The organism is Roseibium sediminicola (genome assembly GCF_023156505.1).
Taxonomy (GTDB): Bacteria; Pseudomonadota; Alphaproteobacteria; order Rhizobiales; family Stappiaceae; genus Roseibium; species Roseibium sediminicola.
On sequence record NZ_JALNMJ010000026.1, the window covers coordinates 1 to 57,369 of the forward strand.

General features: G+C 62.5%; 51 protein-coding genes (1 of these 51 only partly in view). 30 read left to right on the top strand and 21 right to left on the bottom strand.

Going from position 1 to position 57,369, the window contains the following annotated elements; all coding sequences use genetic code 11:
* Window positions 1-159 precede the first annotated feature (159 nt).
* The 3 genes from murI to M0H32_RS25120 all read right to left on the bottom strand — a co-directional run bounded on the left by murI (window position 160) and on the right by M0H32_RS25120 (window position 2,014).
* A complete protein-coding gene (gene murI / locus M0H32_RS25110) occupies window positions 160-954 on the bottom strand; it encodes a glutamate racemase (RefSeq protein ID WP_248158994.1) in 795 nt (264 codons plus the stop codon).
* 9 nt (window positions 955-963) lie between these two features.
* Window positions 964-1,773, bottom strand: a complete 810-nt coding sequence (locus M0H32_RS25115) for an RNA methyltransferase (protein ID WP_248158996.1) — start codon at window positions 1,771-1,773, stop codon at window positions 964-966.
* Between the two features lie 64 nt (window positions 1,774-1,837).
* Window positions 1,838-2,014 carry a hypothetical protein gene (locus tag M0H32_RS25120; protein WP_248158998.1) on the bottom strand — a complete coding sequence of 59 codons (177 nt, stop codon included), beginning with the start codon at window positions 2,012-2,014 and terminating at the stop codon, window positions 1,838-1,840.
* 191 nt (window positions 2,015-2,205) lie between these two features.
* Between M0H32_RS25120 and M0H32_RS25125 the strand changes: the two genes are divergently transcribed.
* From M0H32_RS25125 to M0H32_RS25145, 5 genes are all read left to right on the top strand, one after another.
* On the top strand, window positions 2,206-3,021 hold the full coding sequence (locus M0H32_RS25125; RefSeq protein WP_248159000.1) for a substrate-binding periplasmic protein: 816 nt from the start codon (window positions 2,206-2,208) through the stop codon (window positions 3,019-3,021).
* Between the two features lie 54 nt (window positions 3,022-3,075).
* On the top strand, window positions 3,076-3,705 hold the full coding sequence (locus M0H32_RS25130) for a hypothetical protein (RefSeq protein WP_248159002.1): 630 nt from the start codon (window positions 3,076-3,078) through the stop codon (window positions 3,703-3,705).
* 104 nt (window positions 3,706-3,809) lie between these two features.
* Window positions 3,810-4,349 carry an STM3941 family protein gene (locus M0H32_RS25135; protein WP_248159005.1) on the top strand — a complete coding sequence of 180 codons (540 nt, stop codon included), beginning with the start codon at window positions 3,810-3,812 and terminating at the stop codon, window positions 4,347-4,349.
* Window positions 4,350-4,473: 124 nt separating this feature from the next.
* Window positions 4,474-5,034: a hypothetical protein gene (locus M0H32_RS25140; protein ID WP_248159008.1), complete on the top strand. Its 561-nt coding sequence runs from the start codon at window positions 4,474-4,476 to the stop codon at window positions 5,032-5,034.
* 186 nt (window positions 5,035-5,220) lie between these two features.
* Window positions 5,221-7,437, top strand: coding sequence for an NADP-dependent isocitrate dehydrogenase (locus M0H32_RS25145; protein ID WP_248159011.1), 2,217 nt, complete (start codon window positions 5,221-5,223; stop codon window positions 7,435-7,437).
* 79 nt (window positions 7,438-7,516) lie between these two features.
* Here the strand turns inward: M0H32_RS25145 and M0H32_RS25150 are convergent, their stop codons facing one another.
* Entirely contained in the window at window positions 7,517-8,470 is a 954-nt protein-coding gene (locus M0H32_RS25150; protein ID WP_248159014.1) for an AraC family transcriptional regulator, read from the bottom strand.
* A 179-nt stretch (window positions 8,471-8,649) separates the two neighbouring features.
* Between M0H32_RS25150 and M0H32_RS25155 the strand changes: the two genes are divergently transcribed.
* From M0H32_RS25155 to prfH, 4 genes are all read left to right on the top strand, one after another.
* Window positions 8,650-9,021 carry a hypothetical protein gene (locus M0H32_RS25155; RefSeq protein WP_248159016.1) on the top strand — a complete coding sequence of 124 codons (372 nt, stop codon included), beginning with the start codon at window positions 8,650-8,652 and terminating at the stop codon, window positions 9,019-9,021.
* A gap of 216 nt (window positions 9,022-9,237) precedes the next feature.
* Window positions 9,238-9,723, top strand: coding sequence for a YHS domain-containing (seleno)protein (locus M0H32_RS25160; protein ID WP_248159021.1), 486 nt, complete (start codon window positions 9,238-9,240; stop codon window positions 9,721-9,723).
* A 402-nt stretch (window positions 9,724-10,125) separates the two neighbouring features.
* Window positions 10,126-11,322, top strand: coding sequence for an RNA ligase RtcB family protein (locus M0H32_RS25165; protein WP_248159023.1), 1,197 nt, complete (start codon window positions 10,126-10,128; stop codon window positions 11,320-11,322).
* Window positions 11,319-11,960: a peptide chain release factor H gene (gene prfH / locus M0H32_RS25170; RefSeq protein WP_248159025.1), complete on the top strand. Its 642-nt coding sequence runs from the start codon at window positions 11,319-11,321 to the stop codon at window positions 11,958-11,960. The genes M0H32_RS25165 and prfH overlap by 4 nt, the downstream gene beginning before the upstream one ends.
* A gap of 42 nt (window positions 11,961-12,002) precedes the next feature.
* On the opposite strand, the gene M0H32_RS25175 is transcribed toward prfH, so the two are convergent.
* A complete protein-coding gene (locus M0H32_RS25175) occupies window positions 12,003-12,824 on the bottom strand; it encodes an alpha/beta fold hydrolase (protein ID WP_248159179.1) in 822 nt (273 codons plus the stop codon).
* Between the two features lie 248 nt (window positions 12,825-13,072).
* Between M0H32_RS25175 and M0H32_RS25180 the strand changes: the two genes are divergently transcribed.
* From M0H32_RS25180 to aroQ, 4 genes are all read left to right on the top strand, one after another.
* Complete coding sequence (locus M0H32_RS25180; RefSeq protein ID WP_248159026.1) at window positions 13,073-13,570, top strand: MarR family winged helix-turn-helix transcriptional regulator; 498 nt, start codon at window positions 13,073-13,075, stop codon at window positions 13,568-13,570.
* A gap of 6 nt (window positions 13,571-13,576) precedes the next feature.
* Window positions 13,577-14,278, top strand: coding sequence for an HAD family hydrolase (locus tag M0H32_RS25185; protein WP_248159029.1), 702 nt, complete (start codon window positions 13,577-13,579; stop codon window positions 14,276-14,278).
* Window positions 14,279-14,491: 213 nt separating this feature from the next.
* Window positions 14,492-14,725 carry a hypothetical protein gene (locus M0H32_RS25190; protein WP_248159031.1) on the top strand — a complete coding sequence of 78 codons (234 nt, stop codon included), beginning with the start codon at window positions 14,492-14,494 and terminating at the stop codon, window positions 14,723-14,725.
* Window positions 14,726-14,788: 63 nt separating this feature from the next.
* The gene (gene aroQ / locus M0H32_RS25195) at window positions 14,789-15,316 is read left to right on the top strand and encodes a gamma subclass chorismate mutase AroQ (protein WP_248159034.1); all 528 of its coding nucleotides are present in this window, start codon (window positions 14,789-14,791) and stop codon (window positions 15,314-15,316) included.
* A 12-nt stretch (window positions 15,317-15,328) separates the two neighbouring features.
* On the opposite strand, the gene M0H32_RS25200 is transcribed toward aroQ, so the two are convergent.
* On the bottom strand, window positions 15,329-17,425 hold the full coding sequence (locus M0H32_RS25200) for a putative bifunctional diguanylate cyclase/phosphodiesterase (RefSeq protein WP_248159036.1): 2,097 nt from the start codon (window positions 17,423-17,425) through the stop codon (window positions 15,329-15,331).
* A gap of 533 nt (window positions 17,426-17,958) precedes the next feature.
* Here M0H32_RS25200 and M0H32_RS25205 point away from each other — a divergent pair.
* The gene (locus tag M0H32_RS25205; RefSeq protein WP_248159037.1) at window positions 17,959-20,919 is read left to right on the top strand and encodes an ATP-binding protein; all 2,961 of its coding nucleotides are present in this window, start codon (window positions 17,959-17,961) and stop codon (window positions 20,917-20,919) included.
* Between the two features lie 140 nt (window positions 20,920-21,059).
* Window positions 21,060-22,295 (top strand): hypothetical protein, encoded by a 1,236-nt coding sequence (locus M0H32_RS25210; protein WP_248159039.1) that lies wholly within the window; start codon window positions 21,060-21,062, stop codon window positions 22,293-22,295.
* Between the two features lie 234 nt (window positions 22,296-22,529).
* Here the strand turns inward: M0H32_RS25210 and M0H32_RS25215 are convergent, their stop codons facing one another.
* Entirely contained in the window at window positions 22,530-23,957 is a 1,428-nt protein-coding gene (locus M0H32_RS25215; protein ID WP_248159041.1) for an MFS transporter, read from the bottom strand.
* Window positions 23,958-24,501: 544 nt separating this feature from the next.
* On the opposite strand from M0H32_RS25215, the gene M0H32_RS25220 reads away from it, so the two are divergent.
* The 5 genes from M0H32_RS25220 (at window position 24,502) to M0H32_RS25240 (ending at window position 28,689) form a co-directional block, all read left to right on the top strand.
* The gene (locus M0H32_RS25220) at window positions 24,502-24,948 is read left to right on the top strand and encodes an Rrf2 family transcriptional regulator (protein WP_248159043.1); all 447 of its coding nucleotides are present in this window, start codon (window positions 24,502-24,504) and stop codon (window positions 24,946-24,948) included.
* Window positions 24,949-25,088: 140 nt separating this feature from the next.
* On the top strand, window positions 25,089-26,309 hold the full coding sequence (locus M0H32_RS25225; protein WP_248159046.1) for an NADP-dependent isocitrate dehydrogenase: 1,221 nt from the start codon (window positions 25,089-25,091) through the stop codon (window positions 26,307-26,309).
* 318 nt (window positions 26,310-26,627) lie between these two features.
* Window positions 26,628-27,242: an ABC transporter ATP-binding protein gene (locus tag M0H32_RS25230; protein WP_425607364.1), complete on the top strand. Its 615-nt coding sequence runs from the start codon at window positions 26,628-26,630 to the stop codon at window positions 27,240-27,242.
* On the top strand, window positions 27,239-28,045 hold the full coding sequence (locus M0H32_RS25235) for an ABC transporter permease (RefSeq protein WP_248159052.1): 807 nt from the start codon (window positions 27,239-27,241) through the stop codon (window positions 28,043-28,045). The genes M0H32_RS25230 and M0H32_RS25235 overlap by 4 nt, the downstream gene beginning before the upstream one ends.
* Window positions 28,042-28,689, top strand: coding sequence for a glutathione S-transferase family protein (locus tag M0H32_RS25240; RefSeq protein WP_248159055.1), 648 nt, complete (start codon window positions 28,042-28,044; stop codon window positions 28,687-28,689). Before M0H32_RS25235 ends, M0H32_RS25240 begins: the two co-directional genes overlap by 4 nt.
* Before the next feature lie 309 nt (window positions 28,690-28,998).
* Here M0H32_RS25240 and M0H32_RS25245 read toward each other — a convergent pair whose 3' ends face one another.
* Window positions 28,999-30,114 (bottom strand): vWA domain-containing protein, encoded by a 1,116-nt coding sequence (locus tag M0H32_RS25245; RefSeq protein WP_248159057.1) that lies wholly within the window; start codon window positions 30,112-30,114, stop codon window positions 28,999-29,001.
* A gap of 326 nt (window positions 30,115-30,440) precedes the next feature.
* On the opposite strand from M0H32_RS25245, the gene M0H32_RS25250 reads away from it, so the two are divergent.
* Window positions 30,441-30,848 (top strand): hypothetical protein, encoded by a 408-nt coding sequence (locus tag M0H32_RS25250; protein WP_248159060.1) that lies wholly within the window; start codon window positions 30,441-30,443, stop codon window positions 30,846-30,848.
* Here M0H32_RS25250 and M0H32_RS25255 read toward each other — a convergent pair.
* Window positions 30,842-32,140, bottom strand: a complete 1,299-nt coding sequence (locus tag M0H32_RS25255) for a cyclic nucleotide-gated ion channel (protein WP_248159063.1) — start codon at window positions 32,138-32,140, stop codon at window positions 30,842-30,844. The genes M0H32_RS25250 and M0H32_RS25255 overlap by 7 nt on opposite strands.
* Before the next feature lie 183 nt (window positions 32,141-32,323).
* Here M0H32_RS25255 and M0H32_RS29570 point away from each other — a divergent pair, with 183 nt between their 5' ends.
* Window positions 32,324-32,449 (top strand): hypothetical protein, encoded by a 126-nt coding sequence (locus M0H32_RS29570; protein WP_282449547.1) that lies wholly within the window; start codon window positions 32,324-32,326, stop codon window positions 32,447-32,449.
* Window positions 32,450-32,519: 70 nt separating this feature from the next.
* Here M0H32_RS29570 and alaS read toward each other — a convergent pair whose 3' ends face one another.
* Together alaS and recA are read right to left on the bottom strand one after the other, a co-directional pair.
* The gene (gene alaS, locus M0H32_RS25260; RefSeq protein ID WP_248159065.1) at window positions 32,520-35,177 is read right to left on the bottom strand and encodes an alanine--tRNA ligase; all 2,658 of its coding nucleotides are present in this window, start codon (window positions 35,175-35,177) and stop codon (window positions 32,520-32,522) included.
* Between the two features lie 279 nt (window positions 35,178-35,456).
* A complete protein-coding gene (recA, locus tag M0H32_RS25265; RefSeq protein WP_248159067.1) occupies window positions 35,457-36,527 on the bottom strand; it encodes a recombinase RecA in 1,071 nt (356 codons plus the stop codon).
* 333 nt (window positions 36,528-36,860) lie between these two features.
* Between recA and M0H32_RS25270 the strand changes: the two genes are divergently transcribed.
* Window positions 36,861-37,784 carry a PfkB family carbohydrate kinase gene (locus tag M0H32_RS25270; protein ID WP_248159070.1) on the top strand — a complete coding sequence of 308 codons (924 nt, stop codon included), beginning with the start codon at window positions 36,861-36,863 and terminating at the stop codon, window positions 37,782-37,784.
* A 106-nt stretch (window positions 37,785-37,890) separates the two neighbouring features.
* Window positions 37,891-38,820 carry a pseudouridine-5'-phosphate glycosidase gene (locus tag M0H32_RS25275; protein ID WP_248159072.1) on the top strand — a complete coding sequence of 310 codons (930 nt, stop codon included), beginning with the start codon at window positions 37,891-37,893 and terminating at the stop codon, window positions 38,818-38,820.
* Between the two features lie 4 nt (window positions 38,821-38,824).
* Here M0H32_RS25275 and M0H32_RS25280 read toward each other — a convergent pair whose 3' ends face one another.
* Entirely contained in the window at window positions 38,825-41,275 is a 2,451-nt protein-coding gene (locus M0H32_RS25280; protein WP_248159075.1) for a DUF3772 domain-containing protein, read from the bottom strand.
* Between the two features lie 334 nt (window positions 41,276-41,609).
* On the opposite strand from M0H32_RS25280, the gene M0H32_RS25285 reads away from it, so the two are divergent.
* The 4 genes from M0H32_RS25285 (at window position 41,610) to M0H32_RS25300 (ending at window position 45,924) form a co-directional block, all read left to right on the top strand.
* Window positions 41,610-42,815 (top strand): cell surface protein, encoded by a 1,206-nt coding sequence (locus M0H32_RS25285; protein ID WP_248159078.1) that lies wholly within the window; start codon window positions 41,610-41,612, stop codon window positions 42,813-42,815.
* Between the two features lie 57 nt (window positions 42,816-42,872).
* Window positions 42,873-43,799 (top strand): DUF6384 family protein, encoded by a 927-nt coding sequence (locus M0H32_RS25290; RefSeq protein ID WP_248159080.1) that lies wholly within the window; start codon window positions 42,873-42,875, stop codon window positions 43,797-43,799.
* Window positions 43,800-43,836: 37 nt separating this feature from the next.
* Window positions 43,837-45,267, top strand: a complete 1,431-nt coding sequence (locus M0H32_RS25295) for a coiled-coil domain-containing protein (protein WP_248159083.1) — start codon at window positions 43,837-43,839, stop codon at window positions 45,265-45,267.
* 162 nt (window positions 45,268-45,429) lie between these two features.
* On the top strand, window positions 45,430-45,924 hold the full coding sequence (locus tag M0H32_RS25300) for a hypothetical protein (protein WP_248159085.1): 495 nt from the start codon (window positions 45,430-45,432) through the stop codon (window positions 45,922-45,924).
* Between the two features lie 302 nt (window positions 45,925-46,226).
* Here M0H32_RS25300 and M0H32_RS25305 read toward each other — a convergent pair whose 3' ends face one another.
* Window positions 46,227-46,655 (bottom strand): VOC family protein, encoded by a 429-nt coding sequence (locus M0H32_RS25305; protein ID WP_248159095.1) that lies wholly within the window; start codon window positions 46,653-46,655, stop codon window positions 46,227-46,229.
* 108 nt (window positions 46,656-46,763) lie between these two features.
* Between M0H32_RS25305 and M0H32_RS25310 the strand changes: the two genes are divergently transcribed.
* Both M0H32_RS25310 and M0H32_RS25315 read left to right on the top strand, forming a co-directional pair.
* Window positions 46,764-47,372 carry a TetR/AcrR family transcriptional regulator gene (locus M0H32_RS25310; protein WP_248159098.1) on the top strand — a complete coding sequence of 203 codons (609 nt, stop codon included), beginning with the start codon at window positions 46,764-46,766 and terminating at the stop codon, window positions 47,370-47,372.
* A 519-nt stretch (window positions 47,373-47,891) separates the two neighbouring features.
* Window positions 47,892-48,287, top strand: a complete 396-nt coding sequence (locus M0H32_RS25315; RefSeq protein ID WP_248159099.1) for a VOC family protein — start codon at window positions 47,892-47,894, stop codon at window positions 48,285-48,287.
* On the opposite strand, the gene M0H32_RS25320 is transcribed toward M0H32_RS25315, so the two are convergent.
* The 8 genes from M0H32_RS25320 to qhpG all read right to left on the bottom strand — a co-directional run.
* On the bottom strand, window positions 48,239-48,913 hold the full coding sequence (locus M0H32_RS25320; RefSeq protein WP_248159102.1) for a helix-turn-helix domain-containing protein: 675 nt from the start codon (window positions 48,911-48,913) through the stop codon (window positions 48,239-48,241). The genes M0H32_RS25315 and M0H32_RS25320 overlap by 49 nt on opposite strands.
* Window positions 48,914-48,981: 68 nt before the next feature.
* The gene (locus M0H32_RS25325; protein WP_248159105.1) at window positions 48,982-49,620 is read right to left on the bottom strand and encodes a hypothetical protein; all 639 of its coding nucleotides are present in this window, start codon (window positions 49,618-49,620) and stop codon (window positions 48,982-48,984) included.
* On the bottom strand, window positions 49,617-51,371 hold the full coding sequence (locus M0H32_RS25330) for an ABC transporter ATP-binding protein (RefSeq protein ID WP_248159108.1): 1,755 nt from the start codon (window positions 51,369-51,371) through the stop codon (window positions 49,617-49,619). The genes M0H32_RS25325 and M0H32_RS25330 overlap by 4 nt, the downstream gene beginning before the upstream one ends.
* A 273-nt stretch (window positions 51,372-51,644) precedes the next feature.
* Window positions 51,645-52,736 carry a quinohemoprotein amine dehydrogenase subunit beta gene (peaD, locus tag M0H32_RS25335; protein WP_248159111.1) on the bottom strand — a complete coding sequence of 364 codons (1,092 nt, stop codon included), beginning with the start codon at window positions 52,734-52,736 and terminating at the stop codon, window positions 51,645-51,647.
* Between the two features lie 31 nt (window positions 52,737-52,767).
* Window positions 52,768-53,100: a quinohemoprotein amine dehydrogenase subunit gamma gene (gene qhpC, locus M0H32_RS25340; protein WP_248159113.1), complete on the bottom strand. Its 333-nt coding sequence runs from the start codon at window positions 53,098-53,100 to the stop codon at window positions 52,768-52,770.
* On the bottom strand, window positions 53,097-54,533 hold the full coding sequence (peaB, locus tag M0H32_RS25345) for a quinohemoprotein amine dehydrogenase maturation protein (RefSeq protein ID WP_248159114.1): 1,437 nt from the start codon (window positions 54,531-54,533) through the stop codon (window positions 53,097-53,099). Before peaB ends, qhpC begins: the two co-directional genes overlap by 4 nt.
* Window positions 54,534-54,549: 16 nt before the next feature.
* Window positions 54,550-56,115: a quinohemoprotein amine dehydrogenase subunit alpha gene (gene peaA, locus M0H32_RS25350; RefSeq protein ID WP_248159115.1), complete on the bottom strand. Its 1,566-nt coding sequence runs from the start codon at window positions 56,113-56,115 to the stop codon at window positions 54,550-54,552.
* Window positions 56,112-57,369: the 3' portion of a flavin-dependent monooxygenase QhpG gene (gene qhpG / locus M0H32_RS25355; protein ID WP_248159122.1), read on the bottom strand. It continues 83 nt past the right edge of the window; only the last 1,258 of its 1,341 coding nucleotides appear in the window; its start codon lies off the right edge, out of view; its stop codon occupies window positions 56,112-56,114. The genes peaA and qhpG overlap by 4 nt, the downstream gene beginning before the upstream one ends.

Consider the following 57,369-nt stretch of genomic DNA (forward strand, 5'->3'; position numbering starts at 1 on the left):
CCTGCACCAGGAAGCTCCTGACCATTCTCAACGCCATGGTCAGAGACGACAAGGAATGGCAGCCTATGATCACATAACAAACACGGTTGCTTCGAGACGCCGCTGACGCGGCTCCTCAGGATAACGCCGCGGATTGGGGCTTCAGGGAATTGCCTGTCCTCAATTCAACACCAGCCCGAAGCCGGCCAGAAGCCGGACAAGAGCGGGATCGTCCGGACTGGACGTGAACACGGCCCGGTCAACGGGATGATCCGGCCGCGCCTTCGAGGCGCCCTCCCCCAGCACCCGCACCAGCTGGCGGGCAATGGCTTCCGCCGGGTCGAGCCAATCGACCGGCCAGGGCGCGATCTTGCGGAACCGGTTGGCGAGGAACGGGTAGTGGGTGCAGGCCAAAACGACAATGTCGGTGCGCCTGCCGTCCTGCTCCAGAAAACAGTCGGAGATTTCGGCGAGAAGCGCGTCGTCGGAAACCGCTTCGCCGCGCAGATGCTTTTCAGCGAGTTCCGCCAGCCTGTCGGAGCCGACCAGACGCACATGGCAGCGGCTGGCGAAACTCTCGATCAGGCTCTTGGTATAGGTGCGCCGCACCGTGCCCGGCGTCGCCAGAACGGAGATCAGACCGGAGGAGGTCCGTTCCGCCGCCGGCTTGATCGCTGGCACCGTTCCGACAAAGGCCACATCCGGATGGGCCTGGCGCAAGGCTTCGCCGGCCAGGGTGAAGGCCGTGTTGCAGGCAATGACGACGGCTTTCGGCCGGTGATCCCTGATCAGCTCGTCGAACAGGTCGAGGATCCGGCGGATCAGCTCCGCTTCCTGCCAGCGGCCGATCGGAAAGGCGGCATCGTCGGCGACATAGAGGAACTCTTCATAGGGCAGAAGATACCGTGCCTCGCGCAGCACGGTGAGCCCGCCGAGGCCAGAATCGAAAAAGAGAACCGGTCCCGACGTGTGCACGATCCGCTCCTAATCCTCGCTGCTTTCGCCCTTGTCCTTGCGCGGACGGGTTTCCCGTTTTTCCAGTGAGGCGACGACGCCGCGCAGGGCGCGCACTTCCTGGTCGGTCAGCTCCGCCTTCTGGAAGATGTTGCGCAAGGTCCGCACCATATGTGGACGCCGCTCCGGCGGGCGGAAGAAGGTCGCCTTGTCGAGCGCGCTTTCCAGATGTTCGAAGAAGCGCAGGACGTCGTCCTTTTTCGCCGGCGGGTGCTCTTCCTCCGACAGGATGAAGGGCAGCGCGCCAGAGGTCGCCGTCTTGCGCCATTCATAGGCGCAGACCAGCACCGCCTGGGCGATGTTCAGCGAGGCGAAGTCCGGGTCGACCGGCAGCGTGACGATCTCGTCGGCAAGCGCCACTTCCTCGTTGTTGAGGCCCCAGCGTTCCCGGCCGAACAGATAGCCGGTGGCCGCGTCTTTTACCCCGAGTTCAACGGACTTTTTCGCCGCCTCGTCCGGTCCGCGCACGGGTTTGGGCACTTCGCGCGAGCGTGCCGTGGTGGCGAAGACGAATTGCAGATCGGCGATCGCCGCCTCGACGCTGTCGAACACCTGCACCTTGTCGATGACATGGTCTGCCCGGCTGGCGGCGGCGCGTGCCTTTTCGCTCGGCCAGCCGTCGCGCGGATTGACGATCCGAAGGTCGACCAGACCGAAATTCGCCATCGCCCGAGCCGCGGTGCCGATGTTCTCGCCGAGCTGCGGCTCGCACAGGATCACCGCCGGCGGCCGGGCAGTCACCGCCCGGGCTTCTTCTCTGATATGTGCGTTCTTGCTCATGAGCCGGGGATGTAGCCGGTTCTGCGGAAAATGGGAAGTTCGTTCCCGCGGTTTTCCGGCCCTGTCAACGCGTCGGCATCTCCCTTACCAGCACGATCATCTGGCTGCCGTCGAAGCCGGGTCTCCCGTAGGCGACCAGCGCGGCAAGTGCCGTGGCAAGACCTGCATGGAGTTCCGCGCATCCGCACTTGGCCTTGCGCCGCCCAGCAGACACAAAGGCCGCCGCTTCTGTTTGCAGCATCGAACGACTTTACCCGTGACATTCTCTGCGACAAGAGCGGCAGGCAGACAGGGCATTGGACGCAGGTAGAACTTGCAAGAAGGGTATTCACCACTTCCACGACTTAAGTAATTCTGCCGAAGTAAACATTCCTTCCGATTTAAACAGGTCAATCAATAGTAATTTCATGTTTCAAGGGCCATGCTTTGCCCATGGCGATCGCATTCGGACAACATGGAACTGCTTTGGCGCAGGCGGGTTTTGCCGCCCTGATTGTTCTGTGTCTTGCGGTACTGCCTGTCCCAGCCTTTGCAGTCGACTGCCCGCGAGACGGTTCCCTGATCGCAGGCGCAGGCGACTACCGTCCCTACAACATCGTCGAAGGCGACAGTGTCAGCGGCATGGATTTCGAGGTGATCGAGGCGATCCTGGACAAGATGGGCTGTGGCCTCACCAAGGTGCCCCTGCCCTGGGCGCGCCATCTCAACGCCATGCAGAACGGTCTGGTGGACATTGCCTCCCCGGTCACAATAACCCCGGAGCGGGAGAGCTTCGCCCGCTTTACAGATCCCTACATTACCGCCAACGAGATCCTGTTCGTGGCAACGGACACCGATCCCGCCTATGACAGCCTCCAAAGCTTCTTCGAGGCCGGCAACCGGCTCGGCGTGATCCGAGAATATGCCTATGGCGGCACCTATCCCGCCTTGAGCGCGGCCTATGCCGGCCAGATCGAGACGACCGACAGTCTTGAGCTCAACCTGAAACAGCTGATGCTCGGCCGGGTCGATGCCATTCTTGGCGAGACCTATGTGGTCACCGCGGAGATCAACAAACTGCGCGCCGGCGGCAAGATCAAGCCGACGGAGGTGGTGGTCGCCTCGGAACCCAATTTCATCATGTTCGCCAAAAAGAGCGTGCCGGCGGACTTCGTCGCCGCCTTCAATACGCAATTGCAGGCAATGAAAAGAACCGGTGAATTCGACCGGATCACCGAGAAATACAGGTCGACACAGGCAGTGTACTGACACCTGCCTCCGGTCCCAGGTCCGCCCTGTCCCTCGGCAGGTCTTGGGATGGAAATGGCTCTGCGGCAAAAGATCCTCCTGCCGGAATCCGCCCTCTCCCGCGATCACCTTGCCTCTTGGAACCGTCAGGCTGCGCGCCAAACCGCGGCCTTTCAACAGGCCGCCTCTCTGATCAGGATCCGGCTCCTCGTGAGATCCGCCGCCTTCCAGAGTGCAGCTGTCGACGGTGATGCCGCCGAGCAGCTGGCAGCCGTCGCCAAGGCTCGTTTCGCCAAAGACAGCGGGATTGTTCAGATACCGCCCGCAATTACCAATCCGGATCAGGGCGCCTTCGCGATTTGCCTTCGCGGTGAACCCGCCTTCGCCGAAACAATTGCCGCTGCCGACCAGGATATCGCCGTGCGAAGCCTCGAACAGGCAGCCCGCGTGAAGTGTGTTGTTGTCCGCAAATGTCAGGCTGGCGGAGCCGGACGTCTTGAGGGTCACGCCCGGATAAAGAATGTTGCCCTTGCCCAGAACCACTCCCGGCGACACGAGTGTGGAAAAGGGATCCAGCACATGGTTGCCGTCCAGCACCTCCATCATCGCGGCGATGGTCAGGAACCCGCAGGCAACACGCGCAGCGTCAGTTTTTTCAAGGAGGCTGTTCATGCTATGGAGATGTCCTGGGGCAAGCGCGACTGAGCCGGTATCGATCATGTTCGAAGCTCCGCTGGCAACAAAAAACTTGGATGAAGGACTGTCACCGCGTCCTGCCGGACCGCCTGCATTTGAAATCTCGAGACCGCATGACCATCGACCCCAATGAAACCCTCTGCTTCAAGCGCTCCATCGGCAGAACGCTTTTGCTGTTGAGCCTGAGCATTCCTTTCCTGGTCATTGGCTATCTCCTTACCACCGGCGTCTTCGACGCGCCCGGCAGCGAGGGCGACGGCCGGATCCTCGGCATCCTCTGCATGGTCTTCTTCGGTGGCCTCGGCCTTTATGGCGTGATCCGCCTGGCCCTGAAGCCTGACCAAGCCATCGAAATCGGTCCCGAGGGCATCCGGGACCAACGGATTTCAACGGGTTGGCTGCCCTGGGCTCATATTACCGGGATCTCCACCTGGAAAAGCCGCGGGTCGTCGTTCATCATGCTGGAACTCGACGAGACCTTCGAGGCCGGCCTGAAACAGTCGGCCGTCTACAAGCTCTTCAAACTGGCGAACGCGCTGGTCGGTGCCAAAGGCCATTGCCTGAATCCGGTCGGGTTTGATGTGTCCTTCAGGGACCTGCGGTCGGTGATCCTGGCCTACGCCGAGGCACATGGAGCGCCTGCAGTAGAATAACGCAGAAGAGCGAACAGGCGAAGGGCCCGTCACACTCAAAAGAACACCACATCCTCCTTCACAACCTATTTTTACCGCACTGGTCTATGATCAATTCGCTTTTTCAATATCAGCGACATTTGATATGGAAATAGATACAAGTATAAAACGAGAATTCTATCGCCCAGCCGCAAAATTTTCCGTAAATTTCTTAATAGTAATTGCCATGACCTTCGGAATGATACTCGCCACTTACAACGAATACATTGAAGGAAAGATCTTCGAAGACAAAGGAATATTGGCAATATCTGTCACTATATTTCTCCTTATAGTGGTTTTAGTGACGCTTTATCAATTGACAAATTTTAATGAAAAACCGTGGCTCGAACTCAGTCCGGATGAGGTGACTTACGTACACCAACACTGGTTCGTCCCCTGGCACGCAGTTACACGCATTCGAGAGCTCTATGTCGGGCGCGGTCCAGTTAATGCACTCCGCTCAAAGTTTATCGTGCTCTACACAGACGAATTGCACCACACGAAAAACCCTTCAGCATCTGGAAACACCTTGCACCAACCAACCAAGGTGTTCACCAAACGCGATGTCTCCATCATGCTTGACGGCTATAAGATCTCCCGCAAACAAGTTGAGCGCATGATCCGCGCCTATGCCGAGGCGCACGCTGCCCGCGCCACCAAAGACTGAGACTGGCCCTCCCCAATTGCCTTTTCCAACCCGTTTGCTAGAACTCCCCGGAACAGTTCGCCCTTCGCCTTCCGGAGGGCTTTCAATTGATTGCGTACAATTGTATACGCATGTCGGAATCCTGACGGACCGGCCAAGTGCCCGCGTCCGATCGACCACAGTTCAACCTCAGGAAATGGGACAGTCATGGCCGATATCATCTACACCAAGGTCGACGAAGCGCCGGAACTGGCAAGCGCGTCGTTCCTGCCGATCATCCGCTCCTTTGCCAAGGCCGCAGGCCTTTCGATCGGCACCAAGGACATCTCCCTGGCCGCCCGCATCCTGGCGCATTTCCCCGAATACCTCACCGATGACCAGAAACAGCCGGACGACCTCGCTGAGCTTGGCGAAATGGTCAAGAAGCCGGACGCCAATGTCATCAAGCTGCCGAACATTTCCGCTTCGCAGCCGCAGCTGAACGCCGCCATCAAGGAACTGCAGGGCCAGGGTTACAAGCTGCCCGACTATCCGTCCGATCCGCAGACGGATGAGGAAAAATCCGTCAAGGCCCGCTACGACGCCATCAAGGGCTCTGCCGTGAACCCGGTGCTGCGCGAGGGCAACTCCGACCGCCGCGCGCCGAAGGCCGTCAAGGAATACGCCAAGAAGAACCCGCATCGCATGGGCGAATGGCTGCCCTCCTCCAAGACCCACGTCGCGACCATGGGCGAGAGCGATTTCCGCTCGAACGAGAAATCCGTGACCGTTGCCGCCGCTTCCGCCGGCACCGCCAGGATCGAATTCGTCGGCAAGGACGGTGCCGCCACCGTATTGAAGGGCGACTGGCCGCTGGAAGAAGGCGACGTCATTGACGGCACCTATCTGAGCGTGCGCGCGCTGGCCGATTTCCTGGAGGAGCAGATCGCGGAGACCAAGGAACAGGGCATCCTGTTCTCGCTGCACATGAAGGCCACCATGATGAAGGTCTCCGACCCGATCATCTTCGGCCATTGCGTGAAGGTTTTCCTGAAGGACGTCTTTGCCAAGCACGCCGCCACCTTTGCCGAGCTCGGCGTCAATCCGGATCTCGGCATCGGCGACCTGGAAGCCAAGGTCGCAACGCTGCCGGCCGACAAGGCCGCCGAGATCCAGGCCGATCTCAAGGCCGCGCTCGACAACGGCCCGGCCATGTACATGGTCAACTCCGACAAGGGCATCACCAACCTGCATGTCTCCTCGGACGTCATCATCGACGCCTCCATGCCGGCCGTGATCCGCGCCGGCGGCAAGGGCTGGGGCCCGGACGGCAAGGAAGCCGACACCAAATGCGTGATCCCGGACTCATCCTACGCCGGCGTCTATGCCGCCGTGATCGATTTCTGCCGTGAAAACGGCGCGCTCGATCCGGCCAAGATGGGCACCGTGCCGAATGTCGGCCTGATGGCCCAGAAGGCCGAGGAATACGGCTCCCATCCGCAGACCTTCAAGGCTCCGGCCGACGGCACCATCCGCATTGTCGATGCCGCCGGCACCACGCTCATCGAGCATGAAGTCGAGGAAGGCGACATCTGGCGCGCCTGCCGCACCAAGGACGCCCCGATCCGCGACTGGGTCAAGCTCGGCGTCAGCCGCTGCCGCCTGTCCGGCATGCCCGGCGTCTTCTGGCTGGACGCAACCCGCGGCCATGACGCGGAACTGATCAAGAAGGTCAATGCCTATCTGCCGGAGCACGACACGTCGGGCCTCGACCTGAAGATCATGGCGCCGACCGAAGCCGCCAAATACACCACGGAGCGCATTGCCCGGGGCGAGGACACTATCTCGATCACCGGCAACGTGCTGCGCGACTACCTGACCGACCTCTACCCGATCCTGGAAGTCGGCACCTCGGCCAAGATGCTCTCCATCGTGCCGCTGATGAATGGCGGCGGGTTGTTCGAGACCGGCGCCGGCGGCTCAGCGCCGAAACACGTGCAGCAGCTGCAGGAAGAAAACTACCTGCGTTGGGATTCGCTCGGCGAATTCTGCGCGCTCGGTGCCTCGCTTGAGCACCTGGCAAACGTCACGGGCAACACCAAGGCCCAGGTCCTGGCCGACGCGCTCGACATTGCCATTGGCAAGCTGCTCGACAATGACAAGTCCCCGGCGCGAAAAGTCGGCGGCCTCGACAACCGCGGCAGCCATTTCTACATCGCGCTCTATTGGGCCGAGGCTCTGGCCGCCCAGGACCAGGACGCCGAGCTGAAGGCGCGTTTTGCCCCTGTTGCCGAGGCGCTTGCCTCCAATGAGACTGCCATCGTCGCCGAGCTGAATGGCGTTCAAGGCAGCCCGGCCGACACCGGCGGCTACTACCATGCCCCGCAGGCCAAGGTCGACGCCGTCATGCGCCCGAGCGCGACGCTCAACGGCATTATCGGCTGAGCGGACCTAAGCATCTGACATCAGGCAGGGCGGCCTCCAGGCCGCCCTTTCTTGTTTCCAACCGAAGATTCCGCTGTGACTAACCGGCCGGAGCGGTGGACCTCACCTCCCGGCGCATCTGGCCAGGCGTCAGGTTGAACTGCCGCTTGAAGGCCCGATTGAAGGCGGCCTCCGAGCTGTAGCCGATGGTCTCGGCGATATCTATCAGCGGCAGATCCGTTTCGCGCAAGTCGCGCCGGGCTTTTTCCATGCGCCAGTGGGTGACATAGGCAAGCGGTGTCATACCGACCAGCCCGCTGAACCGCTCCGCAAAGACGGTTCGCGACATGCCCGCCTCTCTGGCGAGCGCTTCGACCGTCCAGGATTTTTCCGGCGCCAGGTGGATCCGCGACATGCTGCGTCCGAGATTCGGGTTGAGCACCGCAGCGAGACAGCCCGCCCTGTCGCCTTCCTGGTCAACAAAGGTCCGCACAACCTGAATGAAGATGATCTCGGTCAGCCGGTGAACAATTGCGTCGGAACCCGGCAGGCTCGCGCGCACTTCGCTTGCCACAAAACGCATGACGGCCTCGAGCCAATGGGCGTTCAGGGTCTGGGTATTGGGCACGTGGATGATATCCGGAAGCGCCTCAAGGATGGGATGTACCGTGCCTTCCTCAAACTCGAAATGACCGCAAAACAGCTTGCAGCTCTGGTCTTTCTCCGGACCGCCGAAATAAAGCGCGCCCTCGCCGCTGTATCCGCTCTGCTCCAGCACGCGGTCCACCGACGTCGCCTCCCGTCCGAGTTCATCGCACAGGACATGCGCGGCGCCATGCGGGATGACCGCCAGGTCGCCCGTCGCCAGAAAGACGGGTTTCTCCCGACCCTTCACCACAAGCCAGCAGGAACCGCGCATGGCCATGTGAAACCGGGCGACACGGCCAAAGGCCGGCACCTCGACCGCCCAGGGCGGTGAAAAGCTGGTGTGAAAATAGATCGATCCCCGCAGCTTTAACGCATCCAGGATCTGGCTCAAGGCATCATGTTTCATGCTGTTCCGTCCATTGAGAACCTGGAGTCCGATTGTCTGCCATTTCCCCTGCAAGACAAGTCGCCCGGACGATCGATCAATTTTCGAGGACTTTCACGCATGGATCAGACGAAGAAGGCGGAACATCTTTCTCGTCGAGAGGCAAGTGCCTCCCATCCCCGCCTTCAAGGAGTTGAAACATGACCCTGCGCTTTGTCACCAAGACCATGCATTCCTACCTCGATTATCCGGTTGCTCTCGGACTGATCGTCCTGCCGGTCCTGCTCGGCCTCGGCCAGACCAATCCGATTGCCCTGTGGCTTTCCGTCTGCACCGGATTTGCCGCGCTGCTGCTGACGATCCTGACCGATCACGATACCGGGCTCGTCCGCGTGCTGCCCTATTCCGTCCACCTGGCCGTGGACTTCCTCGTCGGCCTGACCTTCCTGGCCGCACCGTTCGTGCTCGGTCTGTCCGGACTGGATTTTGCCTATTACCTCGTCAATGCGCTTGCCGTCCTGACCGTCGTTTCCTTGCAGAAGCCGGCGGCAGGGCAGACACAAGCCGCTTAAGCCCGATCTGCTCCCGGGTACGCTCGCTGCGTTCCCCGGCAAAAGCCCTTTGAAACACCGGCCTTGGCCGGTGTTTCTTTTTCGCTCAAATCCGGACGATCGGCAAATTCAGGCGGTGTTTCGCACATGGAGACAACGTTCAATCGGACGCAGAGTTGGCTCAGCCGATGGATCCCCCACCGGCGACCACCTTGGAAAGACTGAGGAGCAATCCAGATGAACCTGACCCGTACTCTTCTTGCCGCCGCCTTGCTGGGCGCTGCCGGCCTGACCGTCCCGGCCCTGGCGGCAGACGAATACAACACCTCGAGCGGCCTCACCGCCGCCGGCGCGCCGCTTGGCCTGCACGGCATCGACCCGGTCGCTTTCGTGGACCTGGGCAACCGGATCGACGGCACGGCCCGGCACACCGCGGTCCATGACGGCGTCGCCTACTATTTCGGCTCGCAGGAGGCCATGGAAATGTTCAGCGCCAACCCGGCGGCCTATCTGCCGCAGAACGGCGGCTTTTGTACCTTCGGTGTCTCCGTCGGCAAGAAGTTCGATGGCGATCCGCAATTTGCGGCGGTGATCGACGACAAGCTTTACCTGTTCCTCAACGAGGACATCTTCCGCGAATTCCAGAAGGATGAAGCGGGAACCATCGCCAAGGCCGCGGCCAATTGGGACAAGATCCGCACAACCCCGGCCGAGAAACTCTAACGGTTCTTCCCGGACACAGCCTCGAAGGGGTTCGGAATATCGGGAGACGTTCGGGACAAAAGCCAAGACGGATCTCCCCAGGATTGGGGCGGCAACGGAGCCGCCCCTTGCTCTTTGCAGGCCCGGACCCGGCGTTGCACCTTGACAACAGGGCTGCAAGGTTTTTGACGGCAACGTTCCCCGGCGCTTGAATATCCACTGGTGGCCGCCCATGTCATCGCCAGCTGTAAGAAGCGGCTTCTGATTCTTTTGAAAGCGGGACACCGGACATGACGAACATGCACCGCGCGCCCTCAAGGGCGGCAGCCCTCCGTTAAACCCCGTTAGCGGTGCGCCGGAGGTGGACCAGGACAGGCAAGGCCTGCGCCTGACGATACTCCCGTTTTCAAAAAGGTTCCCGACATGGGCACTTCTGAAAAGGCTGGGGCTGTGCCTGCCAACGGCGCGGCGCCCATCCAACGTTTCTATTCCGACCGGTCCTGGATCGAGGGGGCGGCGGAAGAGCAACTTACCTTTGTCGCCGGCATGGCCGGCGTTTCCTCCGTGGCCGCTTTTCCGGACCTGCATCCGGGCAAATATGGCCCGGTCGGCAGCGCCATCCTGGCGGACCGGATCTATCCGCAGCTGATCGGCAACGATATCGGCTGCGGCATGAGCCTCTATGCACTCGACCTGCCTGCCCGCAAGCTGCGGCTGGACAAGGCGGCAGCAAAACTGCGGCAGCTCGAAGGGGTCTGGACCGGCAACGCCGGCGCGCGCCTTGCCGGCGAGGACTTGCCGACGGATCTCCACAACCAGGCCCTCGGCACCATCGGCGGCGGCAACCACTTCTGCGAGCTGCAGGTGATTGACGAGGTGACAGACGGCGCATTGCTGGAGGCAGCAGCTCTGCGCAAGGGCGATCTGGTGCTGCTGGTTCATTCCGGATCGCGTTCGCTCGGCACGGCGGTGTTCGGCTCGGTACTGGACCGTTTTGACGGTCTCGATCCGAACAGCCCGGACGGCAAGGCCTATCGGGCCGCCCACGACCAGGCCGTCCGGTGGGCGGCACTCAACCGTGAACTGATCGCGGAACGCGCCGCAAAGGCGCTGCGCTGCGATCTTCGTATCGTTGCCGACGCACCGCACAACCTTGTTGAAGACCATGCAGGCGGCATCCTGCACAGGAAGGGCGCCGCCCGGGTGGATCAGGCGCTGGTGCCTCTTGCGGGGTCCCGGGACGCGCTCAGTTATCTGCTGGCCCCTTGCCGCGAACAGGCGGAGGCGCTGGCCTCCCTCGCCCATGGCGCGGGTCGCAAATACGACCGCCGCTCCATGACCGGCCGGGCGGGAGGCACACGGTCCGACCGGGACAGTCTTGGCCGCACGTCCTTTGGAGGGCTGGTGGTCTGCGAGGACCGGCAGCTCCTGATCGAGGAAGCGCCAGCGGCCTACAAGGATCCGGCCCAGGTGCTGAAAGATCTGCAATCGGCCGGTCTTGCCGCACCGGTCGCTGCGCTGAAACCCCTGGTGACCTACAAGAAGGCGGTTTCGGACACGCTGGAAAGTGCAAGGCAGGACAAACGCCGGCGCTTGTGGGACCGGAGGGCAAAGCGATGAGCACTCAGGTCCAACAGCGACTGCTGATCACCAGCGGCGACGGACCGTCCGAATGCCGCAGGGCCGTCGCCCTGGTTCTGCGCCAGATCGAAAAGGAGGCCATTCAGAAAGGTCTCCGCTTCGATGCCGCGGTTCCGGATCCCGGTCAGAAAGGCGATCCGGCTTCCGCGCTTGTCACGCTGACGGGCGCGGAGGCCGAGCGCCTCGCCGGAACCTGGTCGGGCACGATCCAATGGACCTGCAAGAGCCCGTTCCGGCCGCATCACAAGCGGCAGAACTGGTTTGTCGGGGTCTTTCCGGTTTCCGGCGCACTGCCGGAGGACATCCGTCTGAAAGCCGAGGATCTTCGGGTGGAAACCTTCCGCTCCGGCGGTCCCGGCGGCCAGCACCAGAACACCACCGACAGCGGCGTGCGCATCATCCATCTGCCGACCGGGGTGTCGGCCCAGTCGACCGACGAGCGCTCCCAGCACCGCAACCGTCAGGTGGCGCTTGACCGGCTGGAGGCGCGGTTTCTGCTGCAACGGGAAGAAAGCCTTGCCCGGAACCGGGCCGACCAGAACCGCTTGCATCGGCAGTTGGAACGCGGCAATCCGGCCAGGGTGTTCAAGGGCGAGCGGTTCTCCGAAGCAAAATGACAAAGGGCGGCCCGGTGTGCCGCCCTTTTTCAGGTCGCCAGGTCAGCCCCTGATAAACGCCAGGACGTCCTTGTTGAACGCGTCAGCCTGTAGCTGCGCCAGGCCATGGCCGCTCTCCGGATAGACCTTGAGCTTGGCTCCGGCGACGATCTCGGCTGCGCGATGGGCGGAAGCCTTGATCGGCACGACCTGGTCGTCACCGCCGTGAACGATCAGGGTCGGCCGCTTGATGGCTTTCAGATCATTGGTGTAATCGACCTCCGAAAACTCGGTGATGCAGTCATACTGGCCCTTGATGCCGCCTGACATGCCTTGCAGCCAGAAGCTTTCCCTGAGCCCCTCATTGATCTCCACACCTTCGCGGTTGAAGCCGTAGAACGGGATCGTCAGATCCTTGTAGAACTGCGACCGGTTGGTGGCGACCTGCTGGCGGATGCCGTCAAAGACCTCCATCGGCGTGCCATCCGGGTTGCTTGCGGTCTCCAGCATCAGGGGCGGCACCGCGCCGACCAGAACGACTTTTGCAACCCGGTCATTACCATGGCGGCCGACATAATGCGCGACTTCACCGCCGCCGGTCGAGTGACCGACCAGGATGACATCCTTGAGGTCGAGCCGGTCGATCAGTTCGGCCAGGTCGTCCGCATAGCGGTCCATGGTGTTGCCGTCCCAGGGCTGGCTGGAGCGGCCGTGGCCGCGCCGGTCATGTGCGATCACCCGGAAGCCGTTCTGGCCGAAAAACAGCATCTGGGCGTCCCAGGCATCGGCGGACAGCGGCCAGCCATGGGAAAACACGATCGGCTGCCCCTGCCCCCAGTCCTTGTAAAAGAGTTCGGCACCGTCTGAGGTCGTGAAGGTCGTCATTTCCAAAGTCTCCATTGCATGCAGTTGTTTTGTCGTCCCGAAGGTCGAGGCGACCATCAATCCGAGGCCGGCAAGTCCCCCGCCAATCAACGTCTGGCGGCGGCTGACAGACAGCCCATCACTCTTGTGTTCCATCGGATGATCTCCATTTACATCGTTCACGATTTAATCGTGTACGAGTTATTTGGATACGAGCGTCACTCCTGTCAACGCTTGCCAGCGAAAAAAAGGAAGATTAGGAACGGATCATGTCGAACCCTACGGACAGGCCGGGCAAGTCAGCTCCTGGCGCCAACACCGCAACAGGCCATCACGAGGACCTGGACGATTTTCTGTGCTTCGCAGTCTATGAGGCCAATCTCGCGTTCAACCAGCTTTACCGGTCTCTGCTCGATGACCTGGGCCTGACCTATCCGCAATACCTGGTGATGACGCTGCTTTGGCGGCGGGACGTGCGCGCGGTCAAGGAGATCGGCGACGCGCTCAGCCTCGAATACAACACGGTCACCCCCTTGATCAAACGCCTGGAGGCAATGGATCTGGTGTCCCGGGTCCGGGACCTTGAAGATCAGCGGGTCGTCAAGGTCAGCCTGACCGCCGGGGGCAAGGCCCTGGAGAAACAGGCGCGGCACATACCGCAATGTGTCGCCGACGCCTCCGGCCTGTCCATGAAAGCCTTCACCGAACTGAAATCGTCCCTGGAAGACCTGCGCAACAATCTGAAATCCCGCGAGGAGCCGTCGTAAGCCGTCATGACCGCCACAATCAAAGCCGTGCTCTTCGACAAGGACGGCACCCTGCTCGATTTTGATGCCACCTGGACACCCGCCTATCGCACCACAGCGCTTTATGCCGCTGCTGGCGACCAGACCAAGGCAGATCTCTTTCTGTCGGAAACCGGCATGAATCTGGCCACCGGTGCCTCGGCCGCAGGCTCACTGCTGGCCGCGGGCAATTCCGCCGAAATCGCCGAAGCCTGGATCGCTCTCGGAGCCAACTTCGATCACGCCACCCTGACAGCGGAACTGGACCGGATTTTTGTCGGCCGGATGCACGATGCCGCGGCCCTGCCCGGCATATGCGAGGCGATTCTGAATCTCCACGGCAATGGTTACACACTCGGTGTTGCCAGCAGCGACAGCGAAGCGGCGATCCGCGCCTTTCTGGCCGGCGCCGGGCTCACCGATCGCATGAGCTTTGTCACCGGTTACGACACCGGTTTCGGCCCCAAGCCCGAACCGGGCATGGTGCACGGTTTTTCCCAGGCGACCGGCTTCCCGCCGTCGGAGATCTGCGTCATCGGCGACAACACCCACGACCTGGAAATGGCCCGTGCCGCCGGTGCCGGCCTCAGGGTCGGCGTTCTGACAGGCACCAGCGATCGTGACGACCTGGAACCGCTCGCCCACATTGTTCTTGACAGTGTCGCGGACCTGCCCGGTCATCTCGCCTGAACCACAGACGGCCGCTCGCACCGCGCAGAAAATCATGGTGTTGAGTCAGCCTCTCCCTGCAATACAAGCTGATGCCGCAAGTTGAAATAAATGAAAAATGGAATTTGTTTTGATTAAACTTTTCCATATTTAGGGTATTTGAGATTTATACTTGATCTATGCATAACGAAGGGTAACTTCAATAGAATACAGGTGACATCGAGAGACTTCGCAATGCCCTTTACGAAATTGGGAACGTTTATCGCCGGGGTGGTGTTTTTCCTTGGCTGTATGCAAGTGGCGCTCGCGATCGGCGTCGGCCTTGGCGTCATTTCCGAACCGAGCCCCGGCCTCTTTCTCGGCAACATGACGCGCGAACAGGCGATCGACAGCGGCCTTCTCAAGATCATGGCTGCGGTTGCCTTCGGCGTGATCACGGAAATCAGCCGTTCGGTGGAAAAGAAATAGACCCTACCAGCAGTCGTATCATTCGCCCTTGCAACGGCCAGCACGCCGTGAAACGGTGCGCGCATGAAAAATCGCACCCTGAAATCGACGCTGACCGCATTGTTCTTGATAGCGGTCCCGACAGGCCTACATGCCGAACCCTCCGACCTGTTCGACGCCATCGACAAACGCCTGTCCTACATGCAGGCTGTCGCCGCCTGGAAAGTCGACAACAACCGGCCCGTTGAAGACCTGGAGCGGGAAAAGGTGGTTTTGGATGCCGCCCGCACCAAGGCCGGCCAAGTCGGCCTGGCGGGCGACAGCGTCACCGGCTTTTTCCAGGCCCAGATCAACGCGGCCAAGGAAATTCAGACCTGCTGGATCGGCCGCTGGAACGATGGCGCCGCAAGGCCAACCGACGTGCCCGACCTTGTCGAGGACGTGCGCCCGGCCCTGCTGACCCTCGGCAACGAGATCCTGCAGCTGATGGCAACGGAAAAGGTCTCCTCGGAGGACCAGCAGGCTTTCACGGCCGCAATGACCGTCGATTGCCTGTCTTCGCAAGCCAAGGAGGCCCTCTTCGACGGCTTGCTGAGCGTACAATCGAATTAGAGCATGTCGGGTTCAGGACGCCGCCGACCGGCTCTGCTCAGGCAGGCCGGCGGCCTCTTCGAACACCATCTTCGAGAAATCGTTGAATGGCACCGCGGGGCTCCACAGATAGCCCTGCCCCAGCGTACCACCCCACAGATTGATGTAGTCCATCTGCAACTGCGTTTCGACACCCTCTGACACCGTGTTCAGGTTGAGTTGGCGTGCGAGCATCAGAATCAGCTCCACGATGGTGCGCCGGTCCTCTGAATTGTCGATACCCATGATGAAAGAGCGGTCGATCTTGAGTGTGTCGAACGGCATGCTGGCCAGACTGTGCAGCGAGGAATAGCCGGTACCGAAGTCGTCTATGGCGAATTTCACCCCCTCTTTCTTGATCGGCATGATCTGATCGAGCAGCGTCTGCGAATAGTCGACCAGACTGGATTCCGTCACCTCCAACTCCAGACGGTCGGTGGCAAAGCCACTCTCCTTGATGATGCCCAGCGTGCGACCGCAGAAATCGGGAGACTGAAGCTGGACCGGCGCGACGTTGACGGCCACAGAGACATCCGTCCCTCTGTTATTGATGGCTTTCATATCGCGCAACGCTGTTTCCAGAACGAATTCGCCAATCGGTCCGATCATGCCGCTTTCTTCCGCGACCGGGATGAATTTGTAAGGCGGCACCGAGCCCAATTCGTCATCTGTCCAGCGCAGCAGCGCTTCGGAGCCGGCGATCTTGCCGGTCGCAAGGTCTACCTTGGGTTGGTAATGCACCGACAGTGACCTGTTCGTGAGCGCGCCTTCCAGCCGGTGGCGGATCTGTTCGCGCTCGGTCATGCGCTCGCGGATCTTGTCATTATAGGTCACCGACTGGGCACGCCCCTCCGCCTTGGCCTCATACATGGCCATATTGGCGTTGCGCAGCACGGCCTCCGAAGTCTTGCCATGTTCCGGCCAGCAGGCCACCCCCACACTCACCGTCACCGACAGGGACAGGTTGCCGATGCGATGGGCGCCGCCGAGACGGTCGACCACGGCATCCGACAGGCGCTCCAGCGCGGCCGCATCGGTGAGCCCAGGAAGCAGCACCACAAATTCATCGCCTGAGAAACGGGCAACACAGGGTGATTTGGAGGTCAAGGGCCCGGCCATTTGTTCGACCAGCTGGGCGAGCCGCTTCGAGATCTGACCCAGCAGCTGATCACCAACCGCATGGCCATGCAGATCATTGATCAGCTTGAACCGGTCCAGACCGATATAAAGCACGCTGCCAGCACTGTTGGGCCGCAAGTCGATCTGCGTCAGAGCCGAATTGTCGAGCTTCGCCCGATTGGGCAGGCCGGAGATGCGGTCGGTATAGGCCAGTTGCTCGATCTTCACGATGTTCTGGCGCAGATTCACCATCATGTCGCGAAACGCGGTCTGCAATTCCCCGACCTCACCGGGTGCATCTGTCGGCATCTTGCAGTCCAGATAGCCGGCGGCGGCCTCGTTGGCGGCCAGGGTCACCCGGCTGACGCCTGACGTGGCCCGATACATCATCAGCGCCAGCACCGGCACAAAGGCCAGCAACAGCATTCCAAACACCACCGCCACCTGGGAGATCTTCTCGCGCAGAATGCCCGCCATCTCGTGCTTGGAAATGCGTACAAGCACGCTGCCGACCGCCTCGCCGCCCCGGAAGGCCGGCAACACATATTCCAGTGTGTTGGCCGTTTCCCGGAATTGCGACTGACCAAGTTGGGCCGCATTGAGAGCTTCCTCGTTGAAACCGGTCTCGCTGGACGGCGACGCGGAGGTGAAGTCGCTGGCGAATTCCTGACCGAAGCGGGTATAGACCTTTGCCGCGATGATATAGCGGTCGCCGGCAACCGCATTCAAAACCCGCTCCAGCTCTCCGTAGTTCTTGGATTCGATATCGCGGGCTGCTGTGTTGGTGATGAACAGCGCCTTGTCATGCGCGGTCCGCGCCAGCCTTTCGCCGATCTTGTCCATTTGCGTGTAGTAGTCGATGCCAATCAACACGAGAGAAAAAGCCAGCAGCCCGAAGACGCCGTAAAGAGTGGCACGCACAAAAACACGTTTGAAAATTTCATGGGACCAGAAACGAATGATTTGCAGCACGAAAGCAGCTCCCGCGGATCCTCTCAGTTACCGGACCAGCGCAAGGCGGGCCCAAACCTCAGTGTTTCCGGCCGCCCTCAACAAATACTAAACTCTAAAGTAGAAACCGGGTACATTGCGTAAAGTTTTTCAAAATGTGGAAATAAAATTTCGAGACTAGTCCTTTTTCCCAAGGAGAAATCTCACAGCAACGTCGAATCCCGCAGCGTCGAAGCGAGGAAAGACCACTGCCGTTCCTTCTCACAAGGTCTTCGCAGATTGCATACTGTTCGCGCCTAAATTCACTTGCTAAGTCACACTTAACATGGTCAGCATGGAGCATGCATCGATCCGATCCAACCGGAGGGGCTGCCGGGTGAACGGGTTGGCAAGAAAATTGGTTTGTATTAGAAGAAAAACAACTTAAAATTGATAATACATGAGAACCGGCAACCGCAGACCGGTGAAATTGGGGCAAAACGCGGGCGGTGACGACTTCTTCTCCGACCACTTTGACAGTTATTGAAAAAGGCCATGCCGAGGGTGCAGACGGCGTGGCAGCCGACCCCGGGCTGTCGGCTGCCGGCTTCCATGCCGCGCTCACGGTCGCGGTCATCGGGTTCGATGATCCTGACGGTTTGCGCGAGCAGCTGTCCGCCGAGGAACTCTCTTTCCTGTCCGGCCGCCTTGGAACGGCCTGCGCTGTGGCGGCGTCGGAATTCGGCGGCAAACTGGTGCACCAGACCGGCGGACCGAGGATCCTGGTCTTCGGCGTCCCCACCTTGCATGAACTGGACGCGGAACGCGCCGTGCTTGCGGCGCAGAAGGTGCTCCGCACCTTTGGACGCGACGGGTTCGGCCATCCGGTTCGGCTGCGTTGCGGTGTCGCCAGCGGTGACGGCACCATCGTTCTTGACCAGGGCCCCAACACGGCCCCCTTTGAAATCACCGGCACCGCGACTGACCAGGCGAAACGGCTGGAAAGCGAGGCACCGCAAGGTGTGCTGCTGATCTCACCGGAAACCCATGCGCTGTTTCGCAGCGACTTCATGGCCCGGAAGGTCCAATTGCAGAACGGCACGGAGACGGTCTTCGAAGTCTCCCCGGCGGTGTCGCCGATGGCGCGCAATGACAGCCATGAGGCGGACCGTGCGCCCCCACCCTTTACCGGACGCAGCAATGAACTGGGCACACTCCGGATCTGCTGGGAGGCGGCCAAACAGGGCACGCCTCAGACGATCATGCTTGTCGGTGAGCCCGGCATCGGCAAATCGAGCCTGATCCGGGCCCTCATGAAGGAGACACAGGCCGATCATCCCCTTGTGTTGAGCTTTTACGGCTCGGTACATCACCGACGCACCCCCTTCTATCCGATCGCACAGGGGCTCTATACGTTTCTCGGCCTGAAGGGCCTTCAAAGCCCTACGTTGCTTGCCACCGTGATCCAGCAATTGCTGGACGACCTGGGGCTGGACACCCGCCGGCACCGGGCCAACTTAAGTGCGATCCTGAAGGGTGGCGGCCTGGACAGCACACCTCTCCAGCTCAACAAAGACGTTGATGCGCCGAACGAAACGCTTGTAGCCTGCCTCGAAAGGCTGGCGGCGATCCACCCGGTTCTGCTGGTCTATGAAGATGCCCATTGGATGGATATCAGCACACTGGAATCCGTCTGCCTGCTCCAGCAAAAGCTTGGCAAAAGCCGCCTGATGACCCTTGTCAGCAGACGTCCGGGCAAGACAGCAGTCGATCTGACCGGCGCCGTGAAACTGACCTGCCGCGTCGGCCAGCTGCGCGAAGACCAGACCCGCAAACTGGCAGGCCTGCTGCGCCCCGAGACCATGAGCGATGCCCATTTCGAACAAATTGTGCAGCGCTCCGACGGCATTCCGCTGTTCCTGGAAGAGCTGATGAACAATGCGGCCGAGGACGGCGGCACCGATCCCGCCGTGGCCGCCTCAGCGCGCGTGCCTGCCTCTTTGCGTGAAACACTCGCCGCCAGGCTGTCCCATCTGGGCAAGGCCCGGGATCTGCTGTTGCAGGCAGCGGTGATCGGCAGGGAGTTCGTGGCGCCGCTGTTGCAGGACATCACCGGCAAGCCCGCCAACCGGCTGAAAGACCATTTGATGACCCTGCAACGCGCCAACCTGATCTACCGGAAAGGTGCTTTCGAGGAAGGTCTGTTCGAGTTCAAGCACAGTCTTGTCCAGGAACTGGCCTATCAGTCGCTCGCCCCGCACAAGCGCAAAAGCTGCCACCGGGCCATCGCGGACGCCTTGACGCAAACGCCCGACCGCTATCCCCCCGTCGCCGTCGAAGTGATCGCCCGGCATTTCGAGCGCGGCGGCGACGTCACCACGGCACTGGACTATCTCGAGCTTGCCGGCATGGATGCGGTCCGGGTGGCCGCCCACCGGGATGCGGGGCGCTATTTCGGCAAGGCTCTCGAGCTCGCCCAGGAAATCGACGACACCGCTGAACGGGAACGCACTGTCAGCCGCTTTCTGTTGCTGCTCGGTCCGCAGCTGATCGCCAAACACGGCTTTGCGTCGAATGAGGTGCGCGAGGTTTACTGCAAAGCCAGGTCACTGAGCTCGATCGAGACCGGGTCGGCGGAAGTGCTGCAGATGCTCTGGGGATTGTGGGGCGCCCATATGGTCAAGGCCGAGGTCGGCTTTGCCAAACAGCTCAGCGACGATTTCCTGCGCCACGCCATGATCCGCCAGGACCCGATCGAGGTGACCGCCGGTCACTACATGTCCGGCGTCGGCGCCTTTTATACCGGCGCGCTGGAAGACGCCGAAACATCGATGCTGGCCGCGGTCGAGGCGTCGTCCACGGCCGATTTCGAGGAAATGGTCACCCGATACAGCCTGGATCTCGGCATCCTCGCCCGATCCTACTTGAGCTGGTGCTATGCGCTTCTGGACCGGCCCGACGCGCTTCGCGACAATTGCCTGTCGCTCGAAACGGCATCCCTCCTGTCCGATCACGCCTTTTGCCGGGCGTTTTCCAGCTGCTTCATGGCAACGGCCTTCAACTTCGCCGATGATCGCGCCGAAGCCGAACGCCATGCACTCACGGCCATGGACCTGAGCCGCCAGGAAGGTTTCGCCCAGCAATTGGCCCAGGCCGAAATCAACCTAGGCCGGGCGCGCTCTGTCCCCGGCGATAAATCCGGGCTGCGTCTCATGGAAGCGGGACTCAAGGCCTATCTTGCGACCGGTGCGGTGCTGGCGCGCCCCTATGCGGAAGCCTGGATTGCCGAAGCCCGCCTTGTGGACGGCGACCCGCAGACGGTTCTTGAGATGCTGACAAACGTCCGCCGGTTCACGCTGCGCTCCGGCGAACGCTATTTCGACGCCGAACTCTACCGCCTGACCGCCCGGGCAGCCGGCATGACCCGGCCGGACACACATCCGCTGGTGCGGCAGCTTCTCGCCAAAGCGGAACGCCAAGCCCGGCAAACCGGAAGCCGGCTGCATCTTGCCAGAACTTCGAAGGCGGGCGGCTGACTACTGCCGCCGCCTCGCGCCCGCCGGTCACGAAATATAAATCAATAGCTGTATATTTTACCAGAACACCCTTTGGGTGAGTTTTGGTCGTCCGGTGCTCGCAGATCTGCGCGGCGTCCGACAGTTTTTGATGGGGCAACATGGCAAACGAAGCGCTTTTGGAGCGCGGTCTCCTGATCGGAGGCGCGCTGATCCGCGACATTGAGCAATTGAAGAAGGACCTGGTCGATCTGGCCGGCAAGGACCAGGAGGACGTCATCCGGGGAGGCCTGGCGGACGAAATCATGATCGCCTCCGTGGCCGCGAGCCAGGCGATCAGCTTCCCCTCGCTGCAGCATTTCTGGGAGAACCTGCTCTTCCGCATCGGCGCCATCGCCTCCATGACTGCGCTGACTTCCGGCGTCTACGATTGCGACTATTACGATCCGACAGTCGGTCCCGAGCCAAGGCTCGGCACCACCGGCGATAGCCGGGTCTCCGAGTACTGGGAATTTATCACGCCGGGCGGCACCGACGCCGAGTGGCAACAGGTCACCGGCGCGGACAGTCTTGCCGCCATCAAACCCGAGGAAGGCCACACGCTGCCATTTCGCGGCGAATGCGCCGGGGCGTTTCAGCTGACCGTCTTCTGGGGACTTCTGAACGGCCTTGGACCAGACCGTTTCAGCCAGATTGCCGGCCAGTTCGGCACCATGCTGGTCGGTCCCTGGACGGACAATCCCGCCACCGACTTCATGGCCGAAAAAGCCTCCCTGCAGGATCCGCCGATCCCGGGCGACTACATGTATTTCAAGAACAAGGACGACTATCTGGAATGGGCGCCGGACGGCTTCTGGCAGGGGCTCAATGCCATGTATATGGGCAAGGACATGCTCGGCACCCGGCATTATTCCGGCATGGGCGCCAGCTGGTTGAGCGAACAGAACCTGCGCGCGTCGCTGGTCAATGCCTATTACCACGACTGTTATCCGCACACGGTGAATTGCCCGCTGGAGGAGGTCCGGTTTACCATCCGACGTCTGCTGCAGGTTCCGACCGGGATAACCAAACACGCCATGCCGCTCCGCTCCGCCCATCCGTCCAAGGGCTCCGTGCCGACCACCACCACCCTGCTGGCCCAGGGCTATCAGGCGCTCAGCCGGGGCACCTTCGAAAACCCGCGCACCACGGTCGTGGAATGTGCCGAACTCTTCGGCATCACCGCGCTTGACCTGCATCAGCAGCAGAGTACCGGGCTGGAGAACCCTGACATGCGCTTCGACGCGCCGGGTGCGAGCATCGTTCTCACCTACCACGACCCGGAAGACGACCGCCGCAACCCGCAGGCCGTGGTCCGGGTGATCGTACGGCTGAGACCGGAGACTTTCGCGTTTTAGAGCGCCTGAGATCCTCGATTTTGGGGCGACAGCATGCCCCTTTGGCGCCACTACCTCTCTCCCAATGGGAGAGATCCCCGGCAAACTTTGGGCGGGTGGTGGCTACAAACTCAACATCATCCTGAAGAGCGTCTTGGCGCGCGTCTCGAAGGAGCGGCTGCTTGTCTCAAGACACGTGGCCGATCCTTCGAGACGGGCCTCCGGCCCTCCTCAGGATGACGGTTTTGATGTGGTTTAACCGTGCCAAATGCTTGGCCAAGCCCACCGGACAACGGCCAGGGCGAACAGGCCGGCCAGCACGCCGGCCGGATAGACCAGTGTTGCCTGCGCTGCCTGCCGATAGGCTGCCTCACCTGCTCCGTTCCCCAGCACCTGAAAGAAGATCTGTCCCTGGACGGCAATGCCAAACGCCATGCCGATTTGCTGGAAGGCCTGGAGCACGCCCGAGCCGGCACCGGCGTCAACACCTGCGACCCGCGACAGAACCAGCTGGAACAGCGCCGGAATGCCGGTGCCGACACCGAGCCCGAGACACAGGAGCGGCAACAGCAAAGCCCAGGGTGCCCAGCCGGAGGAGATCAACAGCCAGACTGCCACCAGCGCCCCGAGGACGAGAAACGTGCTCAGGACAATCCGTTCCGCCAGCCGGCGTGTGCCGAAGCGGCCCGAGAGCGTCGAGGCCAGAATGACGCCGATGGGATGCGGGGCCAGTGTCAGCCCGGCGGTGAGCGGTGTCAGACCCAGCCCGGATTGCAGAAAGATCGCCATCATGAAAAACAGGCCGGCCATGGCGGAAAAGAAGACCGCGATGAACAGCACGCCCGCAACGAAAACGGGATCCCGGGTCAGGGTCACCGGCAACAGCTGCGTCCGGCCCCGCCGGACATTTCGTTTTTGCAGGCCATGAAACACCACAGCCAGACCCGCACTCAGTCCGATCAACACGAAACACCAGAGCGGCCAGCCGAATTGCCGGCCTTCCACCAGCGGAAACACCAGAGCAAGAACAGCAAGCGCGAACAGAAAAGTCCCCACCCAGTCCGGGGCCTGGCGCGTGTCGCCCTTGAGCACCGGCAGGTACCGCAGTGCGCCGAGCACGGAAACAAGCCCGATCGGCAGATTGATCAGGAAGATCGGCCGCCACCCCAGGCCAAAGAGATCGGCGGAGACCAGCACCCCGCCGACCAGCGGCCCGGCCACAGCCCCAAGCGCGCTGACGGAGCCGAAGAGGCCAATCGCCCGGCCCTTTTCTTCCTCGGAAAAGATCACATGCACAATCGCCAGCACCTGCGGCACCATCATCGCCGCGCTGAGCCCCTGCACGCCGCGGCTGGCGATCAGCGTCGGGATATCCGGCGCCAGGCCGCAGGCGAGCGAACTCAAGGTAAAGCCGGCAACACCCCAGCAGAACAGGCGGCCGCGCCCCAGCACATCACCGAACCGGCCGAAGGGCAGCAACCCGGCCGCGAAAGCCAGCACATAGATGACCAGCACCCATTCCAGCTCGGTGTCGTTGGCGCCAAGATCCGCCCGGATCGCAGGCAGGGCCAGATTGACCACCGAGATGTCGAGGATGCTCATGAACATGGCCAGATAAAGCGCGGCCAGCGCCGCCCACCGGTTGCCGGCCTCTCCGGCCGCGCCAGCGCGTGCAATTGACATTTGAAGGCTCCAGAGATTGAGACTGATATTCTTGTGACTTTTTAAGTTACGAATCTCGACACGTCAATCTCATGTATCTTTATTTGTCATAGCATTTCTGGCTTGCTAATGTTCTCGCCACTGCCTGCCCACTTGGCGCGTGGCGTCCGCTCTTGCGCGGTTCGAGCACCAGTTGGATTGGAGCGCGCGCGGAGCACTCCGTCCCGCACCAATATGGGGCAATCCGAATGAGAAATACGCGCTGCACAATTCCGGTGTCACCCCGGGCGAGCGAGGCGAGACCCGGGGCCCACTCGTTTCCAGAGCCTCTGGGCAAAGGAACCCAAAGAAGCGCTATGTGCTACGACAAGCGGCTTTGCGAGCAGGCCCCGGCTCGCGCTGCGCTTGGCCGGGGTGACACCGGGAAATACGGCCATGCATTTGGGTTTGACGACTCTGCAGGCGACATGCGATTGCCTTCGACCAAGGGTTCTGCGCGGAGTGCGGCCAGACTTGACGTTCGATCCGCTCTGAATTGAAGAGCGGTCTAAAGAAGGAGACGCCCATGCGCGCCGACAGCCGTCTGCCCCGTGTGCTTCATGTTCTGCTGCATCTTGAGCAGATCGACAAACCGGTCACCTCCGACCAGATCGGCGGGATGCTGAACACCAACCCGTCCCTCGTCCGCCGCACCATGGCGGGACTCCGGGAAGCCGGCTTCGTCGGCGCCACAAAGGGCCATGGCGGCGGCTGGGTGCTGGAAAAGCCGCTCTCCGAGATCACCCTTGCCGAAGTCTATGCCGCCCTCGGCTCGCCGCAGCTTTTTGCCGTCGGCCAGTCGGGCGACGCGCCGGATTGTCTGCTGGAACGGGCTGCCAACGCGGCAACGTCACACGCGCTTAACGCGGCGCGGGCAACATTCGAGGCGGAGCTCCGGAAGGTGACGGTGGCGGATATCGTCGCGCCCCATGCGGAGGAGATCCGGGCGCATCTGGAGAGCCTGCCGGACTAATCGAAATTGTCTGACTTTGCGCCCTTGCCCTGCTCCGCAAGATTGTATACAAGCGCACACAATAGAAATCCGGTACAACTCTGTCCCGTGACTTCCCTTCGCCCGATCCCGTTTTCATAACACCGCGAGGCCGCGTTTCCATGGCAAAGATCAAAGTCGACAATCCCGTCGTTGAACTCGACGGCGACGAGATGACCCGCATCATCTGGGCCTTCATCAAGGACAAGCTGATCCATCCCTATCTCGACATCGACCTGCACTATTACGATCTGTCGATCCAGAAGCGCGACGAGACCGACGACCAGATCACGGTCGACGCGGCCAACGCGATCAAGGAACATGGCGTCGGCATCAAATGCGCCACCATTACCCCGGACGAGGCCCGGGTCGAGGAATTCGGTCTGAAGCGCATGTACCGCTCGCCGAACGGCACGATCCGCAACATTCTCGGCGGTGTGATCTTCCGCGAGCCGATCATCATGCAGAACGTGCCGCGCCTGGTGCCGGGCTGGACCCAGCCGATCATTGTCGGCCGCCACGCCTTCGGCGACCAGTACCGTGCCACCGACTTCCGCTTTTCGGGCAAGGGCAAGCTGACCATCACCTTTACCGGCGAGGATGGCGAAGTGATCGAGAAGGAAGTCTACGACGCCCCGTCCGCCGGCGTCGCCATGGCCATGTACAATCTCGACGACAGTATCCGCGACTTCGCCCGGGCCTCATTGAACTATGCCCTGCAGCGCAAGGTGCCCTGTTACCTCTCCACCAAGAACACCATCCTGAAAGCCTATGACGGCCGCTTCAAGGACATCTTCCAGGAGATCTTCGAGGCCGAGTTCAAGGACCAATATGCCGAGGCCGGCATCTGGTACGAGCACCGGCTGATCGACGACATGGTCGCCTCCGCCCTGAAATGGTCCGGCGGCTATGTCTGGGCCTGCAAGAACTATGATGGCGACGTCCAGTCCGACACGGTCGCCCAGGGCTTCGGCTCGCTCGGCCTGATGACCTCCGTGCTGATGACACCGGACGGCAAGACGGTGGAAGCGGAAGCGGCCCACGGCACCGTGACCCGCCACTACCGCCAGCACCAGGCGGGCGAAAGCACCTCGACCAACTCGATCGCCTCGATCTTTGCCTGGACAAGAGGCCTGGCCCACCGGGCCAAGCTCGACGGCAACGATCAGCTGGCGAGCTTTGCCAAGACGCTGGAAGGCGTCTGCATCAAGACGGTGGAATCCGGCTACATGACCAAGGATCTGGCTCTGCTGGTCGGCCCGGACCAGGGCTGGCTGACCACCACCGGTTTCCTCGACAAGATCGACGAGAACCTTCAAAAGGCGATGGCGGCGCAGCAGTAAGGCTGCGATGGTTTTCGAAAGTTTCAGCGCCCCGGGAAACACTCCGGGGCGCTTTTTTGAGCCTGACTGACCCGCAGACCCAGACCTTATGCTGTCCACCGGTTGTCATCCCGGGCGGAGCGCAGCGAAGACCCGGGACCCAGGACTCCCGGGCAAATGCAGTGTGCAAAGCGGTCGCCAATGAAGGTTCCTAGGTCTCCGCTTTCGCAGAGATGACAGGGAGGTGTGACTTCGTACCTTCCCAATCAAAACCAACGGTCCCCGATTGTCCCGTCCCTTCCTCCGCGCTAGGCTCGACCCGCCAGGGCCGGAAGGAGCATGGGCGTGCTGGAGATCCGCAAACTGACAACACCCCTGATCGGCCCGATCGATCTGATGCTGGAACCGGGCACCTGCTCCGCCATTTCGGGCGCGTCCGGCGCCGGCAAGTCGCTGTTCCTGCGCGCAATTGCCGATCTTGACGACAACAGCGGACAAATCTCTCTTGGCGGCACGGTGCGCTCGGAAATGCCGGCTCCGGACTGGCGCAGGAAGGTTGCCTATATCCCCGCGGAAAGCGGCTGGTGGGCGGAGCGGGTCGCGGACCACTTCGACCAGACAACCGGGCTCGGCACGCTGCTGGACGCCGTCGGCCTTGCAGACGCCCTGTCCTGGGAGGTCTCGCGCCTGTCGACCGGCGAACGCCAACGCCTCGCACTTGTCCGCGCACTGCAGACCGATCCGAAAGTGCTGCTCCTCGATGAGCCGACATCCGCCCTCGATCCGCCTTCGGTCGAACGGGTTGAAGCGCTGTTGAAGGAACGGCTCGCTTCAGGCAGTGCCCTGTTGCTGGTGACCCATGATCCCGGTCAACCAAAGCGTTTCGCAGCCCGCCGCTATCACATGGCCTCAGGAAAGCTGTCTCCGCTCGACCAGCCGGAGAAGGCCTCGTGACCGGATACTTGCCCCTCACCTATTGGGACCTTGTCGCCGCCTCGGTGTTTCTGATCCTGAACGCGGTCTTTTCCATCCTGCTCGATCTCGGTCTGACCCGTACGCTGATCGTCTCGGCGCTGCGCATGACCGTGCAGCTGATCCTGGTCGGACTGATCCTGAAGGCGATCTTCTTCGCCGGCTCGCTGCTCTGGACTATGCTGGCAGCCATCGTGATGCTGGGCTTTGCCGGACGGGAGATCTGGGCGCGGCAGGACCGCCGCCTGATCGGTGTCTGGGGGCCGGGCCTCGGCGCCGCCGCCATGCTGGTGGCCGGCACCCTGGTGACCCTCTATGCGCTCGCCGGCCTGATCCGGCCGGACCCGGTCTGGCTGCCGCAATATGCCTTGCCGCTGTTCGGCATGGTGCTCGGCAACACCATGACCGGGGTCAGTCTTGGCCTCGACACGTTGCACACCGCCCTGGCGCAGGGCCAACGCGCCGTCGAAGCCCAGCTTCTGCTCGGCAGGACCCGTTGGGAAGCAACCCGGCCGTTCGTGCGTCAGGCGCTCCGCTCCGGCTTTACCCCGATCATCAACGCCATGGCCGCCACCGGCGTGGTCTCGCTGCCCGGCATGATGACCGGTCAGATCCTGTCCGGCGTCGATCCGCGTGAAGCCGTCAAATACCAGCTCCTGATCATGTTTCTGCTGGGCGGGGCCACCGGTCTCGGGGTCCTCGGCGCGACCTTCGGCAGCGTCTGGCGGCTGACCGATGCCCGCCATCGCCTGCGCCTCGACCGCTTGACCGGAGGATCCCGATGATTGAGCTCTTTGGTGCCGACTATTCCGTCTATGTCCGCTCGGCCCGCCTGGCGCTGGCGGAAAAGGGCGTTGCCTATAAGCTTGTCCCGGTCGATGTCTTCGCGCCCGGAGGCCCGCCGGCCGAACACCTGGCGCGGCAGCCCTTCGGCAAGATCCCGGCACTGACCCATGGCGACGTCACGCTCTACGAAACCGTGGCGATCCTGCGCTATATCGACGAAGCCTTCGAAGGCCCGCCCCTCCAGCCGGACGATGCGCCCGGCCGCGCCCGCATGACGCAGGTCCTGTCGATCCTCGACACCTATGCCTACCGGACGCTGGTTTGGGACATTTTCGTGGAACGCGTGGTCAGGACGCGTGGCGGCGCCCCAGCCGACGAAGTCAAGATCTCTTCGGCCATGGGCCAGGCGCGCACTATTGTTTCCGCGCTGGAAGCGCTCTGCGAGGACGGGCCGTTTCTGCTCGGTGACCGCCCCACCCTCGCCGACTGTCACGCGGCGCCGATGCTGGCCCTGTTCTGGCAAGCCGAGGAAGGCGCAATGCTGCTGAAGGGAGCGCCCAAACTCGCAGCCTGGCTGGCTCGGTTCGAGGCCCGGCCGAGCTTTGCTGCTACGGGACAAGTGCGCGGCGAAAAGGCCAGCTAAGGTTTCGGCGGGTCTCCGAAGTCCCCTCGCCCACCGGGGTCATCCCGGCCCTGAGCCGGGATCCAATCCACGTGTCCGAGCACGCGGACAATCGAGTTGGGCAGGGCTTTTCAATCAGCTCCGCATCACGAAAGCTCCACAGCTCGGGAAACGAGTGGGTCCCGGCCCAGGGCCGGGATGACCCCGGTGGGTGGGGCGACTTGCTTTGTCTCGACAGTCAACAAGCAGCTCCAACCTCATCTGAGGAGAGAGATAATGCATCTCAAACGACTGCGCGGCTCGTCCACCGCGCAGTTCTCTTCAAGAAACTCACTTCAGCTGTTCGGTGAGCAGACGGCTGACTTCCGTGTCGAAGGCCGGCGCAGAGGACGGCTCGTTCTTCTTTGCCTCGGCGACATAATCGTCGCGCTTGGCGACCAGCTCTTTCATCTGCGCGGAGAGTTTCCGGCGCTCTTCCTGTTTCTGCGTGACATAGGCATCCCGGTCTTCAGCCGACAGGCCGGCAACGGCGTCTGGCAACTGCTCTTGCGGAACGGCATTCAGTTCCACGCGGCCAGCCGCAAGATCGTCAACGAGATCGCCCCCGCCCGTGGTCACCTTGCCTTTTCCGATCAGGTAGCTGGATTCCGCGACCGCGCCGTGATCCTTGGCGTAGGATTTCGAGTCGAGACGCTCCTGCAGCTGTCGTTGCTGCGCGCGCTTGCCATATGGAATGACTGTCTTGTCGATCCGGCGTTGCAGCTCGAGGATCTCGTCGTCCCACGGGCTGTCATAATGGGTGGTCAGACCGCCGTCCTGGGCAATTGCGATGTAACGGCCGCCACCCATCCGGGCGATGGTCTGCCAGTATTGCCGGGTCTCACGCCAGTCGCCGGCCTGGACCGTGTTCACAGTGATGTCGTGCTTGCGCGCCTCTTCCAGAATCTCCGGATAATGCGGCCCCTGATAGTCCATATGCGGCGGCGCGTCGCCGACCAGGAACAGAAGCCGGCGGGTATCCGACGAATGCGACCACTGGATTTTCGAGACCCCGGCATCAAGCGCCTCGTTGACCGCCTCCGGACCGTCGCCGCCGCCGGACGCTCGGAATTTCCACAACAGCGCGTTGACCTCTTGCAGGTCGGGCGTCATCTGAAACGTTCGGACCACATAGTCATCGCCGAAATCGCGATAGGCGACCAGGCCCATACGGACATCCGCATTGGGATTGGCACGCGAGATGGTGTTGGCGATCGACCAGATCTTGCGGCGGGCATTGTCGATCAGGCCGGACATGGACCCGGTCGTGTCGAGCACAAAGGCAACCTCGATCCGGTCCGCCCGGACGACGCCATGCGCCAGCGCCGGAACGGCGGTGGTGGTGGCAAGCATGGTGGCGACGGTGCCCAAGAGAGCTGTTCTGTTCAAAAGGCGGGAAAACATCATCGGACTCCTCCATTCCGAGAGTGGTCCTATGATGAAAACAGGCAAGCGCGCTGAAACTGGGGCCTCCATACGGCAATTTGCGGGCAGAGCTCTGACCACTGCAAGGCAAGTGTCAGGAACTGGCACGGCGTCGAAGAAGGCTGCAGGCCACCCGTCATGTGTACTCGAAGTCCGGCCAAACAGACACTTTCCGCCGCGCGGCAATTCTTTTTCGTGCTAGCGTGACGACCGGGCAAACGGTCCTTTCAAGTTTTGGGATCGCACTTGAATCAGTTTCTGAGGTTATGGTTTTCATGTCTTCTTTTCAGCGACTTACCGGAATTCTCTTGAGCGTTTTCATGCTCTTGGCGGCAACGGTCAGCGCCCCGGCACAGGCGGTTCACGAACCGGCGCGCGGCACGGCGGAACGCGCGGAGATCCTCAACGCCCTCCGCCCCATGCTTGAGGCTCGGCTTGGACCGCCGGTCGAATTCGTCGTCGACTGGATGCGCTCCGGCAATGGCTGGGCCTTCGTTCAGGTCAGCCCACAGCGCCCCGGTGGCGGCGCCATCAATCTCAGGCAGACGACCTATGCCGAGCAGGCAGAGTATATGGATGGCATTGCGACCTTCGCCCTGCTGCGGCTTCAATATGACCGCTGGAATCTGATCGACTTCGCGGTCGGGCCGACGGATGTATTCTGGCAGGGCGATCCGCTCTACGCGCAGCTGCCACGCGGCCTGACACCCTACTGACGCGGCTCGGGGTCCGTGTCCTCTACCGGCTTGTCGTCTTCCTCGGAAAACAGCTCTGGCTCGCTCTCGGCGTCCTCGAAGGAACCGAAGACCCCGGCCTGCTCCAGTTCTTCTTCCGCAAGCTCACCAAGAACCTTCTTGCCGGCTTCGGCGCGTTCGCGTGCCTCATCCGTGATTTTCTTGGCCAGCGCTGCGTCCCGTTCCATAAGGTTGTGCAGCGCCTCAGCCTCCAGCACCAGAAGCTGGCAGTCGCAATAGGCGATCACCTTGGCTGTGCGGCGGGTCTGGTTGATTAATGCCAACTCGCCGAAAAAACTGCCCTCGCCGAGATAGACCGTTTCGTGCGGCAATCTGATTTCCACCTCGCCGTCCGAGATGAAATACATTTTGTCGGCCACGTCGCCCCTGTCGGCGATCGTGCCGCCCTTGCGCACACTCTGGGCCTGCAGCAGCTTGGCGATTTCCGCCACTTCCGCTGCCTTCAGGTCTTCAAACAGCGGCACCCGCGCCACCATCGACCAGGTCACAACGAAATCCCGGCTGTGAATTTCCCGGGCAAAGGCGGAGGCGATAATGCCGACCGGCAGCGCGATCAGGCCATAGCCCATCAGCATGACGACGCCGCCGATCATCTTGCCCAGGTTGGTAACCGGCACCACATCGCCATATCCGACTGTTGTCACCGTGGTGATTGCCCAGTAGATCCCGTGCAGGATGCTGCGGAACTTTTCCGGCTGATCGTCGTGTTCCACCAGATACATCACGGTCGCGGCCAGAAGAATCACCCCGAAAATGATCATGCTGGAGCCCAGCAGCGCCCGCCTCTCATTCGCGACGGCGGATATGAGCGAGCGCAGGGCCGGTGAGTAGCGTGCCAGTTTCAGGAACCGCAACAGGCGCAGGATGATGACGACCGTCACTGCCTGATTGGGCAGGAACAGCACGAACAACAAGGGCAGCGCCCCGATCAGATCGACCACCGCATCGGGCTGCACCGCGTAACGCAGTCGCGACCAGACCGGCCCGTAGCGGCGCAGCGGCGGGTGCAGGTCGGCAACATAAAGCCTGAGCACATATTCGATCACGAAGACAAAGCCACTGGCCAGCTGAAGCAGGCGCAGGTGTGTGCCCAGAAACTCGCGAATCTCGGGCACCGTCTCCAGAATGGCCAGAACGATGTTCACGAGGATCAGGACAATCAGTCCCTGCCGCACGACCCGCGACGCAAGTTTGCGCTTGCCCGTGTCTTCCAGCACCTCATAAAGCGCCCGTTTGAAACCCTCTTCGTGCACGGCGCTCTCCGTTCCGAGACAAACTCCTGATTTCAATGAATAACCGAAGAAGGTCGGGTGACAAAGCCCGAGTGCCCCCGGGGCAGAGATAAAGAGTGCAACAAAGGTCGCAGCAATGTGATTGGCCAAATCCGTGCAATGCCCCATCTCAAGGTCATAGCCACACCAAGAATGGAGGAACCCATGAGGATCGACACCAACAAGGTCAGGTCCGCCGAAACAACACCGCATCACATCGTGCTCAAGATGCTGGTCGTCTCGACTGTCCTGGCCGCAGCGGCCCTGGCAATCTCAGCTGCCCTGCTCTGACGGATCGCTACGAAAAAAGCGCATCCGGAGATGCGCTTTTCAAAAACCCTGATACCGAACGGGCCGAGACCTAGAGCCCGGCCAGATGTCCTTCGATCGCTGCAATGGCAGCATCGGCCTTGGCGCCATCCGGGCCGCCGGCCTGGGCCATGTCAGGACGGCCACCGCCGCCACGTCCGCCAAGCGCTTCCGAGCCGATGCGCACCAGATCGACCGCGCTGACCTTGCCGGTCAGATCCTTGGTGACAGCGGTCACGATGGCGGCCTTGCCGTCCTCGGCGACGCTGATCAGGACCACAACGCCCGAACCAAGCTGGGTCTTGGCGTCGTCGGCCATGCCCTTCAGGTCCTTCGGGTTGATGCCGTCGACCGTGCGCGCCATCAGTTTGAACGCACCGGCCTCCTTGACCGGCGCCGCCTCGCCCGAACCGCCGCCCATGGCGAGTTTCTTCTTCGCATCCGCCAGTTCCTTTTCCAGCCTGCGACGTTCCTCGACCAGCTGGGCAACCCGCGCCGGCACATCGTCGGCGCCGGTCTTGAGGATGCCGGCGACTTCGCGCATACGCTTGTCCTGCGCATCCAGATAGAGCCGCGCCTCGGACCCGGTCAGGGCCTCGATCCGGCGCACGCCGGCGGCAACAGCGCCTTCATTGACCAGCGTGACCAAGCCGATGTCGCCTGTGCGTTTGACATGGGTGCCGCCGCACAGTTCCGCCGAATAGGCCTTGCCTTGCTTGGCGCCGTGAAGCGCGGTGCCCATGGAAACAACCCGCACTTCGTCGCCGTATTTTTCGCCGAACAGCGCCATCGCGCCAGCTTCGATCGCGTCATCCACCGCCATCAGGCGGGTTTCGACCGGGGCGTTCTGCAACACGATCTCGTTGGCGAAGGTTTCCACGGTCGCCAGCTCGTCATCACTGACGGGCTTGGGGTGCGAGAAGTCGAAGCGCAGACGTTCCGGGGTCACCAGCGAGCCCTTCTGCGCCACATGGGTGCCGAGCACCTCGCGCAGGGCTTCGTGCACCAGGTGGGTCGCCGAGTGGTTGGCGCGGATGGCGGTACGGCGGTCGTGATCGACCTTCAGTTCCAGGGCGAGGCCCTGGACCAGCGTGCCCTCTTCCACCGTGACGGAATGCACAAAGAGGCCTTCCGCCTTCTTCTGGGTGTTGGTGACGACAGCCTTGACGCCATTGGCCAGCATCAGGCCGGTGTCACCGACCTGGCCACCGCTTTCACCGTAAAACGGCGTCTGGTTGAGAACAACGAAGCCGCTCTGGCCCGCCGTCAGCTCGGCCACTTCCTTGTCCTCGGACGCAAGACCGGCAATGACGCCTTCCGCCGTCTCGGTCTCATAGCCGAGGAAATCGGTTGCACCGCATTTTTCCTTCAGCCCGAACCAGACCGTCTCGGTGGCCGCGCTGCCCGAGCCGGACCAGGCGGCGCGCGCCTCGGCCTTCTGGCGTTCCATGGCGGCGTCGAAGCCGTCGGTGTCGACGGTGATGTCCCGAGCGCGCAGGGCGTCCTGGGTCAGATCGAGCGGGAAGCCAAAGGTGTCGTAGAGCTTGAAGGCTGTCTCGCCGTCGAGCTGGCCACCGGCCGAAAGGTCTTCCGTTGCACTGTCGAGCAGGCCGAGGCCCCGCTCCAGCGTCTTGCGGAAGCGGGTTTCCTCCAGCTTCAGCGTTTCGGTGATCAGATCTTCGGCCCGGCCGAGTTCCGGATAGGCGCGGCCCATTTCGCGCACCAGCGCCGGCACCAGCTTGTGCATCAGCGGTTCGCTGGCGCCCAGAAGATGCGCATGGCGCATGCCGCGGCGCATGATCCGGCGCAGCACATAACCGCGGCCTTCATTGGACGGCAGAACGCCGTCCGCGATCAGGAAGCTGGTCGAACGCAGATGGTCGGCGATCACCCGGTGGCTGCCAAGCGCATCGCCTTCCGCATCGACTCCGGTGGCGTTTTCGGACGCGGAAATCAGCGCCTTGAAGAGATCGATGTCGTAGTTGTTGTGTACGCCCTGCATGACAGCGGCAATGCGCTCGATTCCCATGCCGGTATCGATCGACGGCCGCGGCAGATCGAGCCTGGCCTCGGGCGTCTGCTCATATTGCATGAAGACCAGGTTCCAGATCTCGATGAACCGGTCGCCGTCTTCTTCCGCGGAGCCCGGAGGACCGCCCCAGACGTGGTCGCCGTGATCGTAGAAGATTTCCGAACAGGGACCGCAGGGTCCGGTGTCGCCCATGGTCCAGAAATTGTCCGAAGTCGGGATCCGGATGATCCTGTCTTCGGAAAGCCCGGCAATCTTCTTCCACAGATCAAAAGCCTGGTCGTCCTCGGCATAGACCGTCACCAGCAGCTTTTCTTTCGGCAGGCCGTATTCCTGGGTGATCAGGTTCCAGGCGAGTTCGATCGCCCGGTCCTTGAAATAATCGCCGAAGGAGAAGTTGCCGAGCATCTCGAAGAAGGTGTGGTGACGGGCGGTGTAGCCGACATTGTCGAGGTCGTTGTGCTTGCCGCCGGCGCGCACCACCTTCTGGGCCGTGGCCGCGCGCGAATAGTCGCGCTTTTCCAGGCCGGTGAAGACGTTCTTGAACTGATTCATGCCCGCGTTCGCGAACATCAGGGTCGGATCGTTGCGCGGCACCAGCGGACCGGATTCGACCACTTCGTGGCCGTTCTTCTTGAAATAGTCCAGGAAGGTGGAGCGGATTTCATTTACGCCGGTCATTCGGGTCTCGCATCGGTCCTTAGCCCATCGGATCGGGCCAGTTGAAAATCTGTCGGTGGCCCCGGAAGACGCCTGACGTTCCGGGCCGGAACAGCCTTTTAACTTTGACCTCCAACCCTGTCCAGCGGTTGCGCAAGCACGCCCTTACGGAAGCGTCGGATTTGTTGCGTCCTGGGGAACAGTGGCTTCCGAAAACGCAGAAACCCTCTTCCGCGAAGGAAAGAGGGTTTCAGGGACGGCCGGACAAACGTCCGGAGCTTAGAAAAGGTTTGCCGGATCTCAATCCTCGGCGTCTTCAGCGCCGCCGTCCGGATCGATGATCGCTTCCGCGATCAGGCCGGCATTCTGGCGGATCGCCAGTTCGATTTCCTCGGCGATCTCCGGATTGTCCCGCAGAAACTGCTTGGAATTCTCGCGGCCCTGTCCGAGGCGCTGGCTGTTGTAGGAGAACCAGGCACCGGATTTCTCGACAATATTGCCCTTGACGCCCAGATCGATCAACTCGCCGGACTTGGACACGCCTTCGCCATAGATGATGTCGAACTCGACCTGGCGGAAGGGCGGCGCCAGCTTGTTCTTGACCACCTTGACGCGGGTCTGGTTGCCGACGACCTCATCCCGGTCCTTGATCGAACCGATGCGGCGGATGTCGAGACGGACGGAGGCATAGAACTTGAGAGCGTTGCCGCCGGTTGTCGTTTCCGGCGAGCCGAACATCACCCCGATCTTCATACGGATCTGGTTGATGAAGATCACCATGCATTTGGACTTGGAAATCGACGCGGTCAGCTTGCGCAGGGCCTGGCTCATCAGGCGTGCCTGCATGCCCGGCAGACTGTCGCCCATCTCGCCTTCCAGCTCGGCCTTCGGCGTCAGGGCGGCGACGGAGTCGATCACCAGAACGTCGATGGCGCCGGAGCGCACCAGCGTGTCGGCGATTTCCAGCGCCTGCTCACCGGCATCCGGCTGCGAAATGAGGAGGTCGTCGATGTTGACGCCAAGCTTGCGGGCGTAGATCGGGTCGAGCGCGTGTTCCGCGTCGATGAAGGCACAGATGCCACCCTCTTTCTGGGCCTCCGCCACCGTGTGCAACGCCAGCGTGGTTTTACCGGACGATTCCGGCCCGTAGATCTCGACGATGCGGCCGCGCGGCAGACCGCCAATGCCGAGAGCAATATCCAGGCCGAGCGATCCGGTCGAGACGGACTGGATCTCAACGGCCTGGCCCTGGCCCATCTTCATGATGGAGCCCTTGCCGAAGGCGCGTTCGATTTGGCTGAGCGCTGCATCAAGCGCTTTTGTCTTATCCATCTGGCTGCTTTCTACGAGACGAAGGGTACTTTGCGACATGCTCACGATCCTTATTCCACGATGGACGCGATGTTTCAATGCGGGCCTTTGTACACATTTTGTTCTCATTTTTCAAGCCACCAAAACCGTTTGGTATTTAAATGGAAATGCGTGTTTGTTTCCAATATGTTCTCATGCTGGCACAGAAAAACTACCCCTACGTCAGGCAAAAACGGAACATCTCGTGATTCCCGATTTTGGCAGAATCATTGGTGACGGTCAGCCCGCTTGCCGCCCTGGCGCTAATCTGCTAGCCCGCGCTCTTCCAGAAAGCCCGCCGGCCTGGTCGCCCGACTTGCGCGACCGGCCAGCCCAAAGAGATCTGTTGCGAACGTGACCCCTTCGCCCCCCTGCCCCGTCGTTGCCATCGGCGCCATCCATTACGACACGATTGCCCATGCGCGCGAACCCATTCGCCCGGAGACCTCGACGCCGGCACGGCTCAGTTCCAAGCCCGGCGGCGTGGCGACAAATCTCGCACGCTCGCTGGTCCGGCTGGACGTTCCGGTGCATCTCGTCGGCACGCTGGGCGACGACGGCGCCGCCCGCATGCTTGAAGACCAACTGACCGGTGAAGGCATTCAGCTTGCCACGGTGCCGCGCGCAGGTTTTGCCACCGGGCAATATTTGGCGCTGCACGATCCATCCGGCGCGCTGACGGCGGCCTGCGTCGATGACCGGGTCCTGTCCGAAGCCCCGGCCGATCTGTTCAACGCCCTCGCGTCCAGCTTCGCAGCGAAGATGCCCGAAGACACAATCTGGTTCGTCGATGCCAATCTGCCGGAGGAGATGCTGGTTCACCTCGCCGGGATCATCGGTCCGGGACGGCTGGTGGCCAATGCGGTGTCCGACGCCAAGGCGCGGCGCCTGCTGCCGTTGCTGTCGGATCTGGATTGCCTGATGCTGAACCGCGGCGAGGCTGCCGCGCTCACCGGGCTGCAGCGCGATGCCGCTCCGGAGGACCTGGCCAGTGCGCTCTCCGGAACCGGACTGCGCCGTTTTGTCCTGACCAGCGGCGCCGACACCGTGCTGGTGCGCGACGCGGACAACACCCACCGGTTTTCACCCTCCGTTGCCGAAATCGTCGACGTCACCGGAGCCGGTGACGCGCTCGCGGCCGGAACGCTCGCGACCATGGCCCGCGGCTTAACGCTCACCGAGGCTGTTCCCTATGGCCTTGCCGCCGCCGCGCTGACGCTGGCCAGCACCGGCGCGCTCGCCGAAACGCTTTCCTGGGACGCACTCAACCCGATTTGACCAATTGGACAAATTCCATTCTTGGCGGCGGGGCCTCCGCCGCCTATAAGACCCGCACAATTGTCTGGACAACCCTCCGGACCGCCTCAACAGAAAGGCCCCGACCGTGACATCAACCGCCCCTGCCGCCCTCAAGGATCTAATCGTCTATTCCGACGAGGTTCTGGACGCCCTTCGGACCGGCAAGCCGCTGGTCGCGCTGGAATCGACCATCATCACCCACGGCATGCCGTTTCCGAAGAATGTCGAGACCGCGCGCCAGGTCGAAGACGACATCCGTGCGGAAGGCGCCGTTCCGGCGACCATCGCGCTGATGGACGGCAAGATTATGGTCGGGCTGTCGGATGCCGATCTCGACCGGCTGGCGCAGGCGAAAGACGTGATGAAGTGCTCGCGCGCCGATCTGACCTTCGCGCTCGCCACCGGCCGCTATGGTGCGACCACCGTTGCCGCCACCATGATGGCAGCCCATGCGGCGGGCCTGAAGGTGTTCGCCACCGGCGGCATCGGCGGTGTGCACAAGGGCGCCGAACAGAGCTTCGACATTTCCGCCGACCTCGACGAACTCGGCCGCACCCCGGTCTGTGTCGTCTCGGCCGGCGCCAAGGCCCTGCTCGACATTCCCAAGACCCTGGAAGTTCTGGAAACCAAGGGCGTTCCGGTGATTGCCTATGGCACGGAAGAGCTGCCGGCTTTCTGGTCGCGCCAGAGCGGTCTTGCCGCGCCCTACACGCTGAACGCGGCCCGGGAAATCGGCGCGCTTTTGAAGATGCGCGAGGCCTTCCCGGACCATGGCGGCGTGCTGATCGCCAATCCGGTGCCGCAGGAAAGCGAGATCCCGCGCGACGAGATGACCGGCTACATCGATGCCGCCATCGAGCAGACGGAGAAAGACGGCATCCGCGGCAAGGAGGTCACGCCCTACGTGCTCGGCGCCATCCTGAACCTGACCGGCGGCCGGAGCCTCGACACCAATATTGCCCTGGTGCGCAACAATGCGCGCCTGGCGGCGAAGATCGCGGCGGAGCTGGTCTGACTGCCTACGAGGCCGGAGGACTTCCGCCCTCTTCCTTCCGATCCAGCGCGGCCACCAGCTTGTCGATGTCCTTGAGATGCAGGTCGCGCTGGGGGTACGGGATCTCGATCTCCGCCTTGCCGAGTTCGGTGTAGATCCTGAACAGAAGATCCGACTGGGTCGTCAGGATGTTGTTGACGTCCTTCAGGTAACAGCGCAGCTCGAAATTGAGCGCGCTGTCGCCAAGCCCCATGAACAGCACGAAAGGCGCCGGATAGCGGGCGATCGTGTAATGCCCGCGGGCCGCGTCCAACAGGATCTGTTTGACCTTTTCCAGATCGCTGCCATAGGCGACCCGCACCGGCAGCAACAGCCGGCCCGACTTGTTGCTCAGGGTCATGTTGCGCACCGTGCCGGCGATCAGGTCGGAATTCGGAATGATGACGTCATGCCGGTCGAAGGTTTCGATGCGCGTGGAGCGGACCGAAATCTTGCGCACATAGCCCGACTGGCCGGACACCTCGATCCAGTCGCCTTCCTTGATCGGCCGCTCGATCAGCAGGATGATTCCGGAGACGAAATTGGAGACGATGGTCTGCAGGCCGAAACCGATGCCGACGGAGAGCGCCCCGGCGACGACCGCGAGGCTGGAGAGGTTTAGCCCCGCCGTTGACACGGCGATCAGGGAGGCCAGCGTCAGGCCGACATAACCGGTGCCGGTGACGATGGCGGTCTGCGCCCCGACATCCATGCGTGTCTGCGGCAGGACCGTGCTTTTCAAAAGCGACTGCAGCCATCTCGTGACCACCACGCCGATACCGAACACGGCCACCAGAACGGCAAAGCTGTCGAGAGACAGGTGAATGTCGCCAAGCTGAACGCCTTCTGTGAACAGGCGCCAGACTTCCAGAATATCCGTGCCGCGCGCGCCCCAAGTCAGCGCGATCAGGGGCGCGAAGATCAGCGTCAGCACGCAGATCAGCCCCATGGCCACGAAGACCGGCGCGGGTTCGTCTTCCTTGCGACCGAGCGCCGTTTTCACGATCACCAGCACCAGATGATAGAGCATGAAGCCGATCCCGAGCTGCGCGGCGGTCATGATCACCGGGATGATGGCAACACGGGCAAGCTGGACATAGCCGACCAGGGTCACGCAAACCGCCAGAATCGCCGAGGCTCTCATCAGGAGGGACAGAAATAACAGGAAACCGGACTCCTGCGGTTTCACATAGGCTTCCTCTGGCTCAGCGTCTTCCTCCTCGGCCTCAGCAGCCGGCGCGGCCTGCTCTTCGGTGACGTCCTTGGAGCGGATGACGCCCGCCAGAGCCCAAAGCAGGGCAGAGGCCAGCAGGATCGGCGATGCAGACAGCACCGAGATCGTCGCGTCTCTGAAGGTGTTGTCGCGCTGCAGCGCCTCGACGGCGATTTCAAAGGCCATGAAAACCCCGAGACCCTGGCACAGGCGGAGCCCCCGTCGCGCCTCCTTATCCCCCAGGTCGAGCAGACGCCAGCGGCTCTGTCCGGGGGAAAACAGCGTGTGGCCAATCCAGTTCGCCACAATCAGGAAAAGGGCCATTGCCGGAACGGCAATGCCGGCTGTCCGCGCCGAGTTCGGATAAATGTCGAGAATCGGCAACACGCCGATCAGCGCCAGCGCGCCGATGCTCGGCAGCACCAGAAAACTGGCATTGTAAAGCAGCCCCAGAACCAGCGCCTTGGCCCCGCTGGCCGGTCGATTGCAATACCGCTTGAGCGCCCTCGAAATCGGGTTCTGCAGGGCGGCGAGAAACAGGATGCCGAAAACGGCCAGACCGATCGCCAGAGGCAGCGTGTCGCTCAGGTTTTTCGACACGCTCGGCCTTGCCAACTCACTGTTGATGTCGCGTTCAAGCCTGCGCTGGAATTCCGCGATTTCCCGAAATCCTGTCGACCAGGCGGAGGGTGCAAGCGGCGACGGATACCGGGCCAGGAGGGTTTCAAACTGCCTGGACCGGAGCTGCCGGTCGACCTGCCGGATGTAGAATTCCGCCTCTCCGAGCGTCTCGCCCGCCTGCCTGACCGGTGCATTGGCCGCGGCCAAGGCGTTGGTGAGTTCGGCGCGTCTTGCGGCGATCTCCTCCGCCTCCTTCTGGCCGTCGGCGGGTGGTGGCCCGAGGCTTTTCAATTGCGCCTCCAGCGCACTGGCGCGGATGTTGACCCGGTCGACAATCGCCGCATTCCGGTCACGGACCAGCACAAGCTGGCTGCGCAACTGCTCCAGGGTCTTGGGCGAGACGACCCTGTTCTGGAGCGCGATGGTGGCCCGGTTGAACAGGTCGGCGGCGGAGGAACGCGCGGTGTCCGCGGGTCCGGTCTCGGAGGCCACCGCCGGGGTTTGCGGCACCGGTGCATCGGTGCTCTGCTGCGCCTTGGCGCCGACGGCCGCAAGACTTGCCGAAAAGACAAAAGCAAACAGAATTTTTTTCAAAAACGTCATGAAGCGCCGTCGGGTCGATTTTCTTGATAACAGACTGGCTGGCTTTTCTGTCCAGTCAATCCTCGGAGTGAGGTCAATCCGTTGAAGGCGGATCCAAACTCTGGCTTAAACGCCGAATCCGGCGAAACTTTTCTCTTCGAAACACACCTGTCGCAAAAGCGGCCTATGGAAAAAAGGTGGCGGACCTGCCCAGCTGCCCGGACTTGGCCCGATTTCGGTGCCAAGCCGTTGACAGAGCGGCGTAAGCCTGCCCTAACATGCGTGAATATTGACGTTAACAGGACGTTGCGGCCGACTTTTAAAAAAATGCCGCCGTCTTTCGAGGAGGTCAGACATGACAGACGCGGCAGCCCCAGAAACTCCGGACAATGCGGCGGCTCCGGCCGGCGGTTTTTCTCCGCTTCAATATCTCGACCGCGCCCTGTCGACGCTCCGTGACATCGGCATCACGCCGGAAAGCGAGGCCGATGCCCCGATCAACGCCCTCCTGGAACAGATTTCCGACCTGTCGCCGGACAAGGTGCTGGTGATTTCCCGCACGCTTGCCCAGGCTTCAAATTTCAACGAAGTGGTGCGCAACCAGGTCCAGCAGATGGATATCGGCGAGCGCTACGAACAGATCACCGAAGCCTTCAACACCATTCGCGACGACGCCAAGGCCCTGGTTGACCAGCTGGCGGACGGCAAGATCTCCTTCACCGAGAACCTTGCCAACAAGTGGCGTGACATGCGCCGCGGCACCATCTCGGACCGTTTCGACGACATCCGCGGCACCTACAAGGATGTTGCCCGGGCCACCAAGGACCAGATCGAGCGCGAACAGACCATCCTGGAAGCCTATCGCGACTTCCGCGGCGCACTGAAACAGGCCGAAGTGACCGCGCTGGAACTACTGAACATGGCGACCGAAAAGCTCTCGGCGGCCAAGGCGGCGCTCGAAGGCGCCTCCGGCGAGGTTGAGGCCTATGCCGGCGACGACGCGGCCCAGAAAGCCCGCCTGGAGCTGGCGCGAGATGAGAAACTGCGCGAGATGCAGGACGAGGAAAAGCGCTACCAGATCGCCAAGGACCTCTCCGACAACCTGACCGTCGGCTACAACACATCCGAAGTGATCATGGCGCGGCTGGTGCAGACCACCAATGCCAAGGAGCGGGTCTATGCCCAGTCGGTCAGCTTCTTTTCCACCAACGAATCCGTTCTGACCGCCCTGAATGCCTCCTTCACCGGCCTGCAGGGGCTGCATGAGTCCACGGAAACGCTGAATGCCATGAAGGACGGCATCAACAAGAGCCTGGAGACCTTGGCCGAAATCGGCGACACGGTGCAGCAGGAGGCCCTGAAGGCCGGGTACGGGCCGACGGTTGCGGCCGCCTCGGTCAAGAAGCTGGTCGACAGCGTGGTGAACTTCCAGGTCCAGTCGCGCGAGATCATCAACGAGATGCGCGACATGTCGACCAAGAACTCGGAAGAAATCCGCAACGCGGTCGAGGACGGCAAACGGCGCCTTGCCAAGCTGACCGCCCAGGGTCAGGCCCTCTAACAGGCCAGGTCTGGCGGACCGGCTGGCCGGTCCGCCCGCAGGAGAAGTTACGCGTTTATGGCAAGCAAATCCGACGCCCCGCTCGACGATCTCATGATGGCGATGGACGTGGTCGACACGCTGCGCCACGAAGAGGGACAGGTCGCCAGGGAACTGAAGGCCGACGAGCGCGACGCCGCCATGGTCGAGCGGCTGAGGCAGGTCTATGCCGCCCAGGGCATCGAGGTTCCGGACCATATCCTGAAAGCCGGTGTCGAAGACCTGAAGCGCGACCGTTTCGTTTATGCTCCGCCATCGGCCGGTTTTCAGCGCACGCTGGCCATGGTCTATATATCGCGCGGGACCTGGTCCAAGTGGCTGGCCGCGGTCGCCGCAGTGCTCGTGGTCTGTATTGCAGCCTGGTATTTCATCGTCAAATTGCCGGCGCAGCGGGCCGAGGCCGATCTGCAGGCCAGACTGCAGGCGCTGCCGGCGGCCCTCACCGAATTGGTGACCCGGGTCGACGACCTGACCGAAAACGCCGACATCGAGGCGGAAGCGCAACGCCTGGCCGCGGACGGGCGTCTGGCATTGTCGGACGGCAAGTCGGAGGCCGCCTTCAAGGCGGAAACGGACCTGCGCAAGCTGGCTGCGAACCTTCAGGAAGTCTTCGAGGTGCGCATCATCTCGCGCGAAGGCGTGCCCACCGGCGTCGAGCGCATTCCGGACGGCAACAGGAAAACCCAGAACTACTACATCATCGTCGAAGCGGTTGACCCGGACGGCAATGTCCTGGAGCGCGATATCGTCTCCGAAGAAAACAGCCAGGCGCAGCGGGTCGACAAATGGGGCCAGCGGGTCTCCGAGACAATCTATGACGCTGTACGCCGGGACAAGATGGAAGACGGTATCGTGCAAAAGGGCACGCTCGGCCGCAAAAGGCGGGGCGAACTGGACATCAAATGGCGCAGCGGCGTTCAGGACGGAGCAATCACGACATGGTAAAGGCCGTTAGCGTGATGTCAGACCGGGAGCCGCATGCATGCTGACCGGACGCCAGACCCTCGGTACGATTGAAGAATCGCTTGCGGACCTTCGCCGCGAGGAAGCCGAACTCAGCAAGCGTATCGAGCGCTCGACACGGGCCCTGACCGACCTGCAGGAACGCCAGAGCGAAGCCTATCGGGATCTCGCCCGTTTCCGCCTGGACACGGACAGCGCCGGCGCGCTCAACACACGCCTGGACAGCGCCGCCCGGGAAGCCCGCCGCCTCCTGGACAAGCGCAGCTCGGACTACAAGGTTCTGACCGACCAGCTGCGGCAATGCGAGAGCGAACGCAGCCAGCTGCAAAAAAAGCGCGCCGATCTCGACGAAAGCCGTGATGCCGCCGAGAATCAGATGGACGAGCTGATGGAGGTGGTCGACAGCCGGCTGGAAGGCGATGCCGCCTACCAGGCCCAGCACGCGCGCACCGAAGCTGCCCTTGCCACCGCCGAAGCCGCGGCCTCCAAGGCCAAAACGTCGGACCGGGACCGTCAGGAAAAAGGCAAGGCCTATGAGGCAGACCCGCTGTTTCTCTATCTCTGGCAGCGCGGCTACGGCACGCCCGACTACAAGCGCCGCGGTCTGGTGCGCTCTCTGGACCATTGGGTTGCCGGTCTGATCCGCTTTCACGATGCCCGCGCCAATTATGCCATGCTGACCAGCATTCCGGAACGCATGGCGCGTCATGCCGAGCGCTGCAGCGAGATCGCCGAGGAGGAGCAGGCCAAGCTGGCGGAATTCAGCCGCAACGCCATGACCGATGCCGCCGGCGCGGATCTGGTCGGCACGATCGAGGATCTCACCGGCACGATCGACCAGATCGACGGCGAGCTCGACAAGCTCGACCGCCAGATCGAGACCCTGTCGGAGGCGCTGGCGGAATTTTCCAGCGGCGAGGACGCCGATTTCCAGAAGGCCGAGGAGCATCTCGCCGTCTCGCTACAGGCCGACGATCTCGGCGACCTGTGGCGGGCTGCGTTGGCGACGCCTTCGCCGGAAGACGAAAAGATCGTGCAACGGATCGAGGACCTGAGGGAACGGATCGAGCAGATCACACGGGAGATCCGCCAGGACCGGGAACTCCAGCGCGACACCGGCCGCCGCCGCGGTGAACTGGCCGATGTCATCAAGCGCTTCCGTTCCAAGGGCTATGGCAGCTGGGAATCCACCTTTTCCGACGACAAGCTGACGACCGTGCTGCTGGGCGAGCTGGTCAAGGGCGCGATCACCGGCGCCGATTACTGGTCGCGGGCGGAACGGTCTCACAAGCGCCGCAAGCCGCGCGGCCGTCAGGTCGCTTTTCCGAAAGGCTCCGGCCTGCCCAAATCCATGGGCGGTCTTGGCGGCAACAAAACCTTCGGCGGGGGCGGTTTCAAAAGCGGCGGCAGTTTCGGCGGCGGCGGTTTCAAGACGGGCGACAGTTTCTGAGCGTGGCAGGCGATTTGAAGCCTGCCCTGCTCCTGTCACAAGGCTTCGTTAGGGCTGTCGTGTCAGTATAGTTTGATAAAAGCAGAGCTGATTGTTGTATTTTGACCTTAACCACGTTTAGAACGTGCCTCTTGGATGACCTTAAGAAACCCGGGACCGCCGATGCGACGCCTTATTTTTCTCAGCCTCAGCGCCATTGCCCTTGCCGCCTGCCAGTCCGGTTCGTCGCAACGGACCACGCTGCCCGACCAGCCGCAATTGAGCGTTCCGGCCGGTGCCCAGTCGGTTAACATTGCCGCCGATCCGATGACCGTGCGCAGCGCCCTCGTCGCCAGCGCCCAGGAACGCGGCACCGTCGTCCTTCAGGATCAGCCCAACATGGTGGTGATGGAGCGGGCGATGACCGGCGACAACCCGGCGCTCGATTCCCAGTTCGGCCCCTCCGACAACGGCCAGCGCGTGATCCGCATTCGCGTGCGCTTCACCGGCACGCCCTGCCAGACCCTTGCCGTGCAGGATCTCGCCGTGATCAACAATGTCCGCACGGCGCTGGAGCAGAGCTTCGTGCTGCCGGGCAACCCGAACACCATGCAAAGCCTGCAGGGTCTCAAGTCCCGCGCCGAACAATCCAGCTCCTGCCCGCCGATCGCGTCCTGATTTCCTGCTTCTTGTGGCGCCGGCAGAGCACAATCTCTCCGGCGTCATTCCGGACAAGTGCAGCAATGCTGGGACCAGGGAGCTATGAGCCAAACACCCTTAGTCCCCGTCGTATCGACATGTGAGGGGCTCTCCGATCCCGGGTCTTCGCTCTGCTTCGCCCGGGATGACGAAGTCAGAGTTAGCCCGCATACCAAAGGCGTGACCGGGACCCCGGCCACGCCCTTGTCTTGCCGTCCCCGCGGCGGATCACAGCAGTGGGAGACCTCCCCCGCCCCGGGGTCCGGAAAGATCCTTGATCGTCAGGCCGGCAGAGCTTCCGGGGCGAACTGTTTCAGAAACTCTTCGCTCGGCGGGATCGGCTTGATGACGTCAATCATCACCCCGTTCGGGTCTCGCGTGATGAAATGGCGCTGGCCGAAGGCCTCGTCGCGCAGCTCCTGCAGGATCGGCAGGCCGCTGGTCTTGGCCGCGCCATAGACCGCGTCGACATCCTCGACCTCGAAATTGAGCAGCAGGCCGCCCGCCCCCTTGCCCCGGCCGGCTTCCGGAATGGTCTCGTGCGACTGGTCCAGCACCGCAAGATTGACCTTGTCATCTTCTTCCGATTGCAGATGCACATACCAGTCCGCCTCGAAGACCGCCTTGAAGCGGAAGTTCTCCCGGTAGAACCGTACCGTTGCGGCAACATCCGCGGTCATGAGAACCGGATAATATTGGGTACATTTCATCGCTTTTCTCCTGAAGGGCCCGTGCCGGAGCGCGGCGGGGCTTTGCAAATCCACAAAAAAGACATACAGTCTGTATGTAATTTTTCAACTAACATACAGGCTGCATGTATGCAAGAGAAAAACGACCGGGAGCCCGGAAGCCGCCGCACCCAGGCCGAGCGCCGCGCGGAAACCCGCAAGGCGCTCCTGGACGCGGCGCGCGCGCTGATCGTGGACAAGGGCTACGCGGAAACGGCAACGCCGGAGATCGTCAAGGCGGCCAATGTCACCAGGGGCGCGCTCTATCACCATTTTGCCGACAAGGCGGATCTGATGCGTGCACTGGTGCTTCAGGAATCGGAAGCCATCGCCGCCGACATCAACGCGGAGACCAACACCGGTCAGACACCGCTCGATGCTTTCATGGCCGGGGCGCAGGCCTATTTCACCGCCATGTCCGTGCCCGGCCGCGCAAAGATCATGCTGCTGGAAGGCCCGACGGTGCTTGGTCTTGCAGAGATGGCCGAGATCGACCGCCAGACCGGCGGCGCCACGCTCCTGGAAGGCCTGCGCCACGCCGCCAATCACGGCGCCCTGAAGGATATCCCCCTGGAACCCCTCGCCGACCTGCTCTCCTCCGCCTTCGACCGGGCTGCGCTGGCGATTGCCAATGGCGAGGACCGGGCGGCCTATGAGAGGGCAACCCGCAAGCTGCTGGCGGGGATTTTGACGGAGTGAGGATGGATGCCGTTTGTGCGCCCTCCCCCTTCGAGGCGGCGAGAACCGCAAATTGACACTTGTCGTTAGGCTTGAGCAAGCGCGTTTCCTCCGGTTGTCATCCCGGCCAAGCGCAGCGCGAGCCGGGACCCACTCTCGGTCCCGCTTGTCAAAGCGTGCGCTTTGTTGTCAGCGGGGGCCATACCCATCGCTCTGCAAACGAGTAGGCCCCGGGTCTCCCGTTGGTCGCCCGGGGTGACACCGGTACTTGAGGCAAAGCTTTGCCCCTCCGTCGTCATCTCCGCGAAAGCGGAGACCCAGGACTCCATGAGACGGACGGCTGGAACCGCAAGCACACGGTGCCTGGGCCTCGGGTCTCCCTAAGGTCGCCCTGAATGAAAAAAGGCATAGCTGGCGCGCCCACTCCAGACGGAATTTCCTGCCCTCGAAGGCAAAAACCCGCTCCCTGTCGCGATCCTTCAAGACAGGCAATACCCCGTCCGCTAGAAGACCGGCAGACCAAGCCTCAAGGAGCCTCAAGTGATTTTCCGCTATTCGATTCTCTATGTCGACGACGTCGCCGCCGCGCTCGATTTCTACGAGCGCGCCCTCGGCCTGACGCGCCTGTTCCTGCATGAAAGCGGCGACTATGGCGAGCTGGCGACCGGCGAGACCAAGCTGGCCTTTTCCTCCAGGGCGCTGATGAAACAGCTCGGCAAGACACCCGGAACGCCCGACCCGAAAACCCCGGTTTTCGAGCTCGCCTTCGAAACCGACGATGTCCCGGCCGCGCTGAAAAAAGCCGTCGAGGCCGGTGCGACGCTGGTCCAGGACGCCCGCGAGGAACCTTGGGGCCAGACCACCTCCTATGTCAGCGATCCGTTCGGTTATCTGGTGGAAATCTGTTCGCCGGTCCAGTTGCCGAGCGCGGGCTGACACAGAAGCTCAAGGATATGGGGCGCCCGGCGCAGCTGCGCCGGCGTGCCGCCGAACCAGCTCCGGAAATCCCGCGTCATGTGCGCCTGATCGCTGAAGCCGCAAAGATCCGCGATTTCCGGTAAGGCGAGCCCGGAGGCCAACAGCCCGGCCGCCCGCCGAGCCCGCGCCAGCAGCCGCCAATAGTCCGGCGCCGGCAACCCGAACGCCTTCAGCTGCCGCTGCAGCGTACGTTTCGACACGCCGAGATCCGCCGCTACGCTCTCGACACTTGCCCCTGGTGCCACCAGCGCCAGCAGGATCTCATCCGCCGCGTCCCCTGCCGCATCTGCCGACAACGCATTGCCCAGCACCTCCTCCGCCCGGCCGCAATCCCGCTCAAGCTCCGCCAGGACCTCATCGCCAACCACCGCCCCCGGCCGCAGCCGATACCCGGTGATTTCCGTGCCTGCAGACAACTCCGCCACCCGCGGCCGCAAATCCAGTACGGTCAGCACGATTTTTTCACGGGTGCCCGGTTCACGGACGATCAGAACGTCACGGCAGCCGTCGGGGAAGACGGGGGCACGCTCAGTGGTGGTGGTGGTGTGGTGGTGCCAGGGTTGGAAGGGGATGGTGCGGGACATAAAGCAGGTCTAGCAGCAGGACTGCATTAGACAAAACATGGTTTTCAATGCTTGCCGTTTTTCCTATCTTATCCTACCACCTCCCCACGCCGCTCCCTTCCCCGATACCTGACGGCCCCCTCCAGGCACCGCGCGCCCCGTCCCGTCTCCACCTGGCACGCTGCCAGCAGCCCGGCTGCATGCGCAGCCGCCGGGCTGGCGCCGCGAATCTCGGAGAACCCGACCGCTTCCGGACAGGCCCCGAACACCGCCTGGGGCAGGTCCAGCCGCGAGAGCTCTTGTGGCCCGCAGCGGGCGTCGCCCTGGACGGAGAGGACGCCGTAAAGACCTGCGGGATAGACCAGCCCGCCGCGGGCCGGGGCCGAGGCGATGAGTATGCTGCCGGCCCGCTGCAGGCGTGCGACCGCGAGGCCGAGCTCCACCGAGGAGCGGGCCATGCCGAAGGCGCAGAGGAGGATGTCGGGCGGGTCCTTGCAAAACCAGTCCAGCGCGGCGCAAACCTGAATGTGAGCGGCCGCCAGCCGGCCCGGAAAAACCACCGCGTTGACGAGTTTGATGTCGGGTGCATGGGACTGGATGGTCTTCGCCATGGCAGCGGCATGCATGCCGGCATGGGGCGTGCTGTCGCTCTCGCAGAACCAGGCCTGATGCTCGAGGCCCGGCCAGTCCTTCGGCAGGGCGCCGTCGATGAGGCCGGTGCGGATCATGAAGCCCCTCCCCTTATCGAGGCGAAACCGCCGAGATCGATGTGCCGGTCGAAAGCGCCATAGCGGTCGGCCTCGCCATGGGTGACGACAATCCTCGTGCGGTCCCCAAAAATGCGGTCGATCGCGGCCAGGATCCGTGAAACCCTTTCCCCGTCGACTTCCGACAGGCTTTCGTCCAGCACCAGCACCTTGAAGGGCTGCAACAGCGCCCTTGCAAGGCAGAGCCGCTGGCGCTCGCCGCCGGAAAGCTCCAACCCGCCCTCGCCGAGCGGCGTTGCCAATCCGTCCCGGACGAAGCGCTCTTCCAGTTCCAAGAGCCGCAGAACCTCCAGCATGTCGCTGTCGGTGGCGCTGGCGCAGCCGAGCCGGAGATTGTCGGAGAGCGTTCCGGAAAAGACATGGCCCTTCTGCGGCACCAGCGCAACGGCGCCGCGCAAGTCCTTCAGCGCCAGCTTTCTGAGATCGATCCCGTCGAGCAGGATCGTACCCTGCCTCGGGTCGTCATGGCGCTGCAGCAGCGACAGGAGCGAGGATTTGCCGATGCCGGAGGGCCCGGACAAGCGCAGCTTGCTGCCCGCCGGGAGGGTCAGCGAAAGGTCTTCAAAGAGCGGCGGCCCGTCCGCAGGCGCATAGGCAAGGTGGCTCAGCGCCAGCTCCCCACCCCCAGCATCCAACGCAATCGGCGTCGCCGGGTCGCGCACTTCGGGTTCGGCGCTCATCACCTGGTCAAGCCGGTCGAGCGCGGCCTTCATGCGCGCCTGACCGTGCCAGAGCGAGATCAGCGACTGAATCGGCCCAATGAGAAAACCGAGATAGGCGATAAAGGCAATCAGAGACCCGAGCGGCATCGTGCCGTCGATGACGGCGAGCCCGCCGATCAGAAAGACGGCTCCGCGCAGGATCGCGGTTAGCACCATCGGCACGGCGCGGGTCACCTCGGACCACATCTGCGCCTTCATCAAGGCACCTACGAGAGTGTTCTGGCGGGTTTCGATCCGGTCGGCAGCCGCCTCCGAGGCGTTGAGGGCGCGAAGCGCCGACAGGCCGGTGATGGTCTCGGCAAGGCTGGAGGCGAGATGTCCCCGCGCCTGACGCACGTCCCGTGCCTTCTGGTGCGTCACCGGCCGGGCCCGGGCAAAGAACAGCAGCTCGACCGGCGCCAGCGCCAGGGCGAGAAGAGCCAGCTTCGGCGCCAGCACAAACAACATCACCAACCCGCCGCACAGCCGGAGCAGACTGCCGGCACCGGACACCAGGACGGAAAAGGTGAATTGCTGGACCTCGCCTGCATCGCCATCGAGCCGGCTCATCAGCTCGCCTGTTGTCTGGCGCGCCTGCCAGCGGGGCGACTGCTCAAGGATCTTTTGAACCGCCGCGCGGCGGAGATCCGCCAGAAGCCTTGCGGAAAACCTCAAATGCAGCAGCGAATTCACCGCGCCCAGCGCCAGCGCTGCCAGACCGACGCCGAACAGTGCTGCGGCGAACATTACCAGCGCCTGCTTGTCGCCCGCCATCAGCCCCTGGTCGATCACCAGCTTTGTAAGATAGGGCGGGATCAGCGCCGCCCCGGCGGTCACCAGCGACAAGAGGAGCAGCGCCGCCAGCGGCCAGCGGTAGGGCACGACCAGCGGCAGCAGCCAGGCGGCTTCGCGGCGGCCGAACAGGCGAGAGAACAGCGCGCGCAGGAGGGACTGCCGCGGCGTTTCAACAGCGTCTGGTGTCGCGCCGGTCAGGGGCACGGACTGTCTCATCGTTTCGCCTTCATCTATGCCGCTTTTCCAATTTCGGCTCCTCCCCCAGCTGTCACCCCGCGAAAGCGGGGACCCAGGACGCTGTGAGGCCAGCGGCAAGACCCGTGAGCTCACGGAGTCCTGGGTCTTCGCGTTGCTCCGCCCGGGATGACAACGGAGGGTTTGCCCTCTCATTCCGTCCCACTTCCAATGGCAGAATGAGCTAGCCGGGCCGGAAAAAGCTGCGCTTGCCGGCCCGGCTGCGGTCGCCCGGGAGGACGGGCTTGATTTCCCCTAACTCCCCGTGCTGATCACATGCATCGTGCCGGCGGCCATGTCGCCGCCCGACGGCAGCAGGATTTCGCCGATGCGCTCAAGGCTTTCAGCGTCGTAGATGCCGATGTCGTCATTGGTGCCGCCGACATAGATCTCCTTTCCGTCCGAGGAAATGTTGATGCAGTAATAGGTGTGCGGCAGGTCGACACGCTTGATCAGCTCCTTCTTGGTAACGTCATGCTTGGAAAGCTGGGTATAGACGCCGTAGAGCTTGGAGGTGTCGTTCGGATCGCGTACCGCGGAGAACATGATCACCTCCAGGCTGGCGAAGTCCTGGATCGTGCTCTCGCCCGTTGTAAGGTCAATCGACTGGTAGCCCCAGACGAAATCGGCGATTTCGCTCATCGTCTCGTCGGTGAACTTGGCCGCCGAATAAAGCAGCAGGAACTCGTCCGCCTGGGTACCGATCGGCCAGAAGGCAAGCACATCCGGCGGCGAATAGGTCGGCCGGTCCCAATTGGCATTGGCGATCTTGACCGTGCGTTCGCCGGTCTTCGGATCGAAAGCATAGACATCATGCCCGGCCGCATAAACCTCACCGTTCTTGCCGGTTGCCATGACGGTGATCCGGCGCGGGCTCGGGAAGGTTCGGGCGGGTTGCGCGTCAAGCCCGGCCGACGTGTCATAGACCGCGAATTCCGGCTCCATCACCTCGTAGCGGTCGGCCAGAAGCCGGACCGGGTTCCGCACGGTGTAAAGCTCCTTGCCATCCTTGGAGACCGCCAGCGAGGCAATCGTCTTGCGGCGGATGTCGCCTTCCGACTGATGCGCGGAAAACACCGTCTCGCAGGTGGCAAGATCGATGCCGAAGACATCTTCCCAGCGGTTGCCGAGGATATAGGCGATGGAATTGTCCGGCGACATGACAATGACGCCGGGCATCAGGTTGAAGTCGAGCTTGCAGTCCGTCTCGACGGAGCGCGCCTCGGCGTCGATCACATACAGCCGGTCTGGCTTGGCGACGGTGACGATCAGGTCCCTGGCCATCGCCGGAAGGCCGGTGAGCCCGAGACAGAACGCGGCCGTTGCCGCTGCTAGAAGCGTTCGCATGGGTTTCTCCTTGAGTTCGGTCGGCAGGCCATCAGGTTTCGCTGTCGGACGGGAACACCGTGCCGAGCGAACGCCAGTCCTTGCCAGCATTGTCGGCGCCATCATTCCAGTCCTTGTAGGAATTCATTGTGTCGGGCACCTGGGCCGGCCACCAGCACGGGTCGGAACAGCCGTAAAGGTCGGCTTCCATCGGCTGGCAGAGGGCTGCGACGCCGCCGAACGGGTCAACCTCCCAGCCCGGATCCAGCGTCGAGGCGCAGCCGGCCACCACCGTCTGCATCGCCCGGACCTCGTCCATCTTGTCGGTCTCGACGGCCGCGACCACCCGGTCGGCCTTCTGGTTCAGGGGTATCAAGTGTCTCATTTGCCGTATGCCCTCCGAGGCATGATGTGATCGGAAAAGAAGGCGGGTGCGCCGGCGATCAATTCGCCATAAACGCCGATGCCGAAATCGACCCAGTCGCGCATCAGGTCGCAATAGTGGTAGGTCGGCTTCATCGGGTCGGAGAAATGGGCGTAGCTCTCGTGGTAGCAGCCGCCGGCGCAGATGTTGCGGATGCGGCAGGTCGAGCAGCCCTTGTCGGTGCGGTCGGCCCTATCCTCGATGAACCGCGCCAGCTTCTGCTTCTCGATACCGCTGTCCACCGAACCGTAGGTCTCCATGTCCGAGCCGGTGAAGCGGTGGCAGAGGTTCAGCCCTCCCTCGTGATCGACCGCCAGCATGCCCAGCCCCGCGCCGCAGGGCAGCGCCTTGGAGCGGCCTTCGTAAAGATCGCTCATCAGCTGGTGCATGTTGGAAAAACCTATATTGCGGCCGAATAGCGCCTCGTCCCGGTAGTGCCGGCCGAGCCGTTTCATCTCCTGAAACACGGTCACCAGCTCGTCGCCGGTCAGGTTGAACGGGGCGATGGGCCCGGACGTCACCGGCGAAAAGCCGACTTCATGAAAGCCGATCTCGTTTTTCAGGTGATCCCAGATGTCATAGACCGCCGTGACGCCATGGGTCAGCGTCACCCGCCCGCCGACCGGGCGGGAGGTGTAGCGTTCCAGCAGCATCTTCGTCTTGCGGGCAACGACGTCATAGGTGCCCTTGCCGCCGACGGTCTTGCGGTTCCTGTCATGCAGCGCCTTGGGCCCGTCCATGGAAACCGTCAGGCCGAAGCGGTGCGCGTTCAGCCAGTCGACGTTTTCCTCGGTGAGCAGCGTTGCGTTGGTGGTCAGCGAGAAGTCGACCTTCTTGCCGAGAGACCCGAACCGGTCCTCCGAATAGGCGACCACCTCGCGGATCAGGCCGAGGTTGCTCAAGGGCTCGCCACCGAAAAAAACAACATTGTAGCTGTCCCGGTCCGGGCTTTCGGCAAGCAACAGCTCAATGGAACGTTTTGCCGTCTCGAAAGCCATGCGCCGGCTGTTTGTCGGCGTGTCCAGATCCTCCTTGTAACAATAGGTGCAGGAGAGATTGCAGCCCGTGTTGACGTTGAGAACGATCGTCGTCAGCGGGAAGTTCTGGATATGCACCGGCGGGCGCTCCGCCCTTGGCGGGCCGCCGTCGGTGATGATGTCGAGGTCGAGCAATGCCTTGAGGCGTTCCGTGACGAGGGCCGGGTCGGCCCGCCCCTCGAACCGGTCCCTGACATCCCCTTCCGAGACCTTTGAGCGGTCCTGGAAGAGATCGATCACGTCGCTGTCGAGCCGGTCGATCTCGAACAGAGAGGTCGTAGGCACGTGGAACAGGAGCTGCCGTCCGTCAACCTCGACACGGTGCGCATTCTGCGGCTGAAAAAAGAGATAACCCATTATGCTTGTTCCTTCTTCAGCGGATCGGAGGATCGTTCCAGCGCTGGACCGTAATGATCAGCTGTCCCTCACCGGTGACATCGCCGCTTGTGGCCAGAACCTTCAGATTGCCCGCGTTGTTGGTGGAAAACGGCCGCTCCGGATTGGGGCCGGCGACACCCGGTGTGAAGATGCCGAGTTCGGTGTCCATGACACCGGCATGTTCGACATCCTTCAGGGCTTCCGCTTCCTCGTTGAAGGCCTCGACCGACCACTTGGCGGGCACCACGCCGATGCGGATATCGTCTTCCGTGCCGGCTTGCCCGTCCGGACCGTTCCAGTAGCCGACCGCGTCGAAGCGGGCCGGCACCTTGCCGGCGGACCCGCCGCCGCCGCCAACACGGGCGACCGTATAGGCGGGCTCGACCTTGAGGCTGTCGATGTGGCTGTAGACGGCGAGCACGTTGTCAGCGGACACCCCATCGGACGCGACGCTGACCGCGCCATCCGTCGCGGCAACCGGTGTAACGTCAATGGCCGCGCCGTAGGCATTCGCCGTGCCGCCCGTGGCCTCCAGAGCGCCGGACAGGGCAACGTTTTCCAGACCGGTGCCGACGACCTGAACCGTAGCATTCGAACCGGCCGGAAGGGTTGAAGGCACCACGCCGGCGATCGCCGGCTCACCACCGGCCTTCACTGCATTGAAGGCCCCGCCGAGACTGTCTTCCGCATGCAGGAACTGACGCCCAGAGAGGCTGCCACCATCCTCGGAGATCGCCAGAATCTGGCGGTATTTGTCACCGCCGATGTCCAGATTGGCGCGCCATTCATAGCCCGTATAGACATTCAACTTGCCGGAGACGGGCAGTTCCTCGCCTAACGCGGTCACCAGTGTTCCGGAAACGGTCAACGGCTGGGCGTCTCCGGTGACTTCCAGGCTGCCATAGGCCTCGCCCTTATCCGGCAGCGTGGTGGTGAAGACCCAGCTGCCGGTGGCCTCCGGTTTCTGTGCTGCCAGCCAGGCGGTCCAGTCTTCCGTTTCCAGCGGATAACGTTCCGCCAGAAGCGGCACGACTTCTTCGCGGGCAAGCTTCAGCCATTCCCTGTCGCGGCCGAGCGCCTGATATTCCAGTGTCTGGAACTGGCCGACATGAAAATCGATGTGAAGATCCCACTCCTCCGCCGTGCGACGTTGAAGTTCGAAGCGCGCGGCGGAGTGGCAGCGCGAGCACATTTCACCGAGCGGCGCGTCCACCTCCTCGACCACGGCCGGTTCCCGCTCCAGAATGTAGCGGTGACTAGCCGCTTCGCTCGGCGCGAGGCCCTGCGTATCGGCCAGGTAATGCACCAGCTGGCTCTGCACCTCCGGCGTGATCTCCAGGCCATGGAAAAGCCGCATGCGCACGATGGTCATCAGCCAGCCTTCCGGCGTCTTGCGCTGGCCGCTGATCCGGCTGAGGGCACCATTTGCATCGGCCGCATGGCAGCCGCCGCAATTTTCTTCCATGAGCGCCGGGCCGTCCTGCGCCCCGGCGGGCAAAGGCATCAGGAGCAGAAGACCGGCCAGGCCGGCGAGATGCCCCTTTCGCAATCTTGGTGTCATGCTGTTTCCCTCGTTCTGGTCGGTTGGTGTGCGTTGCGGCTCGTCGAGCCGTTGAAAAGACCCCGGCTTGCCAGCCACTGAAACGCGGCCTGGAATGCGGGAGACGGTGTGTCGGGAATGGGCTTTGCTCTGGTGCCCGAGGCGTCGATCAGATCGCCGACCGGCAAACCGGCGACAAAGGCGACCCCGTCCGGGTCCAGCGGCGTGATCAGGACATCACGTTCGACGAGACGGTTGTCTTCGACCACCACCCGCGTCTCCATGCGAACCGAATTCGGCACCGCATGAGAAGGCTGGTCGTCAGGCCATGCGGCGCGGCGGCGCCAGAACGGTTCGGCAGCGAGCCTTCGTTCGAGGCGGTAAAAATCTCGGCCGACCCGTGCCTGGCGCCAGAAGGTTTCGACCACTCTGGCCCGATAGAAGCGGGCCGCGAGATCGACACCCGGCTTCGGATTGTCCAGGACGGTCAGTGCCATCGGCACAGCGGCCAGGGCCGAGGACAGCGCCCAGAAGAGGCCATGCCCGGAAAGCGGATCGATCGCCACCGCCGCATCGCCGGCCGGGATCACCGGCAGCGTCAGCTCCGGCGCTGACAACACCAGCCCGGCGGCGCGTGCAAGCAGCTTGTTTTGAACGTTGAGCCCGCCCATGTCTTCCGTCAGGCAGGGCTGGGTCAAAAACCGGTTCACGCGCTCCTGAAGAGCTGCCTCTCCCGCTCCGCCAAGATCGTCCGCATCGACGGAAATCTGCAGCCAGCGGCCAAAGCCGGGCGCTTCGGCCAGCCACAGCCAGCCCTCGGGCGTCGCCGCGACATGAGTTCCCGGCGTGCCGGAGACACTGTCAAGAAGGCCGCTGATGGACAGCGTCTGCGGCCCTTTCAGCCTTTGTGAAGACGGCGCCTGACGGCCGCGCGCGTCAATCATCAGCCGCGCCGAGACTGCATCACCGCTTGAGAGTTTCAGGACAACGCCCTGTTCCGGATGCGTTTTTTCAATCCGGCCGATCCGCCCTTCGATCAGTTCCGCGCCGGCATCGACCGCGGCCTGGCGCAGGGCGGCGTCGAAGGCTGGACGTCGCACCAGGCGTTCGCCATTGGCGCTGCGTTTGAGCCCTGCCCAATCGACGGAACGGGGACAGGGCGCGCTTGCAGTCGCCAGAACGGCCTCAAGCCCACGTGCTTTCAGGAGCTGCGCCACGCGGGTGCTCAGGCCTTCCAGGCGCGGGCGCCCTGCCGCCGGATCGACGATCAGCACC

Bases quoted from the DNA above. Each gene is read 5' to 3' on its own strand.
- M0H32_RS25115 (WP_248158996.1), bottom strand. From the start codon at position 1,773: ATGAGCAAGAACGCACATATCAGAGAAGAAGCCCGGGCGGTGACTGCC.
- M0H32_RS25120 (WP_248158998.1), bottom strand. From the start codon at position 2,014: ATGCTGCAAACAGAAGCGGCGGCCTTTGTGTCTGCTGGGCGGCGCAAG.
- M0H32_RS25125 (WP_248159000.1), top strand. From the start codon at position 2,206: ATGGCGATCGCATTCGGACAACATGGAACTGCTTTGGCGCAGGCGGGT.
- M0H32_RS25130 (WP_248159002.1), top strand. From the start codon at position 3,076: ATGGCTCTGCGGCAAAAGATCCTCCTGCCGGAATCCGCCCTCTCCCGC.
- M0H32_RS25135 (WP_248159005.1), top strand. From the start codon at position 3,810: ATGACCATCGACCCCAATGAAACCCTCTGCTTCAAGCGCTCCATCGGC.
- M0H32_RS25140 (WP_248159008.1), top strand. From the start codon at position 4,474: ATGGAAATAGATACAAGTATAAAACGAGAATTCTATCGCCCAGCCGCA.
- M0H32_RS25145 (WP_248159011.1), top strand. From the start codon at position 5,221: ATGGCCGATATCATCTACACCAAGGTCGACGAAGCGCCGGAACTGGCA.
- M0H32_RS25150 (WP_248159014.1), bottom strand. From the start codon at position 8,470: ATGAAACATGATGCCTTGAGCCAGATCCTGGATGCGTTAAAGCTGCGG.
- M0H32_RS25155 (WP_248159016.1), top strand. From the start codon at position 8,650: ATGACCCTGCGCTTTGTCACCAAGACCATGCATTCCTACCTCGATTAT.
- M0H32_RS25160 (WP_248159021.1), top strand. From the start codon at position 9,238: ATGAACCTGACCCGTACTCTTCTTGCCGCCGCCTTGCTGGGCGCTGCC.
- M0H32_RS25165 (WP_248159023.1), top strand. From the start codon at position 10,126: ATGGGCACTTCTGAAAAGGCTGGGGCTGTGCCTGCCAACGGCGCGGCG.
- prfH (WP_248159025.1), top strand. From the start codon at position 11,319: ATGAGCACTCAGGTCCAACAGCGACTGCTGATCACCAGCGGCGACGGA.
- M0H32_RS25175 (WP_248159179.1), bottom strand. From the start codon at position 12,824: ATGACGACCTTCACGACCTCAGACGGTGCCGAACTCTTTTACAAGGAC.
- M0H32_RS25180 (WP_248159026.1), top strand. From the start codon at position 13,073: ATGTCGAACCCTACGGACAGGCCGGGCAAGTCAGCTCCTGGCGCCAAC.
- M0H32_RS25185 (WP_248159029.1), top strand. From the start codon at position 13,577: ATGACCGCCACAATCAAAGCCGTGCTCTTCGACAAGGACGGCACCCTG.
- M0H32_RS25190 (WP_248159031.1), top strand. From the start codon at position 14,492: ATGCCCTTTACGAAATTGGGAACGTTTATCGCCGGGGTGGTGTTTTTC.
- aroQ (WP_248159034.1), top strand. From the start codon at position 14,789: ATGAAAAATCGCACCCTGAAATCGACGCTGACCGCATTGTTCTTGATA.
- M0H32_RS25210 (WP_248159039.1), top strand. From the start codon at position 21,060: ATGGCAAACGAAGCGCTTTTGGAGCGCGGTCTCCTGATCGGAGGCGCG.
- M0H32_RS25215 (WP_248159041.1), bottom strand. From the start codon at position 23,957: ATGTCAATTGCACGCGCTGGCGCGGCCGGAGAGGCCGGCAACCGGTGG.
- M0H32_RS25220 (WP_248159043.1), top strand. From the start codon at position 24,502: ATGCGCGCCGACAGCCGTCTGCCCCGTGTGCTTCATGTTCTGCTGCAT.
- M0H32_RS25225 (WP_248159046.1), top strand. From the start codon at position 25,089: ATGGCAAAGATCAAAGTCGACAATCCCGTCGTTGAACTCGACGGCGAC.
- M0H32_RS25230 (WP_425607364.1), top strand. From the start codon at position 26,628: ATGGGCGTGCTGGAGATCCGCAAACTGACAACACCCCTGATCGGCCCG.
- M0H32_RS25240 (WP_248159055.1), top strand. From the start codon at position 28,042: ATGATTGAGCTCTTTGGTGCCGACTATTCCGTCTATGTCCGCTCGGCC.
- M0H32_RS25245 (WP_248159057.1), bottom strand. From the start codon at position 30,114: ATGATGTTTTCCCGCCTTTTGAACAGAACAGCTCTCTTGGGCACCGTC.
- M0H32_RS29570 (WP_282449547.1), top strand. From the start codon at position 32,324: ATGAGGATCGACACCAACAAGGTCAGGTCCGCCGAAACAACACCGCAT.
- alaS (WP_248159065.1), bottom strand. From the start codon at position 35,177: ATGACCGGCGTAAATGAAATCCGCTCCACCTTCCTGGACTATTTCAAG.
- recA (WP_248159067.1), bottom strand. From the start codon at position 36,527: ATGTCGCAAAGTACCCTTCGTCTCGTAGAAAGCAGCCAGATGGATAAG.
- M0H32_RS25280 (WP_248159075.1), bottom strand. From the start codon at position 41,275: ATGACGTTTTTGAAAAAAATTCTGTTTGCTTTTGTCTTTTCGGCAAGT.
- M0H32_RS25285 (WP_248159078.1), top strand. From the start codon at position 41,610: ATGACAGACGCGGCAGCCCCAGAAACTCCGGACAATGCGGCGGCTCCG.
- M0H32_RS25290 (WP_248159080.1), top strand. From the start codon at position 42,873: ATGGCAAGCAAATCCGACGCCCCGCTCGACGATCTCATGATGGCGATG.
- M0H32_RS25295 (WP_248159083.1), top strand. From the start codon at position 43,837: ATGCTGACCGGACGCCAGACCCTCGGTACGATTGAAGAATCGCTTGCG.
- M0H32_RS25300 (WP_248159085.1), top strand. From the start codon at position 45,430: ATGCGACGCCTTATTTTTCTCAGCCTCAGCGCCATTGCCCTTGCCGCC.
- M0H32_RS25305 (WP_248159095.1), bottom strand. From the start codon at position 46,655: ATGAAATGTACCCAATATTATCCGGTTCTCATGACCGCGGATGTTGCC.
- M0H32_RS25310 (WP_248159098.1), top strand. From the start codon at position 46,764: ATGCAAGAGAAAAACGACCGGGAGCCCGGAAGCCGCCGCACCCAGGCC.
- M0H32_RS25320 (WP_248159102.1), bottom strand. From the start codon at position 48,913: ATGTCCCGCACCATCCCCTTCCAACCCTGGCACCACCACACCACCACC.
- M0H32_RS25325 (WP_248159105.1), bottom strand. From the start codon at position 49,620: ATGATCCGCACCGGCCTCATCGACGGCGCCCTGCCGAAGGACTGGCCG.
- M0H32_RS25330 (WP_248159108.1), bottom strand. From the start codon at position 51,371: ATGAGACAGTCCGTGCCCCTGACCGGCGCGACACCAGACGCTGTTGAA.
- peaD (WP_248159111.1), bottom strand. From the start codon at position 52,736: ATGCGAACGCTTCTAGCAGCGGCAACGGCCGCGTTCTGTCTCGGGCTC.
- qhpC (WP_248159113.1), bottom strand. From the start codon at position 53,100: ATGAGACACTTGATACCCCTGAACCAGAAGGCCGACCGGGTGGTCGCG.
- peaB (WP_248159114.1), bottom strand. From the start codon at position 54,533: ATGGGTTATCTCTTTTTTCAGCCGCAGAATGCGCACCGTGTCGAGGTT.
- peaA (WP_248159115.1), bottom strand. From the start codon at position 56,115: ATGACACCAAGATTGCGAAAGGGGCATCTCGCCGGCCTGGCCGGTCTT.